At 31.9% G+C, this 57,671-nt stretch carries 42 protein-coding genes, 1 tRNA gene and 1 riboswitch (1 of these 44 only partly in view); of the genes, 8 read left to right on the forward strand and 35 right to left on the reverse strand.

What is annotated here, in order from left to right; all coding sequences use genetic code 11:
* The first annotated feature begins 239 nt into the window (after nt 1-239).
* Together HMPREF1984_RS11020 and HMPREF1984_RS11780 are read left to right on the forward strand one after the other, a co-directional pair.
* The gene (locus HMPREF1984_RS11020; protein ID WP_021767772.1) at nt 240-482 is read left to right on the forward strand and encodes a hypothetical protein; all 243 of its coding nucleotides are present in this window, start codon (nt 240-242) and stop codon (nt 480-482) included.
* Between the two features lie 3 nt (nt 483-485).
* Nucleotides 486-1,280, forward strand: a complete 795-nt coding sequence (locus tag HMPREF1984_RS11780; protein ID WP_084408471.1) for an Abi family protein — start codon at nt 486-488, stop codon at nt 1,278-1,280.
* A 121-nt stretch (nt 1,281-1,401) separates the two neighbouring features.
* On the opposite strand, the gene rlmD is transcribed toward HMPREF1984_RS11780, so the two are convergent.
* Together rlmD and HMPREF1984_RS09510 are read right to left on the reverse strand one after the other, a co-directional pair.
* The gene (gene rlmD / locus HMPREF1984_RS09505) at nt 1,402-2,829 is read right to left on the reverse strand and encodes a 23S rRNA (uracil(1939)-C(5))-methyltransferase RlmD (RefSeq protein WP_036100547.1); all 1,428 of its coding nucleotides are present in this window, start codon (nt 2,827-2,829) and stop codon (nt 1,402-1,404) included.
* 24 nt (nt 2,830-2,853) lie between these two features.
* Nucleotides 2,854-3,999 carry a pyridoxal phosphate-dependent aminotransferase gene (locus tag HMPREF1984_RS09510; RefSeq protein ID WP_036100498.1) on the reverse strand — a complete coding sequence of 382 codons (1,146 nt, stop codon included), beginning with the start codon at nt 3,997-3,999 and terminating at the stop codon, nt 2,854-2,856.
* A 206-nt stretch (nt 4,000-4,205) separates the two neighbouring features.
* On the opposite strand from HMPREF1984_RS09510, the gene HMPREF1984_RS09515 reads away from it, so the two are divergent.
* Both HMPREF1984_RS09515 and HMPREF1984_RS09520 read left to right on the forward strand, forming a co-directional pair.
* Nucleotides 4,206-4,952: a Wzz/FepE/Etk N-terminal domain-containing protein gene (locus HMPREF1984_RS09515; protein WP_021767776.1), complete on the forward strand. Its 747-nt coding sequence runs from the start codon at nt 4,206-4,208 to the stop codon at nt 4,950-4,952.
* A 19-nt stretch (nt 4,953-4,971) separates the two neighbouring features.
* On the forward strand, nt 4,972-6,804 hold the full coding sequence (locus HMPREF1984_RS09520) for a PTS transporter subunit EIIC (RefSeq protein WP_021767777.1): 1,833 nt from the start codon (nt 4,972-4,974) through the stop codon (nt 6,802-6,804).
* A 517-nt stretch (nt 6,805-7,321) separates the two neighbouring features.
* Here the strand turns inward: HMPREF1984_RS09520 and HMPREF1984_RS09530 are convergent.
* The 11 genes from HMPREF1984_RS09530 to HMPREF1984_RS09580 all read right to left on the reverse strand — a co-directional run bounded on the left by HMPREF1984_RS09530 (nt 7,322) and on the right by HMPREF1984_RS09580 (nt 18,783).
* Nucleotides 7,322-8,263 (reverse strand): nucleoside hydrolase, encoded by a 942-nt coding sequence (locus tag HMPREF1984_RS09530; RefSeq protein WP_021767779.1) that lies wholly within the window; start codon nt 8,261-8,263, stop codon nt 7,322-7,324.
* A 50-nt stretch (nt 8,264-8,313) separates the two neighbouring features.
* Entirely contained in the window at nt 8,314-9,333 is a 1,020-nt protein-coding gene (locus tag HMPREF1984_RS09535) for an STAS-like domain-containing protein (RefSeq protein ID WP_021767780.1), read from the reverse strand.
* Nucleotides 9,334-9,490: 157 nt separating this feature from the next.
* Nucleotides 9,491-10,159, reverse strand: coding sequence for a DNA alkylation repair protein (locus HMPREF1984_RS09540; RefSeq protein WP_021767781.1), 669 nt, complete (start codon nt 10,157-10,159; stop codon nt 9,491-9,493).
* A gap of 67 nt (nt 10,160-10,226) precedes the next feature.
* Nucleotides 10,227-10,634 (reverse strand): hypothetical protein, encoded by a 408-nt coding sequence (locus HMPREF1984_RS09545; protein ID WP_021767782.1) that lies wholly within the window; start codon nt 10,632-10,634, stop codon nt 10,227-10,229.
* A 27-nt stretch (nt 10,635-10,661) separates the two neighbouring features.
* Nucleotides 10,662-11,393, reverse strand: coding sequence for a radical SAM protein (locus HMPREF1984_RS09550; RefSeq protein ID WP_021767783.1), 732 nt, complete (start codon nt 11,391-11,393; stop codon nt 10,662-10,664).
* Complete coding sequence (locus HMPREF1984_RS09555; protein ID WP_021767784.1) at nt 11,393-12,895, reverse strand: YjjI family glycine radical enzyme; 1,503 nt, start codon at nt 12,893-12,895, stop codon at nt 11,393-11,395. The genes HMPREF1984_RS09550 and HMPREF1984_RS09555 overlap by 1 nt, the downstream gene beginning before the upstream one ends.
* A 207-nt stretch (nt 12,896-13,102) precedes the next feature.
* On the reverse strand, nt 13,103-14,023 hold the full coding sequence (gene rbsK / locus HMPREF1984_RS09560; RefSeq protein WP_021767785.1) for a ribokinase: 921 nt from the start codon (nt 14,021-14,023) through the stop codon (nt 13,103-13,105).
* A 409-nt stretch (nt 14,024-14,432) separates the two neighbouring features.
* Entirely contained in the window at nt 14,433-15,644 is a 1,212-nt protein-coding gene (locus HMPREF1984_RS09565; protein WP_021767786.1) for an ABC transporter permease, read from the reverse strand.
* Nucleotides 15,645-16,337, reverse strand: a complete 693-nt coding sequence (locus tag HMPREF1984_RS09570) for an ABC transporter ATP-binding protein (RefSeq protein WP_021767787.1) — start codon at nt 16,335-16,337, stop codon at nt 15,645-15,647.
* 35 nt (nt 16,338-16,372) lie between these two features.
* Entirely contained in the window at nt 16,373-17,491 is a 1,119-nt protein-coding gene (locus HMPREF1984_RS09575; RefSeq protein WP_232219704.1) for an efflux RND transporter periplasmic adaptor subunit, read from the reverse strand.
* A 17-nt stretch (nt 17,492-17,508) separates the two neighbouring features.
* Complete coding sequence (locus tag HMPREF1984_RS09580; protein ID WP_021767789.1) at nt 17,509-18,783, reverse strand: TolC family protein; 1,275 nt, start codon at nt 18,781-18,783, stop codon at nt 17,509-17,511.
* Between the two features lie 260 nt (nt 18,784-19,043).
* Between HMPREF1984_RS09580 and ytvI the strand changes: the two genes are divergently transcribed.
* On the forward strand, nt 19,044-20,312 hold the full coding sequence (ytvI, locus tag HMPREF1984_RS09585) for a sporulation integral membrane protein YtvI (RefSeq protein WP_084408473.1): 1,269 nt from the start codon (nt 19,044-19,046) through the stop codon (nt 20,310-20,312).
* A gap of 157 nt (nt 20,313-20,469) precedes the next feature.
* On the opposite strand, the gene HMPREF1984_RS09590 is transcribed toward ytvI, so the two are convergent.
* The 18 genes from HMPREF1984_RS09590 to HMPREF1984_RS09675 all read right to left on the reverse strand — a co-directional run bounded on the left by HMPREF1984_RS09590 (nt 20,470) and on the right by HMPREF1984_RS09675 (nt 50,476).
* The gene (locus tag HMPREF1984_RS09590) at nt 20,470-29,457 is read right to left on the reverse strand and encodes an autotransporter-associated N-terminal domain-containing protein (RefSeq protein ID WP_021767792.1); all 8,988 of its coding nucleotides are present in this window, start codon (nt 29,455-29,457) and stop codon (nt 20,470-20,472) included.
* A 377-nt stretch (nt 29,458-29,834) separates the two neighbouring features.
* Nucleotides 29,835-29,981 (reverse strand): PspC domain-containing protein, encoded by a 147-nt coding sequence (locus HMPREF1984_RS09595; protein ID WP_021767793.1) that lies wholly within the window; start codon nt 29,979-29,981, stop codon nt 29,835-29,837.
* A 329-nt stretch (nt 29,982-30,310) separates the two neighbouring features.
* Nucleotides 30,311-30,814, reverse strand: a complete 504-nt coding sequence (locus HMPREF1984_RS09600) for a hypothetical protein (RefSeq protein WP_021767795.1) — start codon at nt 30,812-30,814, stop codon at nt 30,311-30,313.
* Nucleotides 30,815-30,922: 108 nt separating this feature from the next.
* Nucleotides 30,923-32,185, reverse strand: a complete 1,263-nt coding sequence (gene purD / locus HMPREF1984_RS09605; RefSeq protein WP_036100506.1) for a phosphoribosylamine--glycine ligase — start codon at nt 32,183-32,185, stop codon at nt 30,923-30,925.
* Between the two features lie 326 nt (nt 32,186-32,511).
* Complete coding sequence (locus HMPREF1984_RS09610; RefSeq protein WP_021767797.1) at nt 32,512-33,060, reverse strand: hypothetical protein; 549 nt, start codon at nt 33,058-33,060, stop codon at nt 32,512-32,514.
* Between the two features lie 185 nt (nt 33,061-33,245).
* Nucleotides 33,246-33,322 (reverse strand) — tRNA-Lys (locus HMPREF1984_RS09615).
* A gap of 140 nt (nt 33,323-33,462) precedes the next feature.
* On the reverse strand, nt 33,463-34,983 hold the full coding sequence (gene purH, locus HMPREF1984_RS09620; RefSeq protein ID WP_036100508.1) for a bifunctional phosphoribosylaminoimidazolecarboxamide formyltransferase/IMP cyclohydrolase: 1,521 nt from the start codon (nt 34,981-34,983) through the stop codon (nt 33,463-33,465).
* Nucleotides 34,984-35,019: 36 nt separating this feature from the next.
* Nucleotides 35,020-35,607: a phosphoribosylglycinamide formyltransferase gene (gene purN / locus HMPREF1984_RS09625; protein WP_021767799.1), complete on the reverse strand. Its 588-nt coding sequence runs from the start codon at nt 35,605-35,607 to the stop codon at nt 35,020-35,022.
* Nucleotides 35,595-36,593 (reverse strand): phosphoribosylformylglycinamidine cyclo-ligase, encoded by a 999-nt coding sequence (purM, locus tag HMPREF1984_RS09630; RefSeq protein WP_021767800.1) that lies wholly within the window; start codon nt 36,591-36,593, stop codon nt 35,595-35,597. Before purM ends, purN begins: the two co-directional genes overlap by 13 nt.
* Nucleotides 36,594-36,632: 39 nt before the next feature.
* Nucleotides 36,633-37,979 (reverse strand): amidophosphoribosyltransferase, encoded by a 1,347-nt coding sequence (purF, locus tag HMPREF1984_RS09635; protein ID WP_036100552.1) that lies wholly within the window; start codon nt 37,977-37,979, stop codon nt 36,633-36,635.
* Nucleotides 37,980-38,083: 104 nt separating this feature from the next.
* A complete protein-coding gene (gene purF / locus HMPREF1984_RS09640) occupies nt 38,084-39,547 on the reverse strand; it encodes an amidophosphoribosyltransferase (protein WP_021767802.1) in 1,464 nt (487 codons plus the stop codon).
* Between the two features lie 28 nt (nt 39,548-39,575).
* A complete protein-coding gene (purC, locus tag HMPREF1984_RS09645) occupies nt 39,576-40,283 on the reverse strand; it encodes a phosphoribosylaminoimidazolesuccinocarboxamide synthase (RefSeq protein ID WP_021767803.1) in 708 nt (235 codons plus the stop codon).
* A gap of 34 nt (nt 40,284-40,317) precedes the next feature.
* Nucleotides 40,318-40,797, reverse strand: coding sequence for a 5-(carboxyamino)imidazole ribonucleotide mutase (gene purE / locus HMPREF1984_RS09650; RefSeq protein ID WP_036100510.1), 480 nt, complete (start codon nt 40,795-40,797; stop codon nt 40,318-40,320).
* Nucleotides 40,798-40,864: 67 nt separating this feature from the next.
* Nucleotides 40,865-44,653, reverse strand: coding sequence for a phosphoribosylformylglycinamidine synthase (locus HMPREF1984_RS09655; protein ID WP_021767805.1), 3,789 nt, complete (start codon nt 44,651-44,653; stop codon nt 40,865-40,867).
* 293 nt (nt 44,654-44,946) lie between these two features.
* Nucleotides 44,947-45,044, reverse strand: a riboswitch (purine riboswitch).
* A 44-nt stretch (nt 45,045-45,088) separates the two neighbouring features.
* On the reverse strand, nt 45,089-47,026 hold the full coding sequence (locus HMPREF1984_RS09660) for a fructose-bisphosphatase class III (RefSeq protein ID WP_021767806.1): 1,938 nt from the start codon (nt 47,024-47,026) through the stop codon (nt 45,089-45,091).
* Nucleotides 47,027-47,271: 245 nt separating this feature from the next.
* Nucleotides 47,272-48,918, reverse strand: coding sequence for a Na/Pi cotransporter family protein (locus HMPREF1984_RS09665; RefSeq protein ID WP_036100513.1), 1,647 nt, complete (start codon nt 48,916-48,918; stop codon nt 47,272-47,274).
* A gap of 120 nt (nt 48,919-49,038) precedes the next feature.
* Nucleotides 49,039-49,770: a vWA domain-containing protein gene (locus tag HMPREF1984_RS09670; RefSeq protein WP_021767808.1), complete on the reverse strand. Its 732-nt coding sequence runs from the start codon at nt 49,768-49,770 to the stop codon at nt 49,039-49,041.
* Nucleotides 49,771-49,819: 49 nt separating this feature from the next.
* Nucleotides 49,820-50,476 carry a DUF6198 family protein gene (locus tag HMPREF1984_RS09675; protein ID WP_051314508.1) on the reverse strand — a complete coding sequence of 219 codons (657 nt, stop codon included), beginning with the start codon at nt 50,474-50,476 and terminating at the stop codon, nt 49,820-49,822.
* 182 nt (nt 50,477-50,658) lie between these two features.
* Between HMPREF1984_RS09675 and HMPREF1984_RS09680 the strand changes: the two genes are divergently transcribed.
* Entirely contained in the window at nt 50,659-52,281 is a 1,623-nt protein-coding gene (locus tag HMPREF1984_RS09680; RefSeq protein ID WP_036100515.1) for an ABC-F family ATP-binding cassette domain-containing protein, read from the forward strand.
* Between the two features lie 300 nt (nt 52,282-52,581).
* On the opposite strand, the gene HMPREF1984_RS09685 is transcribed toward HMPREF1984_RS09680, so the two are convergent.
* Both HMPREF1984_RS09685 and HMPREF1984_RS09690 read right to left on the reverse strand, forming a co-directional pair.
* Complete coding sequence (locus HMPREF1984_RS09685; protein ID WP_021767811.1) at nt 52,582-53,085, reverse strand: hypothetical protein; 504 nt, start codon at nt 53,083-53,085, stop codon at nt 52,582-52,584.
* 148 nt (nt 53,086-53,233) lie between these two features.
* The gene (locus tag HMPREF1984_RS09690; protein ID WP_006806760.1) at nt 53,234-53,431 is read right to left on the reverse strand and encodes a cold-shock protein; all 198 of its coding nucleotides are present in this window, start codon (nt 53,429-53,431) and stop codon (nt 53,234-53,236) included.
* 401 nt (nt 53,432-53,832) lie between these two features.
* Here HMPREF1984_RS09690 and HMPREF1984_RS09695 point away from each other — a divergent pair, with 401 nt between their 5' ends.
* Together HMPREF1984_RS09695 and HMPREF1984_RS09700 are read left to right on the forward strand one after the other, a co-directional pair.
* Nucleotides 53,833-55,053, forward strand: coding sequence for an aspartate kinase (locus HMPREF1984_RS09695; RefSeq protein WP_021767813.1), 1,221 nt, complete (start codon nt 53,833-53,835; stop codon nt 55,051-55,053).
* Between the two features lie 24 nt (nt 55,054-55,077).
* On the forward strand, nt 55,078-56,277 hold the full coding sequence (locus tag HMPREF1984_RS09700) for a homoserine dehydrogenase (RefSeq protein ID WP_021767814.1): 1,200 nt from the start codon (nt 55,078-55,080) through the stop codon (nt 56,275-56,277).
* Between the two features lie 99 nt (nt 56,278-56,376).
* Here the strand turns inward: HMPREF1984_RS09700 and HMPREF1984_RS09705 are convergent, their stop codons facing one another.
* A complete protein-coding gene (locus HMPREF1984_RS09705) occupies nt 56,377-56,553 on the reverse strand; it encodes a 4Fe-4S binding protein (RefSeq protein WP_021767815.1) in 177 nt (58 codons plus the stop codon).
* Nucleotides 56,554-56,820: 267 nt separating this feature from the next.
* The coding region annotated (gene treC, locus HMPREF1984_RS09710; protein ID WP_021767817.1) for an alpha,alpha-phosphotrehalase crosses the window boundary (this coding region is incomplete at its 5' end): on the reverse strand, nt 56,821-57,671 show 851 of its 1,579 nt. The annotated region continues 728 nt past the right edge of the window.

A 57,671-nucleotide genomic window follows, 5' to 3' on the forward strand; every position in this document is an offset into this window, starting at 1 on the left:
AAATTCAGTATTTTTTATCATTTCTATTACTTATAATATACCAATAAATTTATTTTATTTCAAGATAAAAAATACTCATAACTAATGGTAATTTACAATAGTAAGTATAGTAAAAAATATTTGACTTATATAATTTTTTATACTATAATGTACATAAGATTACTTTGTCGAGGTTTTTAGAAACCTGACTACCATCTCATTACAGATTGTAATGAGATTTTTTTTAGGGGGGAATATTAATGAATAAAAATGTTATATATGATAAGCCTTTTTTAACTACTTTAGAGTTATTAAAAAAATTAGAGAAAGATTATAAATTAGCTATTGGATATACTGATTTTGAGTTTAATCTATTAGAAACAATATCTTATTATGATTTAATTAATGGATATAAAGAATGTTTTATAGAAAATGAAATTTATAAATATCCATACACATTACTTGATTTATTTTCTTTTAGTACATTTGATAGAGAATTTTAAAATATTTTATTCAAATATAGTGTTTATGCTGAAAATTGTTTTAAAAATAGACTTTCATATGTCTTAAGTAAAAATTTTGGAGTATCTGAAAAAGATTATTTAAATATAAATAATTACATTTCCAGCACTTATAACTACGGGCTTTATAAAAAATTAAGAATTACTCTATCAAATATAGAAAATATAATTAATTCTAAACAAACTGATAATCCTACAAAATTCTATAAAAATGTCCATAATCATATTCCGTCATGGATATTATTTAAAAATGTAAATTTTTCAGATTGTATAGATTTATTTTCATTTTTATCCAAAAATTTAAAACTAGATGTTATAAAATTTTATTTTGATACATCTATTATAAAAGAAGATGACTCTATTAGATTATTTAAAAATATGTTGACTATTATTAGGAAATTTAGAAACAAAATAGCTCATAATCATAAATTTCTAACATACAAAGTTCCATTAAAATATGCTTTATCACAAAAAAATTTAATCAAAATAAATCCCTATCAATTAATGAGAAAAAGAGACTTAAATAAAAAGAAAACTATTGGACAAAATGATATTTTTTCTTTTATACTTTCACTTTCTATTATTGTTAATAATCATATGCTTAATCATAATATGTTATCAGAAATATTGTTACTATTTCAATCAGAAAGTAATATTTTATATAAAAAAATAGATGTTTCAAAACTTTATATAAAATTTTCCAATTTGCCGGAGGATTTTTTAGAACGTATATCTAAAATTGATTTTTGGTCACTTATTCAAAATCAAATAAGAAAATAAAAAAAGTGGACTATGGTGATTAAATAATTTGTTACCAGTAGTGTTACCATTTTGTTACCAATAGTCCAATTTTATCTTATTTTTTTTCAATTTATTTCAATTTTTTATTTTCTCAACCCCTCTAAATCCTTACTTTCCTTAACATACTCACTACTTCCATATGTGGTGTCACGGGAAACATATCAACCGGGCAAACCTTCACAACTTCATAATCATTCTCCTGAAAAGTTATTAAATCCTGAACTAATGTTTTCGGATTACATGAAACATAAATTATATTTGAAACATCATACTTCAGAAGCTTCATTATAGTCTTTTCCCCAACTCCGGGTCTTGGTGGATCAAGAATTATAATATCAGGCTTTATTTCCTTTTCTTCCAGCTCGTCAAGTTTCTCAAATACATCCCCCGCAATGAACTCTGCATTATCAATATTGTTTAATCTTGCATTTTCATTGGCTTTTCTGACTGCCTCTTCCACAAGTTCTATTCCATAAACTTTTTTAGCCTTTTTCGATACAATCTGACCTATTGTTCCAGTTCCACTGAATAAGTCAAAAATAGTACATTCATTTGTATTCTCATCGACATTATCAATGTACTCCATAACTTTTCCATAAAGAAGTTCCACTCCATTAGAATTTGTCTGAAAAAAACTGTATGGACTTATTTTAAATTTCAGTCCAAAAATTTCTTCTGTCAAATCCCTTTCCCCGTATAAAATAGTTTCACTTTCAGAAATAACCATATCTGAAAAATTATCATTAAATGTATGTAAAATTCCTGAAATTTTAAATCCGTAACTCAATTTTAGAGCCAGAAGCCCTTCCTTGAACATTTCCTGAAACTCCCTCTTCTGAGTTTCCTCGATTTCTGTAGTTGTTATAATATTTACTAAAATCTGTTTTGTAAATTCTGCTTTCCTTATTACAAGATTTCTGAAAAATCCTTTATGATCAAGTCTATGATAGAAGTCAAAACCTGTTTTTTTACAAAATTCATTACAGAAAATATATATCTGATTAAAATTATCATCCATCAGCTTAAGTCCGTCAACTTCCACAATATCGTGAAAACTGTTCTGTTTATGAAGACCAAGAATTATTGGGCCATCTTTTACTGCATTTCCAAAGCTGAACTCCATTTTATTCCTATATTTTTCCGGCTTCGGACTTTTAACCGGTTCTTCAAAAATATATTCATTCTTAATAATTCTGTCCAGTTCCTTTTTGATATGCCCTGCTTTAATTTCCAGCTGTTCTTCATAAGTATAGTACTGATAGTTGCAGCCTCCATTTTGTCTTGCTTCATCATCATAAATTGCATTTTTTCTTCCTGCAAAATCAATTATTTTACAATGTATCAGCTCATATTTATGACGTCTTTTCACAAAAATTCCTTCAACAATCTGGTCTTTTGCAGCATTTATATTTGTATATATTTTATTCTCATCGTAGAAGCCATATGCTCTGCCTTTTGTATCAAGATTTTCAATTTTTAACTGTATTAAATCCCCTTTTCTCAAAGGTTTCTTATTTAATTTCTCCATATTTTCCATTAATTTCTCCATGTTTTATAAATTCATATATTTTTTCAATCTTTCAATTGCCTCTTCCAGTATAGGAATATCGTGCACTATTGAAAATCTCACATAACCTTCCACCTGGAATGTTGACCCCGGTACAATTGCAAGACCTGTTTTTTCAAGTAAATCCAGTGCAAAATCCAAAGATTTCATATTTTGAAGCCTGTCTATATTTTCATATCCGGCAAAAATATAGAATGCTCCTTTAGGTTCAAGACATTTAAATCCCATTTTTTCCAGTTCATTCTTAAAATAATCAATCCTTTTTCTGTATATTTCAGAAACTTCCCTTCTGTCAGAACATTTTTCAAGAGCCGCCATTGCACCATACTGTGACAATGTGGAAGTACTTGTAACATTATACTGGCTTACCTTTTTCACCTGAAGCTGTAATTCAGGATTTGTGATTATATACCCTATTCTGTATCCTGTCATTGAATGGGATTTTGAAAATCCGCTCACTATTATAAGCTGTTTTTCCAATTTTTCCCAATATTCTGCAAATGAAGTATATTCCTCAAAAACTATTGAAGCATATATTTCATCACTTAAAAGGTATATTTCCTTATCTTTTAACAAGTCTGCGATTTTTTCCATTTCTTCCTTTGGTAAAGTTGTTCCTGAAGGATTATTTGGATTAGTCAGAATTATTAACTTAGTTTTTGGCGTTATATGTTTTTCAAGTATTTCTGCTGTCAGCTTAAATTCATTTTCCCTCAAATCAATGTATTTAGGCTCTCCCCCTGTCAATTTTATCAATGAACCATATCCCACATAGGCAGGGGTTGGCATCAGCACCTCATCACCTTCAGCAATTATAGCCTTCATTACTGATCCCAGTCCTTCTGTAGACCCCACTGTCACTAGAACATTATCTAAAGAAAAATTCCCATTAAAATTATCATTATAAAAATCAGCAATTTTTTTACGTAATTCAGGCATTCCACCTACTGGTGAATATTTAATCCTTGTATTTACTGCATGATATGCCACAGCCTCCTTCACTTCCTCAGGCACATCAATGTCAGGCTCCCCAATTGACATATTTATAGCATTGTCATATGTCTGCATTTTTTCATATATTTTTCTTATATCAGAAATTTGAATTTCTTTTACAATTTTATTTATATACATAATCTTTCCTTTCATAGTTAAAATACTGTTATTTCTATATTCTATCATATTTTATAACTAAAAAACAGTTATGTATTACTTTTTATTTGAAAATTTTAAAAATTTCATTGTAATATACATATTTTTTTGATAAAATCTATATGTAGCTCTTTCGATTTTTAACATGGGTTATTAGATAAAAAATTTAACATTGAAAGGATAATATAATGAATGAAAATAAGGAACAATCAATAAACTTAAATATAATATTCAAAATAATTTATAAAAATATTTTTCTTATAGGACTAGTTACTGTTCTTATGGCTGGGCTGGCAGGTTTTTATGCCTTTACAAGCAAATCCTTTAAAAGCGAGATTATTTTATACGGAAACGACAGGGTTTTAAGTGAAATTGGGGAAAATTCCCAGTATTCATTAAATTCCTTCGACTTCTTCAGATTTATACAAAAAAATTCAAAAACATTAACAAATACAAAGCTTCCTGAAGAAAAATTTTTGAAGGAAATGTCAAAAAAGCTGACAGCACAGACAGAAACAGGAGACCCTACAGTTAAGGTTAAATTTTCCAATTCAAATAAGATTGAAGCAGAAAGCTTTTCAGAGGAATATGCCAACCTTGCTGCAAAATACCTTGCTACAAGGGAAGATGACTTTTTAGATAAACAGATTAAACTGCTGGAAGAACAATATAATTTTATGGCAAATAACGTTGATTTAAGAACAACTAAAGATTCATTGAGTGATACTCTTGTTTCAAGACTTGCATATTACAGACTTTTGAAAAGTGATACTTCACCGCTTGTAAAACTTGTAAATATAAACGTAAAACCTGCATTAAATAAAAAGTTTGTTCTGGCAGGTGGAATTTTTGCAGGATTATTTTTAGGAATTTTAATTGCATTTATTAAAGAATTCTCCAAATCACTGGATTGGAAAGATATAAAATCAAAATAATAAACTATTAGGAGGAATTATGAAAGATAAAGCTTCCAGTAAGCTTGAAACAATGGGAAAAGCTTCAATTTTTCCTATATCATTGCTACCTCTTGCCGGACTTTGTCTGGGATTGGGAACGTTATTTACAAACGCTTTAAACATTAAGATATATGGCCTTCAGAATATTTTGGGAAAAGTATATTTTGTCGGTAATACTCTTACAGTAACTAAAACTACGGCATTATATGAATTTCTGATTATTTTGTCAAAACTTGGAAATATAATTTTTTCAAATCTTCCTCTGCTTTTTGCAATTGGAACAGCATTTGCATTTACTAAATATGAAAAACCTACAGCAGCACTTATGGGAGGAGTATTTTTTCTGATTATGCATCAGACAATTAACGGCCTCTTATCTACAACTATAATTCCAGGTGTTCCGCTAGTAGCTGACACTCCTGAAAATCCATATGCAATGCTTATGGCAGGACAAAGTGTCATACTTGGAATACAGTCACTGCAAATGGGAATATTTGGAGGAATTGTTGCAGGCCTTATGACTGCAGGAATACATAGCAGATATTGTAAAATGAAATTATATTCAAATATGAATTCTCTTTCTGTTGCAGAATTCTTTAAACTGTCGAAGCTTCCGGCACTACTGACTGTAATATGTGCCATTTTTACCGGAGTTGTTTCATATATTGTATGGCCACTTGTTCAAACGGGAGTTGCTAATTTAGGATTTTTTATAAAAAATACAGGATATGTTGGAACCTTTCTATTTGGCTTCATTGAAAGAATACTGATGCCTTTTGGGTTACAAAATGTCTTCACTCTTCCCCTCATGTATACAAAAACAGGAGGAGAAATGATTGCAAGAGGAACTTCTATTCAAGGATTTCAGAATATGTTCCTACATCATCTTACTGATCCTGCTACAAAGAAATTTTCCGTTAATTATACAAGATTTATGACAGGAAAATACTTATTTATGATGTTTGGATTGCCTGCCGCTTCACTTGCAATGTACAATGCGGCTTCAAAGGATAGAAAGAAATTTATAGCTGGTTTACTTTTTTCAGTGGCACTTGCTTCATTCCTTGTTGGATTTACTGAACCACTTGAACTGCTTCTTCTGTTTACTGCACCATTGTTATACCTAATACATATTATTCTTGCAGGACTTTCATTTGTGACGATGCATATTATGAATGCTGCAACAGGTGTATCATTTTCTGGAGGACTGGCAGATTACTATTTATTTGGAGTATTACAAGGACAGGCAAAAACAGGATTTACTTCTATTATTCCTTTTGGAATTGCCTATTTCATAATTTATTATCTACTATTTAGAATTCTTATTTCAAAGTTTAATTTAAAAACCCTTGGAAGAGAAAATATAGTGCAATATGATAAGGAAATTAAAGTAGAAGAAATTATTCCAGCTGTAGATACTGTTACTGTTAGAAAGCTTACTGAAGAAGAAATTAAAGCTGACAGTAGTCTTACTGCTGAAAATAAAGATAATGAAAATACGACTGATGAGTCTAATAAAACTTCTGAAGAAAATTCAGAAAAATCTGAGGAAGAAATTTCTGAAGAAAAAAATATTAGGGAGCTTGAAAAAACTGAAGCAATCCTCTTTGCTCTTGGAGGAAAAAGAAATATAATAAATATTGATAACTGCTCTTCCAGATTAAAACTGGAAGTAAAAAATTCTTTATTTGTTAACGATGCAGCACTGAAAATTACCGGTGCACTAGGAGTTATAAAAAATAAGGAAAATGTAGAAGTGATTTATGGTCCTGCTACATCAGATATAAAAACAAGACTGGAAGAATATTTAAAAACAGACAATAATGCATAATAATCAATAGAAAATAAGCTATCTCAAAAGTTGAAAAATATAAATATAAATGTAATATATAAAAACCATATTTATTCTTTTACTGGAATTTCACTTGTACAAAACAGAAAATGAATTGTGAAATTCTAAATAATTCATAAATATGGTTTTTACATTATTTTCTAATTTTTTTTCTATACAGTAAAATTCCGATTATTATAAAAAAGCTACTATATAGGGTAATAAAACCAAGATAAAAATCTCTATTTATCAATACAGCTACAAATACTGCTATTGAAATCAATATTAATATCAATTTATTTATATCATGTAATATTCTAGCACATAAATATCCTATTAAAAGTGATATCATTGAATGAATAATAGTTGTAAGTAACCCTTCTCCATGCAAGCAATAAGATAAATATACAGAAAACTTTAACAACTCTGCTTTTGCATGTAAAAAATAAAGAAATATAAAATAAATAGTTAATTTTAATATTAATATCATATTTTTCCCCATACTTACACCATAAAATTAGTACAATTTTATTATTTCATATAGAAGATTCCAGAATTTTTCCAGATTAATTTTCTTTCCTGCCATAATAACATTACCTTTTTGATTTCCTGTATTTTCACAGTTACAGCTGCTGCACACTGTCTGACCATACTTTTCAGAATCTTTGATTTCAACTCTACATTCTACTTCTTCAACTTCAACGATACTTTCATCAATTATATAAGCCAATGTCACAACATCATGTAATGTATGATAGATAAAATTCCCATTTTCATCGTATCTTTTTGGAAAATGCAGCCCTTGATATAAGAAGTCACTTGCCTTTGTATTTGTAGCCTGAATTTTATTTACAATTTCAGCATCAGGCATTGTTTTATTTGTAACATCAAGCCCCATCATTACAATTGGCACTCCTGATGAGAATACAATGTGAGCCGCTTCAGGATCGGCATATATATTAAATTCAGCATAAGGAGTATGATTTCCGGCACCACAGCTTCCACCCATAAGAACTATTCTTTTAATTTTCCCTTTTATTTCAGGCTCAAGTCTCAATGCCATTGCAATATTTGTCAAAGGTCCAACAGGAACAAGCGTAACTTTTTCTTCACTGTTCAAAAGAGTATCTACTATGAAATTCACTGCATGCTTTTCTTCAATCTTTCTTTCTGTACCAGGTAATTTTATCCCATCCAGACCTGTTTCTCCATGAAAATCACTTGCAATAATCTGGTTTCTCAGAAGCGGACCTTTTACTCCACCATACACACGTGTTGTATCAAATTTAAAATAATCGCATATTCTCAATGCGTTATTTGTTACATTTTCATAAGTCTGGTTTCCTGCAACTACTGTTATTCCTAATAAATCCAATTTTTCATGTAGTCCTGCCACCATTATTGCAATCGCATCATCATGTCCCGGATCGCAGTCTAAAATTATCTTTTCTTTTGTCATAGCATCCTCTCTCCTTCTCTAAATATATTTTTTATTTGAATGTTTTGTTACTATCTTTGGCTTCTTTTTATCATAAAATCAACCTCAGCATTAGCATTTATAGGTATAATCTGAATATCGGGATTCTTATTTATATAAACTCTGAAAATCTCATCTGCAAATGCCTGACCTATTATATCCACTTCAGAAAAATCTAAAAATATTATTCTAAACTTTTCAGCATTTAACAATATTCTTCTTGCCTGCGAACGTGACATGAAAGACTCACCCATATATTCTTTTGCCAGATATACTGTTATTGTTGTCTTATCAAAAACATAGTTATCATCTGTGTATTCCTGAAATACTTGAAATGTTGTTCTTTCAGTATTTTTATCTAAAATAAATAAAACACTTGTTCCTTTTATTTCATTATCAATATTCTCAATTTTTTGAAAATTATATAAATTATGAGCATTTCCTGTATAAAATTCTTTATCAAAAGACTTTATTTGAAAAAAGTCTACTACTTTAGACGTAAAAAATATTCCTTCTCCACTATGATTTTCAGCATCTGAAGTTAATTTCCCTTTTTGTAATTCAAATATTGCCTGATTTTCATTTTCCAGATTATGATCTTCTTTAATTTTTCTGAATATACCTATTCCATTATCTTCAATATATACAAATATTCTTTTATAATCTTCTGTATAAAAAATTGTTATCTCATTTCCACTTGAATGCTCAATAGCATTATTTAACATCTCTGTAAATGTATAATTTAGAATATGTCGTATATTTTCTTTTTTATCTTTTTCATATTCAGAAATAAATTCATTATAAATAATATCTTCTTCTAAATCTTTATTTTTGTACTTTTTCAGTTCATTAACATAAAATTTTAACTGATATTCATTTTTTTCACTTTTTTCAATTATATTTTCTTCTAAAAGCCCCTTAATGTATTTTGATACTGTTTGTCTACTGACTGGATATTTTTCAAGAACTTTCTTATAAGGATTTTCTCTCATGTCAATGGTATCTATAATGAATTTTTTTATTTCTTCTCTATGCTCTTTACTAAAACCCATATATTTACCTCCTAATTTAAAACATGTAAACTTTAAAAAAAAAAATCTTTATTAAGTTTACATGTTAATTATATCCTATTTCATATTAGAAGTCAATTTTTATTCCTGATTCATATAATAGAAATTAGGATATTGCCTACTAATTTGTCAAATTTTATTAAATATATTTACTTCCTTCTTTTATACTTAATTTTGCCATTTTATCCTTATTTTTTTCAATAAAATCTCTTACCCACTTGGGATTTGTCTTACTGTAATCCCTTAATGCCCAGCCAATAGCTTTGTTAATAAAAAATTCTGTCTGACCGAAATTATTTTTAATAATTTTTTCAAGCAGTTCCACATTTGTTTTTTCTTTTCTTAAAAGCTGGTGATCTATGGCTATTCTTCTAAGCCAGATATTTTCATCAGTACTCCATTGAAGGATAATATCATTTACTTTCGGATATTTTAGTGCTATTCCGCCTATAATCATGTCAAGACAGTCAATTGTATCCCACCATGACTTGGAAAGAGAAAGTGCTTTCAATTTTGGAATATCCTTATCAGTTAAAATGTTCTTCACTGCCTGTAGATAATCAAGTGCCGAGTATTGTAGTTCCCTATATTCATTTTTCCAGCAGTTATTTATAAAATCCCAGTCTATTTTTTCAGATTTTTCCTGTTCTTTTTTATATTCCTTAAAAAAAGCTCTAAATATTTTTCTTCTTTCAGGAGTTCTAATTCCAATATGTTTAAACTTATTAAGCATGTAGGCTGACATTTTTTCTGCCTGTTCTTCATTTCTATAATTTAACATTTCAGCGTATAACTTTTCATAGTCCATGTTTTTTATCCTCTTAGATTAATATTTTTAATTTATCAATATTAAATAGATTATTTTGACTCTTAATTTATTTCTTTACTTCCTTCAGTTCAAATGCTCCAAAATAAATCAAAATAGCAATTTCTATCATAGTTATTGAAATTACTACAAAAGCTCTGTTTATGTTTTGCATAATAATTAACTGCGTCATAATACAATGAAAAAGAGACAAGATTAACCAGATTTTATAATGAAGCGTTATTTTATATTCCTGTGTTTCTGAATTTACATCTATAATTTTCTTTGGTGATTTTTCAAAAAAGCTATTGTACACTTGAATAGTCTGTTTACCATAATCCATTGCAATTTCATTTTTCACATTAGGCATTATATCTTCTGTTCTTTCATCATTTATTCTCAGTTTATAGATTTTTATATTTTTCCTTGCTACTCTGGATCTTAGAATATTTTTAGATTCTACAATAATTTTAGGCATGTTATTCTTCTTTCTTAACTTAATATATCACACAACTACAACATCTTTCAATCCATTTTTCACTGCAATTCTCTTAAGCTTATTCATATAGGCATCATTTGGTGTATAAGCCTTTAAAACATCCTCCCTGACACCATTCTGACGGAATTTTATAATCTTGTATTTTATATCACTGTTACATTCTGCAATAAGCTTACTTATATTATCCACCATTTTCTCATTGTCAGTTATTTCAGGCACAATTACTGTCCTTACTTCATAAACTTTATCCAGTCCTGCTAAAAACCTGAAATTTTCAATGACAGTTTTATTTGTTGTTCCTGTTATAAGATTATGTTCCTCTTCAGTAAATCCCTTTATATCTATCATTACCTTATCCAGAACTTCTACAAATTTCCTTTTTTCTTCAGACCAAAGTGGAAATGAGCAGTTACTGTCTACAAAACAGGTCAATCTCGGCCATTTCTCCTTCACTGCTGTGAAAAGCTCTGTTAAAAATCTCCATTGCAGTGTGCATTCTCCACCTGAAACAGTTATTCCTGATATGAAAGGAGCAACTTCCGAGATTTCATTCATAATTTCTTCCACTGTCATTGGAGTTACATCATCTGAACAGTTTCCTTCCTTCATTATTTCTATTGTTTCAGGATTGTGGCAATATAGGCAGTCAAAATTACACCCCTGAAAAAATATTGACAGCCTGTTACCCGGGCCGTCAACATTACTGAAGGGTATTATTTTGTTAACAATCCCTTTCATTATTCATTTCCTCTTACTTTTCTTTCCAATATTTTAGAATTTTCCCTTGCTCCCAGTCCAAATACAACTGTCTGCTGTATAACCTGCTCATTTTTGTATAATTTTTCCATTTCAGATTTTTTTACAAGATATCCTGTTATTCTTATTACATCAGCATCTGTAGAGTAAACAGAGAAATATCTCATTCCTTCCTTAAATGCACCTTTTATAATATCAAGAATTGAAGCCGGATTTTTAGAAGACATTTCATCAAATGGGAAAATATCTCCTATTCCTGATTTAAAATAAGGGTGGAATTTAGCAGTCTGTTTTATGTGCTTAGGTAAAGCCGGTTCATCTCCTATAGGAATTCTGCATCCTGGACTTATTCCGGCATCTGTATCTATTCCTACCTGAGCATGAAGCACATAGTGATTATCAGTTATTTCACAGTACTTTGTCTTGTAGTTGTGTACCAATTCCTGTAATCTTTCAATAACTCTTACTCCAAGTTCATCAGCATACTCGCTCCATCCAAACTTGTCTTCCTTATTTTCTGCACCTATTATTTTATTTACACATTCAGCAAGCCCTACTACTCCAAACATTCCACTGAATCTATCCCTATGGATTAAACCTTCTTTTACAAGGAAACTTGTATCAAAGAATCCACTTTCTTCCACAAGGAACTTAACTCTTTTATCCATGTAGCTTGCCATTCTTTTAACAGCTTCAGGCAATGCATTATTAAGTAAGTCCTCTTCATCCTTTGCTTCATTTGCCAATTTTGCCAGATTAAGTCTTACAAGGGTATAAGCTCCACCACCAATACTAAGTCCATTGTAGCAGCTTGCTATTGCATAATCTTCCCCATAAAAGTCTTTTCTGAACATTTTATTATTTGCAAAACTAGGTTTAGCAACTTTTAAACTTGTTTCAATTGCCAATACTGCAAAATCATCAGGAGTCACTTCTTCATCATATTTCAATGTCAGGTTAGGAGTCATTGTATTGAGCTCAGCTGTAGCTCTCATTATCATTTCCCCTGCCTTTGTTTTGTGAGGTCCTAAATTTGCATGACAGAATGAATCTGTAATAGTTCTGTCAATTTGAAGAAGGAACAGCTTAATAGCCTTATATGCTTCTTCCTCATCTTTTATGTATGGCTCAAGCAACGTATCAAGATTTCCAAGATAAACTGGATACGTAGTTATGGAAGGTACATGATTATACAATATAAGTAAATTAGTTGTAGCTTCCCATATGTCCTTTGCAGGTTTTATTTCAAGAAATTTACTTCCCTGTTTCATAAACACTTCATAGTCAGGTGTAATGTATCTTGCCCTGTATGGAGCATTTCCTTCAAATAAATCACAGATTATGCCTTTATCTCTATATTCCTGAATTTCAGGTGTAATTCCAAGAACATCAAGTGTTGCTTCAGCAGCTCCTGCCAGTGTTCTCAGCTTCTGTTCATAAGTAAGAACTCTATTTTTAACGATAGATAAAATTTGATCCGACATAAAAGTCCTCCTCTAAATAAATTCTTTTCCTGTACTTTTTCCTGTATATTTTAAATCAAAATCCCAAATTGATTTTCTATTTGTCTTTTCTTCGTACAAATATTGTACCACATTTTTTCTATAAAGGCTATATCTTAATTATCTTTTTGTGACTTTATTTTTCAACTTTATCTATTCTTAATTTTTTTAAACTCTATTTTTTATCTCTTATTTATTTTCTTCAATAAACTTTTCTATTTCTTCCCTTGTTGGAATTGAATCCTGCGCTCCCTGTCTTGTTACAACAATTGCCGATACTGCAGTTGCGTATTTTATAGCTTCGTCAGGATTTCCTGTTTCGCATATTTTCATTGTAAATGCTCCAATAAAGGAATCTCCGGCCGCAGTTGTATCCACTGCCTTCACTTTATAAACACCGTATTTCTTTATACTGTTATCTTCACTGAAAAGAATACTTCCTTTATCTCCTAACGTAAGAATAATATTTTTTATACCGTATTCTTTCTTTTTACTTGAAATTTTTTCTGTATATTCTTTATCATTAAATTCTATTTCAAAAATTTCTTCCATTTCAGTTTCATTTAATATTAGATAATCTGTATTCTTAAAAACTTTCTCACTTAACTTTCTTGCAGGAGCAGGATTAAATATTGTTATCTTTCCAAGTTCCTTTGCCTTCAAAAGAGAAAATTCCACTGTATCAGCAGGTATCTCATTCTGCAATATTACAACATCACTTGAAGCTATGACATCCTGTTTATCCTGAATATGTTCCTTCGTAATTTTAAAATTACTTCCAGGAATTACAATAATATTATTATCCCCTTTTCTATCAACTGTTATAATTGCTCTTCCTGTCAGTTCATCACTTTTAATGACATTATCAGAAATTATTCCATATTTATTCAAATTCTGAATTAATTTTTCTCCCTGTGAATCTTTTCCAACCATTCCAATCATTTCTGTTTTCATTCCCAGCTTTGAAACTGCTACAGCCTGATTAGCTCCTTTTCCTCCACAGCTTTCATAAAAATCATTTCCAAATATTGTTTCTCCTAACTTTGGAAGTTCCTCCACCTTTACTGTCATATCCATATTTAAGCTTCCTATTACAAGTGCTTTTTTCATTTTGACACCTCCTCATTTTTTTAATTTTACCATACTTTCCCCCATTTTCCTAATTAAAAAATACAGGAAAACAGAGGGCTATCTCAAAAAGAAAACTTAAAAATAATATAAAAGAGGTTGTCTCAAAAAGAAAATTAAAAAACCAATGTGAAAAACTATATTTTTGAATTATTTAAAATTTTACAATGTAAAACAGAAAATGAATTTAGGAAAAGTCAACTGTTTGAGCCTTCAGGCGAGTTTTTGACTTTTCCTTAATGAATGACTGTTTTATATGAGTAAAATTTTAGTAAATGAAAAAAATATAGTTTTCCCATATACTATATTAATTTTTACTATTTTGAGACAACCTCTTTTTATATCATATTTTTCAATTTTGAGATAGCCTATCTTTTCCTGTATTTTTAAATTAATCCACCCTCAATGCTTCCATAGGCTCCAGAGCCGCGGCTTTTTTTGCTGGATAAACTCCAAATACAAGGCCAATCATTGTTGAAACAAAGATACATACAAATACAACAACTGGGCTTAGAATAGGGGTTGCTCCCACAAATATTCCTATAAGAAGCGCCAACAGATATCCTATTATTGCTCCAATTATACCTCCAAAAAATGTCAGAATTATGGCTTCAATTAGAAACTGCACAAGAATATGCACTGTTTTTGCTCCAATCGCTTTACGAAGACCAACTTCCCTAATTCTTTCCGTAACACTTACAAGCATAATATTCATAACTCCTATTCCACCTACAAAAAGTGAAATGGCGGCAACTCCGCTTATAAACAGTGACAGCATATTTAGAATATTGTTAAATTCATCAAGTCCCTGGCTTGTAGAAGATACATTATAAATATCCGGATCACTTCCTCTTGTTTCAAGAGACTTCTTAACTGCTTCCATTACCCTGTTCATATCATTGGCATCTGTAGCTTTTACCTGTAATTCCGTATATTTATCCTGTTCATTACCATTTATATGGTTAAGATAATTATTCGGCAAAAGTCCCATTCCAGGCATACCTTCAGTTCCACCACCCAGACTTGCATATGGATTTTTATAAACTCCAACAACAGTAACAGTCTGACTATTTTTTCTAAAATTCAAAGTGAGTTTTTTTCCTATCGGATTTTCTCCAGGATATAGTTCTTCTGCCGTTATATGATCTATCATTACATATTTTCCATCTTTTCTGTATTCACTGGGTAAAAATTTTCTTCCTTTCAGTACCGTATAATCTGATATTTTAAAATAGTCCTCTGTCACTCCTGTTCCTTGAAACATTTTTGTATTATCATTTACACTTATTCTGGCAAAGGTGCTTGAGGTAGGAGTAACTGCCTCAACTCCTTCGATACTTTTTATTTTTTCTATATCTTTTGATGTAAGCAGATCATCTGTTTTATAAGTCTGTCCAGGCGAAGTATCAATTGATATTTCAAAATTTGACACTCCAAGTTTATTCAAATCACCCGTAATATTTTCCTTAATTCCTGCACCAAGAGAGGACATCAGTATAACTGCGGCTATTCCAATTATTATTCCTAACATTGTCAGGAAAGAACGTACTTTATAGCTGAACAGATTTGATACGGATAATTTTAACAGTTCAAAAAAATCCATTTATACTCCCCTCCGATTATATACAATTTCATCTTTTTCTATTACACCATCTTTTAATCTTATTATTCTTTTACAATGTCCCGCTACATCTTCTTCATGGGTAACCATTACTATCGTTGTTCCATTATCATTTAACTTTTTAAATATTTCCAGAACCTCTTCTCCTGATTTTGAATCCAGATTTCCTGTAGGCTCATCCGCCAGAAGAATTCTAGGATTGTTTATTATTGCCCTTGCTATCGCAACCCTCTGTCTTTGACCTCCTGACATTTCACTAGGTTTATGATGTATCCTGTCACCTAATCCAACACTTTCAAGTGCTTCTGTCGCCCTCTTTATTCTCTCACTTTTTTTCACTCCTGCATAAAGTGCCGGAAGGGCAACATTTTCCACTGCTGTCATTTTAGGAAGCAGATTAAATGTCTGAAAGACAAATCCTATTTTTTTATTTCTCACCTCAGCAAGTTCATCACCTTTTATCGTTGAAACATCCTGATTGTCAAGAATATACTTTCCTGATGTTAAACTGTCCAGACATCCAAGAATGTTCATAAGGGTAGATTTTCCACTTCCTGAAGGTCCCATGAAAGCCACATATTCACCTTCCTTAACGGAAAGATTAAGTCCTTTCAGTACTGTCAGTTCCAAATGGCCTGTTTTATATGTTTTTACTATATCGCTTACGTCTATCATAAAAATTTACCTCTAATTCATATAATTCGTGTTTCCTACATTGGCGGTCCACCAGGACCTCCTCCGCCACCTTTTTTCTTATTGCCTTTTACATTCGCTTTTTTTCCGTTATTTTGTGAAGGATCTGCTATTTTTATTTTTTCACCATCTTTAAGTGCTTCATCAATTACTGAAATTATTTTGTCTCCTTCTGACAATCCTGATGTAACTTCATAATATGAATCATCATTTGTTCCAATCTGTATTTCCTTTTTTGTAACTTTGCTGCTATTATCCACTGTAAATACATAATATTTTCCATTTTCATTCATAACTGCACTATATGGAACTTTTATTATATTTTTGCTTTCCTTGTAGAAAATTACGGCATTGATTGTCGCTCCAGGTCTTAAGCTCTTGGCATCATTAAACTTTATTGTAACTGTTGTATTACTTTCATCAAGGCTCGAACTTTTTGTTGCAACTCCTGATACTTCAGCAACTTCCCCTTCAACCTTTTCCCCATCAGGCAATGAATCTGATGTTATTTCCACCCTTTGTCCCACAGCAACATTTTTTATTTGTGAATCTGAAAGGCTCACTTCCACCTTCATATTTTTTGTATCTGATACTTTAAAAAGCGTAGTTTCTGTATTTACCCTATAGTTTTCATCTGCTGTCATTTCAGTAATTACTCCATCCACCGGACTTACTATTTCATCTTTTATTAAAGATAAATCTTCCTGCAATGTTGACAGTTCCAGCTGGGCAGTTTCCAGGGCAATTCTCGCATCATCAATTGACACTTTTGAAGCTCCTCCAACTTTAAAAAGCTCGCTGGCATTTCTTAAATCTCTTCTTTTCTGTTCCACTTCCAGAGCTTTTATCTGTATTTTTCTTACAGTTTCATTTTTATCCACAGGATAGAATGTAACAACTACATCACCTTTTTTTACATTGTCTCCCTTTTTGAAAAATACCTTCTGAACTCTCTGGCTTGAAGTTGTATAGACTGAAATTTCATTATCTGAAACAACTTGTCCTGTCTTTTCAGTAGAAAGTGATATATCTCCCTTTTCCACTGTTGTAACTTCATATTCCTTGACTTCTGTCTTTTTACCGCAGGAAAGCAGAAAAACCAGAAGCAGGGATAAGAATAATATTCCTTTTTTCATGGAAATCTCCTTTTTCATTATTTATAATATTTTATTTTTCTAGTATATGCGGCCAGTTCATTTTTAGCCACTTCATAGTCGATTACTGCCTTGTTGTAAGCATTTCTTTTTTCCACATAGTTTTCATATGTATCTGCTCCAAGCTCGTATTTTTTAGCATATATTACGTAGTTTTCCTTAGCTATATCCATATTTTTCTTGCTGATCAGTTCATTTGTCTGATAAGTTGTATAATTTAACATTTCCTGACCTACATTGGATAATATTTCATTCTTCTTCTGTTCATATTCCAGTTTCAGCTTTTCCGATTCATTTTTCAAATCTTCAAGCGTATCATTATACTGTTTGAAAGTCTTTGTTATCCCCACACCTACAGTAAATGATTTATTTTTTATTGAGTACCCCGCATCTGCTGTCACTTTTGGAACTTTGTAATCATAAGTTTCCTTTTTCAGTTTTTCACTGTTCAGACTTTCGTTAAGCTCGATTTTTTCTGCTTCTGACAATCGCAGCTTATAGAAGTCTTCATTTTTCAGCTCAACCTTTTTTATATCTTCAAGCTTTTCATTTTCAGGAATTGTCACATTATAAATCATGAATTTTTCCTTCAGGATTTTCAATTCTCTTTCTAAATTTTCATATTTCAGCTGGGAAGTCTCATATTCTGTTTTAGCTAAATCAAAATCATATTTTGCAGCCGTTCCAACTTCATATTTTTTAGCCTGTATTGCATAATCCTTCTTTTTATCGTCCAGAGAAAGAGCTTCCTGCTCCATTTCCTTTTCCTTGCTCTTATAGTTTTTATAAAGGTCTATAAGCTCTCTTATTTCAGAATTTTTTGTTGTTTCATTAGTTATTTTCTGAATATCCCTCTGAATATTGTTTATTTTCAGGTTATATTTATCATCTCCATTTTTTGAAAAATCATTCAGAACTTTTGAAACTCCAATTTTATTTTCTGTCATTTCATTGTTTGTTATATTGTAAGTATTTTTATAATAAAATAATCCATATTTCACAGTATTATCTGTACTTATTCCATCATATGTGTGACTGTTTTCGTATGTATTTTGAGAAGATATGGTTACTTCATTCCATGAACCCTTTTTCAGAACTTTGTCCTTTATATCATATGTTTTCAAGTTGGCTTCGTTTATTTTCGTGGTATAGGATTTTTTTTCATACTCTGAAATTGCCGTATCTAAATCCATTCCATAACTTAAAGCACTTAAAAAACACAGAAAAAGTAACTGCAATTTCTTACTCTTTATACTAGGAATTACCTTAAACATTCTATACTCCTTTCTTACAAATGAATTGTATCATTTTACACCTTTTTCCTTAGAATACTCTTTTTTTATACTCCTTTTTATGCTTTTTTCAAGCTTTTCCTCTATTTTTACATCAAATAAATCTTAACAGATAATTTTGTCAAAATTGTGTCATTTTTCTTTTTTTATTCTGAATATCGGATTTTGTAGTTAAATTTTTCTTATTTATAGAATTTCATTGAAAAATATGTTAAAATAATGAAAGTATGAAAGGAGATTTTATGGCAAATTATAAAAGATTTGATTTTAAAAAACTGTATTTTATTTTATATATAGTACTTGTACTTATTGTAGTATACCTGCTTTTTAAACTTGGGATTTTTCTGTTTCCTTTTACATTGGCTCTGTTTTTTTCAATAATGACTCAGCCATTTTCAAGGTTTCTGGAGAAAAAACTTAAATTTTCACAGAAAATTGCAACCATAGTGTCAATTGTCCTGTTTCTGGTAATATTTTTAGGATTTATAAGTCTTTCAACATTACGTTTATCAGGGGAAATTTACAAACTTTCCATAAATCTTAACAAATATTCCAAAGATGTTCAGACTTTGTGGAACACTACAATAGATAAGGTTTACTCCCTTCTTGGATATTTTCCTGAAGGTTTTGATGAACAGGTAAAAAATTCCATAAACGGATTTATCAGAATGGGGACTTCAAAGCTAGGTTCCTTCATAAACAGCCTTATAAACTTTATTACATCAATACCAACAATAATACTTTATATCTGTATTACAATACTTTCAACGTTTTTTATAAGTCTGGATAAAAATAAGATAATGGCTTTTCTGGAACAGCAGTTTCCAGAATCATGGATAAAAAAGGTATATAACATAAAAAGAGAAATGTTTAATGTCCTCGGTTCTTATATAAGAGCTCAAATTATACTTATGACAATCTGTTTCTTTGAACTGCTGATTTCATTCAATATACTGTCATTCTTAAAATTTAATTTGCAGTATCCGTTGATTTTTTCAATTGTAATCTGTATTATTGATGCCCTTCCAATACTGGGAGCCGGAGCTGTACTTCTGCCATGGAGCTTAATATCATTTGTAACGGGAGATATTAATCTTGGACTGGCTTTACTCGTTATTTATTTTCTGGTTCTTTCTGTACGTCAGATGCTCGAACCAAAGCTTATAAGCCAAAATCTGGGTGTACATCCACTTGTTACACTAATATCAATGTATTCCGGATTTAAATTTTTTGGAGTTATAGGATTCCTTATAGGTCCTGTTGTAATGATTATACTTAAAAATGTATTCTCACGTGAACTGGAAATTGGATTTTTCAGAGAAATTTTTACTGAAGTTCCAGATGATGATGATAAAAATAAATCTGACAACGGTAAATCTGATAATGCTGAAAAAAATGCCGATTCTGGTTCTAATACAGAATTGGATAGTAACTCAAAAAATAATGAATCTATAAACGAAAAAGTAAAAAAATATATAGATAAGGAATTTATTGACGACAGAAAATGTTAAAAAAATAGAAATAAAAAACTATCAAAAAAGAATATATATCAAAAACTGATGTAACGATATATTTCTTTTGAGATAGTTTTTTTATTGAAAGAAGACAGAAATGCAAATTATCTGCATTTCCATCAACTTATCAAATTTTATATCTGAGTAATAATGATTAGTAAATCAATCTGAATCCAAGTCCACCTCTCAGATTATTATTATCACTGTCATATCCTGTATTAAGAGTCATTCCTACTCTGGAATTTTCTATTCCAAAGTTTAAATCTGCTTTGAATTTTCCTTTTCTGCTGTCTTTGTCTCCTCTTATGTTAAACCAGTCAGCAGTTGTATATGATACTCTTGCCCTGTTATTTACATTTCCTACTTTTCCTAATTCACTTTCATAACCTAAACCTAAAGAAGCTGTAAATATGCTCTTAACTGCAAAAGGTTGTCTATAGTTAAATTCAACTCCTATTGCCGGTTTTATTGAATAGTAACCATTTCCTTCTACATCCAGTCTCATTTCTCCTGATTTTTCTTTAATGTTACTGAATCTTCCATATTCAACTTTTAAACTTCCATATGGTCTGATACTTGTTCTTTCACTTGTTCTTATATTGTATCCAACTTCATTTTTAACTGCTACACCATAAGTTGTATAGTCAGATTTAGCATTGAAGATTTCATCTACTACAAGATATTTTCTATGCATTTCATTTTTAGATACGTATCCTTCTCCTGAAATTGTCCATTGAAGATTTCCATTGTGGTCTGATGCAGGTGTCATTGTCTTGAAGATTCCAAGTTTTAACATAGTTTGATTTTCTCTTGATCCCCCAATGTCTTTAAACTTGAATTTGTTATGCACTCCTCCTGCATACCATCCTGATACGTTTCCTAACTTGACAGTTTCATCTTCATGCAGGTATGCAAATCCATACGCATCACTTGTATAGTCTATAATTCCTGCTGTATCTGTAGTGTATTCGTCCTTCATTCCAAATACTTTTATTTTATTTGACTGTTTAGACTTAGTTTCCCATTCTTTAGCCAAATGAGTAATTTCCTTATCTATCAGTCTTCCTGTTCCATGTACTCTTTGTTGTATATTTGCATACTGGTGACCCATCATTTCATCAAATGCCTGTGTCAGAAGTACTGGCTCATTATTTCCTATGCTGTTAAGCTTGTTAAACAGTAATTTTTCTCTGGAATCAAGAGAATTTACTCCATATCTTTGTTCCAATCCATCTGTAAAGTTCCATGCATTCTCAGTTTTTCTAACAAATGATGTATATGGTACCTTTGCCATAGCAACTCCTGTTATTTCACCATATGAATCTAATATTGGCGTTGCCATCCATGTCAGTGAACCTGCAAGTGATGTAAGTTTAAAGTTACGTCCTGTTACCTGGTCAAGGAATGGTTTTATTACATCCCCCTTAACTACCCAGTATTTTGAATTTGTCATTTCTGAATATTCTGTTCCTATTATCAATTGACTGTTTATAGGTGGTGTACTTCCATCTATATCTATTGGTCTTGTTCTTCCTAAAGTATCTACATAGAATCCAATATCTGACAATCCTAGGTTAGATTCATTACCTATCAATTTGCTTATTTCTGCAACTTCAGCATCTGAAACAGGTACTCCATCCTTTGTGAAAACAGGCTGTCCATTCTTTATACTTATTTTTACACCTTCAAATTCCTTGTCTGTTCCACTTGCTCCTCTTACTTCCTGTCCATTAGGATCAGATGTTATTCTGCTGTTTATCTGAGCTTCCAGATCTGCTAATTCAGCAGGTGTAATATCTTTCCAACTTATTCCGTATGTTCCTTTTCCTCTTACCTTTATTTCACCGTAGTTCTTAATTGTAGCATATCTTTGTACTGTACCATCAGGATTCTTTTTACCTCTTATTACAACTCCATAGCTGTTATCCGCATCTATAAGTATTTTTGCTCCCGCTTCATTTACAAGAGTTGAACCATTCATTACTGCTACTCCTACAAGTCCACTTACGTTAGGATTTACCATTCCGCCTCTTCCAGCATATGAATCTGTTGTCTGTATAATTCCTTTGTTTACAAACTTAGCTCCTTCATCAACGTATACTCCTGTCATTGATTCTATTTTATTTGAAGCTGTAGCTCTACTTCCATCAAGTAGTATATTACCTCTATTTTCTACAACTGTTCCTGCTCCTGAACCATACATTCCTATTGACTTATCTCCAAATATACGGATTTCTCCTTCATTGGCAATTTGACCTCCATTGTCTGTTGCCATTCCTATTCCGTATACAATTTTGCTTTTGTCACTGTATATTTGTCCAGTTAGAGGGTCTGTATAATCTGTTGGTCCAACATATATTCTTCCTGAAGTGCTGTTTACAGCTGTTGATCCTGGTGCGTAAACTCCTATATTTCCTTTTCCATTAGAGAAATCCAGCAATCCATTATTTACAAAGTTTCCTCCACCAGTATTATTACCTTTGATGTAGAATCCTATTACACGGTCTACATTTCCAGCAGCTATGTCTTTATTGTTTGTTATTTGTGCTTTTCCACCTGAATACAGGTATGTACTGTCACTTCCTAATGTTACACTTGTTCCTGCTGTATTAGTGTATGTATTTACCTTTGAAGAATCATCATTGTTAAGAATAAATCCGTAAGATTTTTCTCCCACTGTTACATTTGCACTATCATTTACTGAAGCTCCATTTACTGCATAAACTCCTACAGGTTCAGTATTTGGTGTAGTTGAAGTATGAGGATCCACTATAATATTTCCTGCTACTGAAACACTTCCATCCTGTTTGTATATTCCCATACCTTCATCTTTTACATGAAGAGTTCCTCCTGTCATATTTACAGGAGAATTTGTTGTTGAATATACTCCTATTGATTTTACTCCTACTTCTATATTTCCACTTGTCAGAGTGATAGGTGATGTTCCGCTTGAAGTATATACTCCAATAGTAGGATTCTGTGCATCTGATGAATCAGCTATTGAAATATCTGCCTTATTTTCAAATGACTGGCTTCCCTTCAGGAAAACTCCCAGTGTCTTTTTACCTGAAAGTTCTAATTTTCCTTCATTTACTACTGTGTTTGGAGTATTCGCATTTGAATATATTCCTATTGAATTATCTCCGCTTAAGCTTATTTTAGTTTTATTTAGCAGACTGGAGTTTATTCCTAAAATTCCCTTTGCATTGTCCTGTGTTCCTACTATCTCAGTTATTCCTGTTGAATCAAAGTTTGCATTCTGAAGGAATATTCCATTTGAATTTCTTCCAAGATTGATTTTTCTAACTCCTGTCAGTCTTGAATTTCCTTCAACATACGCTCCTGTATAACCATCTGCTACTGTCATGTCAACTGGTACTCCTGCTCCGTCCATTTGAGCAGTACTGTTTTTCAGATAAAGCATTGTATTCTGAGTTGGAGATATATTACCTAAATAGGAAATAAAATTTGAATTTTCAAGGTATGCAAGTACACCCTTATTGTTGAAATTAACTGTTCCCTTTGCTGTAATATCCGAATGTTTTCCATAAAAAGCTATACCATCTTCTCCTACTGTAATATCTGATGTTGTTCCTGTAGTAAGATTAGTATTTTCAGAATATATTCCTACTGAAGGTGCTCCTGTTATTTTCTTTCCAACTGTTATTTTACCATTATTTGTAACTGTATTTCTGTCGGCTGCAGCACTTCCTTTTCCTTTACTGTAAAGCCCTACTGAACCATCTCCAAGAGTTATTTCTGAATTATTTACCATTCCAGTTAATACTTTTCCTTGATCAGGTTGTGTTCCATCTTCATTTATCATATATATACCGACATTTTTTGTAACATTTATATTACCTGATGCATCTGTTGAACTCTTTATTTTTCCATCAAGATTTATATCTGTTGATGCATTTTTCAGATATACTCCTACTGATTCCTGTCCAAGTTCTATCAGAGAATTTGCTGTTGTTTCTACTTTAAGTTTATTATCAGCCGAAGAACCTCCATCATAATGTGGAGAATCACTTCTGTATACACCATAAATTCCTGTTGACTGAGGACCCATTTTAATTGTTCCATCATTTTTTACTCTTGCTGATGCCGCATAAATAGCAGTTGATTCTTTTCCAGCAGTAAAATTAATAGTTCCTTGATTTACAATTTCATAATTTCCTTGTGTCCAAGTTGTTCCAGCTGGATTTTTGATTCCTTCAGCCATTAATCCTATATTTTTTCCAGCAGCGATTGAACCGTCTGCTACACTTTTAACTGTTTTTCCACTAACAATATAAGTTTCTCCATTTATAACGTGAGAAAGTACCATTCCTGGTTTTAAATCCTTATCAACTGAAGGATTATCTATTGCCGATATTCCTTCTTTAGTTCTAATTTCTTCTGCTGAATGTCCGTTATTGTTAAAAGTCCAGTTTCCAACGTTAATTACAGAACCTTTCAATCCGTATACTCCTACTCCTGAACCACTTAAGTTAATAGTTGCATTTCCCCCATCAAAGTGGGCATTTTCTCCAACAATAGCTGCTACACTTCCTTCTGCAAGGTTAATTGTTGGTTTATTAGTACCTGTTCCTAAAGATACTTTACTCTCTATAGTTGTATTTGCAGAAGTCTGTTTCTGTACATAAATTCCTATTCCATTTTCTCCAACATTTATTGTACCGCTATTATATTGTATGATACTCTTATCAGCCGCAAAAATTCCTATTCCTTTTTCACCTGTTGTAATAGGAGTTTTTATAGTATATGCGGAAGTAGACGTTCCTTGATTTTTTGCATATATTCCTATTGCATATTTTGTACCACTGTTTTCAACTGTGTTTCGTACTGTTATTGGACCAGTATAGTTTGAAATATCTGTACTTCCACTTAAATATAATCCAATAATACCATCTCCTGAACTAGTTGCTGTTTTATAATAGTTCAAAGGAGTTGAACTTGCATTTAACGTCGCAACATCTGTTGGAGATGTACCTTCTAAGTATACTCCTACTCCATATCCTGATATTTTTCCTATATCTGTACCAGTTAATGCTGTATCCTTATTTTTTACATAATAGGCAACTCTATTCTGATCTGTTCCTGTACCAAGATCAATTTCTGCTGTAGTTGTAGTTATAGCACTTCCTGCAGCTGCATAAACTCCTATTGACTTATTAGCAGCATTATCCAAAGTTATTTTTCCTACTCCTGAAACTGTTGACTTAGGAGCATATATACCTATTGACTCTTCTTTATTTACGTTAATTGTTCCTGTGTTATTTATATTTAAATTTGCAACAGTACCCGCTTCATTCTTTGCAAATATACCTACTGATTTATTTCCATTTACTGTTATATTTCCTGTAGTTCCATTAACTATTGACAACTTATTTGTCACTCCAGAATTTATTTTTCCATAAATCCCAGCTGATTCAGTTTTTTTAGTTATTATATATCCATTATTGTTTATTGCTTTATTTGAAGTTGCAACCCCTGAAACTACTCCAAAGATTCCTACTGATTGTGCTTCTTCTACATATATACCTTTATTTACTGTTTTTAATCCACTGTTTGTTATATCTGAATCTTGACCATAAATTCCAGCTGAGCTTGCTTTTAATACTTCTATTTTCCCACTATTAGTTAACGTAGAATTTTTTTCTCCCAGTATACCAACAGAACTTCCTTCTTCCATTGTTATAGTTCCTGTTGAATTTCCTGTACTTTCATTTGTGTAAATTCCTATCCCGGAACCTCTTTTTGATACAATAGTACCATCATTTTGTGCTGTTGAAGCTCCTGTTCCTGTTCCTTTTATTGCAATAAGTCCAATATTTGTGTTTGTTGTCAAAGTTTTAGTATTTTTTACAGTAGAATTATTTGATGCGACTAAAACAGAAGTTGAAGTATTAGTTCCTGCTGTCGGAGTTGATACTGTATAATTTTGATTTAAATTAGCAGTTACACCACCTGTTGTATAAAATATACTTGCTCCATTTCCAAAATTTAAAATATTAATAGGGTTACTGTTCAAATAAGTTCCTACATTCACTTCTCCTGAATTTCCATTTAAAAGTCCAAAAGTTGAGTTTTGTCCTAATTCTACTTCTAAACTCTTACCTGTTTCAACTTTAAAAGTATTTCCAAATTTAGTAGCAACTGATGAATATAATCCTACTGCTCCTGTGCCTATTGTTAATTTAGAATCATCTCCAAAATTTACTTTAGCTTCTCCATCTGAATAAATTCCAATTGTCGTTCCTGTTCCACTAGCAGCTATATCTATTGGAGCCTTTATATTTAATGTTCCTGATGCCTCTTTAGCATATATTCCTATTGCATCTGAACCTACACTTATTTTATTTGTTCCAGCAGTATTTTTTTCATGATTAAAAGTATACTTTCCTTCTCCATAAACTCCTATATTTCCTCCTCCTTGAACAGAAATATTACCTGTGTTTGTAAAGTTTATTGGAGTAGCAGTATTCGGCCCTTTTAATAAAACACCTATATTTCCTGTATTAGCAGGAGTATTAACTGTTATATTTCCACTATTAGCAAAGTTTCCTTGTTCTCCATAGAAAGCTGTAGATTTTTGTGCTCCACCTGCAGTGAGAGGATTTACAATAAGATCTCCACTATTTGAAGAGTCTCCTCCTTTTAGCATAGCAAATGCTATTGAATTTGTTCCATTTACAGCTATAGTTCCTTTATTAATTCCTACACCATAATTAGTTCTATCAATACTTTCTAATAAATTATCTATTAAATTTGAATCAAATACAGACTTATAAGATTCACTCTTAACAACAAAACCATAGTTAGAGTCTCCATTAACTACAACATTAGCACCTTCATTTGCTGTTATAGATCCTGATCTTCTTAATTTTCTGTTAGCTGTTTCAACTCCATTTAATTTCCCATCATTCAACTCTTCTTCACTATCACCAACTAATAAACCTATACTCTTTGTTGCATGTTCTCCAACGGTTATAGTTCCACTACCAGTAGCTGCTCCAGTTGAAGCTCCTGTTTCTCCAAAAGGTCCAAATTCTACAGTTTTTGTACCTATATCAGCTGTAGCTGTTCCACCATAAGTACCTGTTTCTCCTTTTAATACAGGTCTCGTTGGTACCCCTGCATAAATTCCTACTGCATTTTCAACAAGAGTATCACTACCTGAAGCAATATTTTGGTTATTTCCTTGAGTTAGAGCTGTTGTTCCTATATTGATTTTTCCTCCAACTTTAACTTCCTGTATTTCATGTAATATACCAACCCCAACACTCTTATCCCCATTTATATTGATGTCTCCTGAATTATATACTCCACTTGTCCAACCAGAATCTCCTGAAGCTGAACGTCCTATTTCTCCTCCTGGAAGGACTACAAAAGGATTTGCTGGGGTTCCTAAATCTCTTTGAGCTCTTAAGTTATTTTTTTTATTAGTTTTAAAATCACTCATTGTTGTTGATGTTACTGTATCTAGTGTACTAATACCTGGATTGAATACAGTAATAATACCAAAACTTCCGCTAGATTCTACATTGATGTCCTTTTGGTTATCTGCCTTCATTAATACTCTTCCCTTAGATGAATTTGTATTTTTGCTCTTTACATTAACTAAATCTTTTCCATTCTTTGTTTCCAAATTGGACCAATCGGGTGTCCAGTTATGAGGATCTTCTGGTTTTAATTGCATTCCAGCACTTTGTGGTGCATTTAAAGAAATTACCCCTGTATTAATTATGTGCGACATTGTACTATTATATGATGCATCCACGTTAGAAAAACCAAAAGCTATTTGATGACTATTTGTTGTAGTATTAGTTTCATCTTTGTACTTTCCATCAATTAAACCATTATTTATAATTTTAGCCAATATATTCTCAGTACTAGCAGAACCTTGTAAATCTATCCCCATATTTTTACTTCTATATAAGTTAATTGTTCCATCCATTTTAAATTTAGAACCATTTTTTGGTTCATCTATAACCAAGGCTCTTGCATCAGCAACTTTAACATTTATTGTTGAATTAGGTAAGGTAACGTCTCCTGTCACAGAATTAAGAGTAAAAAAATTTCTTACAGTTTTTGTTACAGAATTCACATCATAGGTTTGACCTGCAATAAATGTTCCATTTATTGCACTTTGGTTAGTGGTTCCTATCTTACGATTAGTTGAATCTATAGAAGGTGCAACAGAAAATGCAACAGGATTCGGAGTATCTACTACTGGTGCTTCTAGTGTCACTTGTGCGGGTGTAGATATATTTAAAGCTGTTATAGTTGGTGGTGTTACATTTATATTTATTGTTGGTGCACTCGGTGTAATTCTTACATCTACCTCTGGTATTGTAATAACAGGTGCTGTAAGCGGTGTGTTTACCTTTGGATCAACAACTGGTGCTCCTACTGGTTCAACAGTTGGCTCAGCTACGCTTAGTGAAACAGCTTCCTTTTTTACTTCCTTTGGAGAAATTCTTGCAAGTATTTCAACTTCATTAAGAGGTTCCTGAATTTTTCTTAATTCTACAAGTCCCCATCTAACTTCTCCATTTACAGATGACCCTTTACTTTTATCAAAATTCATTTCAGAATAGATATTTCCAGTTGCATTTCTCCATGAAACTTGAGAATCACTTCCCGGAGTTATCGGAAGACCCATAACTCCCATTGAATCCAATGTAGCTAATGCATTTTTCATTTTCCAGTTATTTCTGAAATACAGTCCGTTGTATGTATATCTTTCCTGTTTATCTCCATAACCATCTCCAGAAATAATGTCTGCATTGGAAAAAAAGTTCATTCCAAATTGCCATGAACTCCAAGGTGATTTTACAACCTGATCTCCCTGTTCCATTAATTGAATTAACTCTAAGTTTGCACCTCTAATATACATCTTGTTTCTATTTCTCATGTTTTTCAGCATAGCTTGAGTTTCATCAACAGTATTTTTAAGATTCCCATCTTTGTTTTTCTTATTAGGCTCTGCTTTTACCGTATTTGCTAAAAGTACTCCTGTAGTTACTCCCATTGCTCCTGCAACAAACATAAGATTTCTCGAATATTTTACTGCTTTGGAACTTCTCATTATTGATTTTGATTTCTTTTCTGAATTTTTAATTTCATCACTCATTTTATTACTCCTCTACTATTATTTTTTTATTATAGTAGTAAATCCTGTATTTTATATGCTAAAAAACTTCTAAAATAGAACTGATGCTTTCGGAACAGGTACAACTATAATGGGTTTAAGTTATGTTATTTTTCACATATCTTATAATTAAATTATTTTTAGTTTAATAATACCATTTTTTTTGCTTTTTTTCAATCTTTATTTTCAAAAATAAAAAAAATTTTCAACATTATTTCCACACAGAAAAATAGGTTTGACAATAAAAAAAGGAAATCACAAAATATAATTATTTCAATAATATCTCTATTTTGTATTTCCTTATCTTTATATCAAATAAATAATATAGTCATTTTTAAGTATAACTAAAAATAATCTGCTTATTCACCTTCCGGCAATAAAAATCCTGCTATAATATATGCTATTGCTAATGATCCACCAGAGAAAAGCGCAAGTACAACTGCAATTATTCTTATAATATTTGGATCTTGATTTGCATATTTTGCAATCCCTCCGCATACTCCCATTATTTTTTATCAGAAACTGATCTTGTAAGCTTTTTTTCCATGATTGCGTCCTCCTAATATATATTTATAAACAAGTTGTTTACCATAATTAATATCTTATTTTTAATTAACTTATTTTTTGAGTCCGCTTATTATAGTACATTTTTTCACATGATGTAAACCTTTTAAAGTCATTATAATTCTAAAAACAGTATATTCTATCTATTATAAAATACACTTCTTACAATTTTCAAAGTTTATAAAAATATAGTTCATGTAAAAAGAAGGCATTAAACCCTCCTGAAATAAAGTTCTTTGCCTTCTACTTTTTCTATATAAACACATTAAAATTATTCACCATCTTCAAGTACTTCAACAATTTCCGAATTTTTATCTAAAATAACGATTTTTTTCAATTTATCATCAAATCCAAAATACAGATAATCGTATTTTTCTCCTTTAAGGTCTGTATAATCCTTTACATAATATACATTTTTTCTAGTATCTGGATATATTAAATATTTTTTCAGTTTTCCTTCCTTTTCTCCCTCGGCTATTTTATCCTTCGGATAAGGCTGTGTTTTAAATCTTTTTAGCCTTCTTGAATGGCAGGTAAATACAATAGCTACTTCAGGATTCCACTGAATGAGATAGTGCTCACCATTTTCTTCTATAATACTGAAATTATGTTTCCCAATTTCTTCATCAAAATATTTCTGGGAATTTGCACTGAACCATGAATATTTTTCCACTTCGCTAAACATTTCGCTTTTTTTCTGTGTATCTGAAGTAAATTTTTCAGCCATTATAGTCATTCCCAATACAAGAAATAGCAACAAAATAATTTTTTTCATTAATATTCCTTCTTTCTAAATAGTATATTGAATATCTTCCATATAATTTTACCTCGATTTCCAAAAATTTCAATATACAAATAATAATTAATATTTTCTCATGAAAAATTATTTTATCTTCCCAATATCATTTCTAAAATACATATTTTCAAAATGTATTTTCTTCAGGGAAGTATAAGCATGTTCCCTTGCTTCTTCCAGAGTGTTTCCAAATCCTACAACGTTTAAGACACGTCCTCCTGAAGTGATAAAATCATCATTTTCTTTTTTGGCTCCACATATAAACAATATTTCTCCATTTTCTCCAACACTTGATAATCCTGATATTTTATCTCCTTTATTGTATTTTTCAGGATAACCTCCTGCCACTGCAACTACACAGCATGAAGACTGTTTTCTCCATTCTACTTTAATTTCCGATAATTTTTTATCAAATGCACTTTTTATCATTTCAACCATGTCTGTCTCAAGTAATGGAAGTACAGCCTGTGTTTCAGGATCTCCAAGTCTCATATTATATTCAAGCAGATATACACCTTTTTTCGTAATCATAAGCCCAAAGAAGATTACTCCTGCAAAGTCCATTCCTTCACTATGAATTCCCTTCAGAGTAGGCTCCATTATATTCTTTTTAAATTCCTCAAATACTTCATCAGTCACATATGGATTTGGTGAAATTGCTCCCATTCCTCCTGTATTAAGTCCTGTTTCATTTTCACCTATCTTTTTGTGATCCTTTGCCGATAACAGAGGTAAAATCACATTACTGTCTGTAAATGATAAAATCGAAGCTTCCACCCCGTCCAGATACTCTTCAATTACAACCTGGGAACCGGCATTTCCAAATTTTTCATCAACCATTATATCTTCCACAGCCTTAACTGCTTCATCCAGATTCTGTGCAATAATAACACCTTTTCCTGCTGCCAGCCCGCTTGCCTTTATAACTACAGGAAAATCCTTCCAGTTATTCAAAAATTCCTTAGCTTTTTCAAAATTATCAAAAATCTCATAAACAGCTGTTTTAATTCCATACTTTTTCATAAAGTCTTTAGAATAAGCCTTGCTTCCTTCAAGAACCGCGGCCTTTTTATCAGGCCCGAATATCTTTAATCCATTCTTTTTAAATTCATCAACTATTCCCTGGACAAGCAGTTCCTCACTTCCAACAATAGTCAAATCAATTCCATTTTCCTTTGCAAAATCAATATATTCCTGTATGCCCTTCAATTCAACATTTTCTGCAATTTCAAGCAGCTCAGCTCCTGCATTTCCTGGTGCAATAAAAATCTTTTCAACATCTTTGTTTTGAGACAGTTTCCATGCAATGGCATGTTCCCTTCCTCCAGCTCCGACTATTAGAATTTTCATTTTTTCCTCCTCCGGCATTTTAGACTTTTGATTAGCCTATTTTCTTGTATCTTTCAAATATATTTTATCACATTTTCCACTAATATTAAATGTAAAAATCTTTAAATTCTTCCATAATTTTATTCCTTTCGTATTTTTTCAATTCTCATCAATTATCAAATATTGTCAACAATCCAGTAACCAATATTTCTTTTCAAAAATATAAAAAAACTATCTCATAGTATAAATAATTACTCAATTACAAATTAAATATATATTCTAATCCATAGATATACTTAATTTATCATTTTATATAATTTCATACTTCCTGAAATAGTTTCTTTTATTTATTTCTCTTTTTCATAAGTTTCAAAAAATTCTTTATTGGCTATTCTGTACACTTCATTATAATCTAATGGAGTTACTAAAAAATCATTTCTTTTAACAATCATTTTTTCTCCCCACGATGTAAGAATATAAAATTCCTTTTCTTTAATTTTAAATACTCTAAATATTTTACCATTTACTTTTAAAGCTTTTATTCTTCCCAAAGGACTATATACTTTCCATTCATTATCTAAATCCGTTTTATATTTATATCTTTCATTAAATTTTTTTTCAGATAAAATATACATTTCTTTTGCTTCAGTATTGTTCTTAACTACATAATCTCCTTCTTTTGCAACATTTTGTGTTTCAAGTCCGTCTTTAGTATATGTTTTTATAATTTCACCATCTATGGCTTTTCTTGCATACACTTCTTTATATTTTTTATACACTGGAGCCTTTTTAAAATCCAAATTCAATGTTTCAAGAAGTTTTTCCTGTGAAACTACCGTATCTGAAAAACATAAAACTGGTATAAAGAATAACAAACATATTAGCATTTTTTTCATAATATCAATCCTTCCTTAATTTCATACCAAAATTATACCACAAAATGTACTGAAAGCAAGTTTTGTTGTATATTTTTAAAACTAAAATTTTGTTTTTTTCATTTTTTTATATAATTCTTTTAAAGAATCCATACAGATAAAAAAATAAGAGCTCTGACACTCTTACATAATAAACATTATTTGAATGGTGGGACTGGTGAGGATCGAACTCACAACCTACCGATTAAGAGTCGGTTGCTCTGACCAATTGAGCTACAGTCCCTCTTACTTTCTATATTAGGTTTACCACATTTTTTATCATTTGTCAAGTGTTATTTAGGACACGTACTTCGTATTTTTTTTTCAAGTATTTAATCTTACTTTTACATATTATTTTAAGTACATGTCCTAAACAAACTAATCCTAATGTTTAAAATGTCTTATTCCAGTTAATGCCATACTTATTCCATGCTCATTGCAGGCCTGTACTGACTCTTCATCCCTTATTGATCCTCCAGGCTGAACAATGGCTTTTATTCCATACTTTGCAGCTTCATCCACGCAGTCTCTGAAAGGGAAGAAGGCATCTGATGCGAGAACTGCACCTTCCAATGTTTCCAAATCTCCTTTTGCATGTTCCAGAGCGTGTGCAGTAGCCCATATTCTATTTGTCTGTCCTGTACCGATTCCTGTTGCGGCACCGTCCTTAACAACTACTATCGCATTTGATTTTACGTGCTTAACGACTTTCATTCCTAAAATCATATCCTGTTTTTCCTGCTCAGTAGGCTGTTTTTCCGTTACTATTTTCATTTCATCTATCATTTTCTTATTTGTTTCCTGTACCAGTATTCCGCCATCAACCTTAATATACTCAAATTTATCCTGAGGTTTTGGCACTTCACACTGTATTACTCTTAAATTCTTCTTATTTTTCAATACTTCAAGAGCTTCCGGCGAATAAGAAGGGGCAATTACTATTTCAAGGAATATTTTATTCAGTTCCTCAGCTGTTGCGGCATCTATTTCCCTGTTAATTGCAACAATTCCACCAAAGATGGAAACAGGATCACAGTCATGCGCCTTTTTATAAGCTGTAAATACATCATCAGCAATTGCTACTCCGCATGGAGTCGAGTGTTTTACTGCACAGCATGCAATTTCATCAAATTCATTTGCAACCTTCCATGCAATATCCATATCCCTTATATTATTAAATGACAGTTCCTTTCCATTCAGCTGGACAAAATCCTTCATGCTTCCTTCTTCAGTTGTTGAAACATAGTAAGCTGAAGTCTGATGTGGATTTTCCCCATATCTGAGGTCAAATTTTTTCTCATATGAAACATTCAGATATTTTGGATATTCCTCTTCCAGAAGGAAGTTAGAAATTGCCGCATCATAAGCAGAAGTCAGGTTGAAAACTTTTCCAGCCAGTCTTTTTTTAGTTTCAAATGACACTTCACCTTTTTCCTGAATTTCCTCAGTTACCTTTCCATAGTCTTCAGGATCACATATTACTGTTACATCCTTAAATGACTTAGCGGCAGATCTCAGCATTGTAGGCCCGCCTATATCTATAAACTCTATCTTTTCATCAAAAGTTTTATCTGTCTGCACTTCCCTGAAGAAAGGATAAAGGTTAACTACTACAAAGTCTATTGTTTCTATCCCTTCCCTCTGAATTGTTTCCATATGCTCCTTATTATCCCTTATGGCAAGTATTCCACCATGTATATTTGGATGCAATGTCTTAACCCTTCCATCAAGCATTTCCTTAAATTTTGTAACTTCTGAAATTTCAATAACTTCAAGTCCATTTTCCTTCAGATATTTATAAGTTCCTCCAGTTGATACTATTTCTACATTTTTTTCCTTAAGAAACTTTGCAAATTCAAGTATTCCTGTCTTATCAAAAACACTTATCAAAGCTCTTTTTTTCATTTTATCCGCTCCTTTCAATATCTGCCTTCAATATGTCTAATTTTCCAATATTTTTTCAAGTCCCTTTACCAGAAGCAGATGTTCCTTTTCAAGAACTCTTTTCTGAAGTATTTCAGGCGTGTCTCCCTCAAGTACAGGTACCTTCATGCTCATTATAGGCTCTCCTGTATCTATTCCTGTATCCACATAGTGAACTGTACATCCACTTTCCTTCTCTCCTGCCTTCAGTACTGCTTCATGGACTTTAAGCCCGTACATTCCCTTACCACCAAACTTTGGAAGAAGGGAAGGATGCATATTTATAATTTTTCTGTTCCATTTCTTTACAAAATTTTCAGAAATTATTGACAGGTAACCTGCCAGTACAATACATGAAATTTCTCCGGCATCACTTAAAATCATATCAATTTCATCTGAAAGTTTTTCACCAAATAATTTTCTATCCAGCATAACAGATCTTATATTATGTTTTTCAGCCCTTTCGAGTGCATAACATGGTCTGTCAGCTATAACAAAGGCAATTTCACAGTTCAGTTTTCCAAATTCGATGCTATCTATTATTGCCTGCAGGTTGCTCCCTGAACCTGAAACAAAAACTGCTATTTTTTTTTTTATTTCAGACATAGCTTATTCTCACCTTTACTTATATATCCTATTTCATAGGCATTTTCTCCATTTTCCTTCAAAATGTCTATAGTTTTTTCTGTATCTTCCTTCTTAACGATAACTATAAATCCTACACCCATGTTAAATGTTCCCCATAACTCATCTTCAGTTACCTTTTTAAAATATTCATGTTTAAATATAGAAGGTATTTCCACTTTTTTCTTGTCGATGTTTGCACAGAATCCGTCAGGTATTGTTCTTGGAACATTTTCTATCAGGCCACCTCCTGTTATATGGGCCATTCCATTTATTTTTACACTTTCCATAAGCTTCTGGATGGATCTTACATAAATCTTTGTCGGAGTCAGCAGATGTTCCCATATTTTTTTATTTTCGTATACTTCATTCAAGTCAGCAAAAAGCTTTCTTATGAGGGAAAAACCGTTACTGTGAGGCCCGCTCGAAGATATGGCTATTATAGCATTTCCTTCTTCGATATTTGAACCATTCACTATTTCTTCCTCTTCTACTGCACCTACTGCAAATCCTGCAATATCATATTCACCTACTGTGTAGAATCCAGGCATTTCAGCAGTTTCTCCTCCTATCAGGGAAGCTCCCGCCTGAAGGCATCCATCTGCAACCCCTTTTATAATTTCTGAGGAAACATCTGAATCAAGCTTACCGCATGCCAGATAATCAAGAAAAAACAGAGGTTTGGCACCATGACACAAAATATCATTTACGCACATTGCCACACAGTCTATTCCAACTGTGTCGTATTTTCCCGTTTCAAAAGCAATTTTCAGTTTTGTTCCTACTCCGTCAGTTCCCGATACAAGAACAGGTTTTTTATATTCTCCAAGCTTATAAAGCGCTCCAAAGCTTCCAATTTCATTCATAACATTTGCACTGTATGTACTTTTTACCTTATCCTTTATTTTTTCTACCGTTCTGTATCCTTCTTCCTTATCTACTCCTGAATCTTTATAAGAAATCGTCATTTTTTTCCTCCCTGCATACTTTTTTAAACTTTATTGAAATTATTTTTCATCTTTCTTAAAGCAGTCCATGTAAAAGTCATCTCTTCCAAATATCTTTCTTAAATTTTCATAAGACAGATATCCCAGTGTTGTTGCTCCAATCTTATCCCTGATTTCATCCAGAGTCAAGTAATTTCCAATTAAATGTGCCTCAGGATTTACATCCACCCCAAAAAAATCTTCCTTAATAACTATAGGGGATGCCGCCCTGAAATGCACTTCTTTTGCTCCTGCTTCATACAGCATTTTTACTAATTTTTTTGATGTAGTTCCACGTACGATTGAATCATCTACAACTACTACCCTTTTTCCCTCCAGCAGGCTTTTTATCGGATTCAGTTTTACCTTTACTGCCTGTTCCCTGAGTTCCTGTATTGGAGTGATAAATGTTCTTCCAATATACTTATTTTTTACTAAAGCCGGTCTATATGGAATTCCGCTTTCCTGTGCGTATCCTATGGCTGCAGGAACTCCCGAATCAGGAACTCCTATAACAATATCCGCCTCTATAGGATTCTGTCTGTACAGATATTTCCCTGTTTCATGTCTGAACCCATAAACATCTATTCCGTCTATGACACTGTCAGGTCTTGCAAAATAAATATATTCAAATGCACTTACCTGTTTTTTCTCCTTGTCGTTATATTTTATTGACTCAATTCCTTTTTCATCGATTATTACAATTTCTCCAGGTTCTATTTCCCTTATGAATTCTGCTCCCATTGCATCAAGTGCACAGGTTTCTGATGCCAGCACAAGAGTTTCTTTACCTATTTTTCCAAGGGAAAGAGGTCTCAACCCCCTAGGATCCCTTACTCCCACAAGTTTATCATTCAGAATCATTGCAAGGGCAAATCCGCCTTTAAGTTTATTCACTGTATTTAAGGCACATTCCTTTACTCCATGCACTGCATTCTTACCAATCAGTTTTAAAATAACTTCCGTATCAATTGATGTCTGGAAAAGATCCCCTTCTCCAAGCAGTTCCTGTTTCAGTTCCTTATAATTACTCAAATCACCATTATGTACAACGGAAACTTTTCCCAATGAAGTTTCCCCTTCCAGAGGCTGACAGTTTCTCATTGATGAATAACCTTCTCTTCCATATCTTACATGGCCTATCAGAATATTTCCTATATAGCTGTTTAAATCTTCCAGAGAAAATACATCAGCTACAAGTCCGGGCTTTTTTATAGTTCTATGTCTCACCTTATTTTCAGTAATAGTGTCACATATTGTAAATCCTGCACTTTGCTGACCTCTATGCTGTAATGCAAACATACCGTAGTAGGCAAGTCCACCTAAATCTTTTCTTACTTCCTTTGAATGTATTGCCAAAATTCCCATTTCCTTTTTTCCTCCATTTTCATAATCTTTCAAAAATATTCCGCTCTGTAAAAATATTTTTTAAATTATTCATTTCATATTAGAATCAGTTAAAATAATTTTTCTTAATAATCCACTATCGGATACTTTCCTGAAAAACATCCCACACAGAAATCATTTTTACAAGTATGGCAGCTGCTTTCATCCATATCAGGGCTGACACTTTTTTCCCTTAAAATTTTCAATAAATTTTCTAGTGACAGATATTCCAATGTATTAGCTCCAATCTCATGGCAAATTTCTTCAGTAGTCATGTAACTTGCCACCAGTTCCTTTTTATTGGCAATATCTACACCGAAATAGCATTCGCTCAGCACTTTCGGCGAGGCAGACCTGAAATGTACTTCCTTTGCTCCCGCATCACGTATCATTTTTATAAGTTTTTTTGATGTAGTTCCCCTCACCAGTGAGTCATCCACTACAACTACTCTTTTTCCTTCTATAATTTTTCTTATGGGATTCAGTTTTACCTTTACTGCCTGTTCTCTAAGTTCCTGTGTCGGATAAATAAAGCTTCTTCCAATATATTTATTTTTTACCAGTGCCTTTGCAAAAGGAATTCCGCTTGCTTCAGCATAGCCTATTGCCGCAGGGATACCTGAATCTGGAACTCCTATTACAATATCAGCTTCTACAGGATGCTGTTCATACAGATATCTTCCTGCATCATGCCTTACCTGGTATACATCAATCCCGTCTATTATACTGTCCGGTCTTGCAAAATATACATATTCAAAGGCACATGAAGCTTTTCCCTCATTTTTTCTATTATTTTCCAGAAGTTCTAAATATTTTATTGATTCAATTCCATTTTCATCAATAATAATCATTTCTCCAGCATCTATATCCCTTATATATTTTGCATTTACAGTGTCCAGTGCCACCGTTTCAGAAGCAAGTACATAAGTTCCGTCTTCTCTCTGTCCCATACATAATGGTCTTATTCCTCTCGGATCCCTGATTCCAATCAGTTTGTCATTTATAATTATTACTAATGCAAAAGCTCCTTCAATGACATCAAGAGTTTTTAACAGGGCTTCCCTCATTCCGTATTTTGCATTTCTACCTAACAGCTTTAAAATTACTTCCGTATCAGAAGTTGCGTGAAAGGTAATACCATCCTTCATCAGTTTCTCTTTTAATTTTTCAATTTTTATGAGATTTCCGTTATGTGCAAGGGAAATATTACCCATTCCGGAATCTCCGCTGAATGGCTGTGCATTATCAACAGTAACTATTCCGGTTGTTGCATATCTTACATGACCTATCAGGATATTTCCTTTATATTTTAACAGTTCCTCCATTGAAAACACTTCAGAAACTAATCCCATATCCTTCAATGTCTTATGTCTCACCTTATTTTCTGTAACACTGTCACAAATCGTCATTCCTGCACATTCCTGACCTCTATGCTGTAAAGCCTGCATTCCAATATATGCCAGTGATGTCAAATTTTCACGTATTTTATTTGAATGGAAGGCGATTACTCCACATTCTTCCTCCATTTTATCTGACTTTTCTAAAAACATGAAATTCTCTCCTTCTCATTCCTCATTACTAAGCTTCCAATCTGTTTAATATTTCAATATATGCTTCTTCTATTCCACCTAAATCCTGTCTGAATCTGTCTTTGTCAAGTTTTTTACCTGTTGCTTTGTCCCATAGTCTGCATGTGTCAGGTGTAATTTCATCTGCAAGAAGTATTTCCCCTTTACTGTTTTTACCAAATTCTATCTTGAAGTCCACCAATGTAATTCCTTCTTCATCAAATACTTTTTTCAGAAGGTCATTTATTTTAGAAGTTGTTTCATATATATATTTCAGTTCATCAAAAGTAGCAAGTCCCATAGCCACCGCATGATAGTCATTTATCAATGGATCTCCATATTCATCATTTTTATAGCATATTTCAAATATTGTAGTTTTAGGTATTGTTCCGTCAGCAATTCCTACTCTTTTTGCCATAGAACCAGTTATTACGTTTCTAACAATTACTTCCAAAGGTACTATTTCAAGTTTTTCACAAAGCTGATCCCTTTCATTCAGCATTTCCTTAAAATGAGTTCTTATTCCATTTTTTTCAAGTACTGAAAATAATTTGGCAGTAATTTTATTATTTATGATTCCTTTATCTTTAATAGTTCCTTTTTTTACTCCATTTCCTGCTGTTGCATCATCTTTATAGTGGATTATTACCAAATTCTCATCATCTGTTGAATATACCTGTTTTGCTTTTCCTTCGTAAATGAAATCTTTTTTTTGCATTTTTAATTCCTCCTGATTTTTTTATAATTTTTATCTAAAATTCCACTTTTTCTTCGTTTTCCTTAATAAATTTTTCCTTCATTTCTTTTCTGAATTTTACAAGTTTTTCCTTGATTTCAGGATATTTCAGAGCCAGAACCTGTACAGACAGCATAGCCGCATTATATGAATTGTCTATTCCTACTGTTGCAACTGGAATTGATTTTGGCATCTGCACAATTGAATAAAGTGCATCAAGTCCTCCTATTGCTCCGTTTAAAGGTACTCCCACCACAGGCAGCACCGTTTTTGAAGCTATAACCCCTGGAAGATGGGCAGCCAGTCCTGCTCCCGCTATTATCACTTCAGCTCCTCTTTTTTCCACATCTGCAAGCACTTCCTCCAATTTTTCAGGAACTCTATGGGCAGAAAGTACATATGCTTCGTATTCTATTCCAAATTCCTTAAGACAGTTTGCAGCTCCTTTCATTTTTTCCGTATCTGATTTACTTCCAAAAAATATTGCTACTTTCATTCTTTTCATTCCTCCTGTTTTCTCTTTTTATTGCTTTTTCACTTTATATTTTCGGATATTTTAAATTTTAAAGGAAAAATTTTACTCCATTTTTGAATATATTCTGATCTTTGTTTCCATATATATTTTTATACAGGTTCTTTCCTGTTCTTTCTGAATGTGCCATTTTTCCAAAGATTCTTCCTTTATGTGCAAGCATTCCTTCTATTGCGTAGTAGGAACCGTTAGGATTAAACTGCGAATCCATACTTGAATTACCTTCAAAGTCTACATATTTTGTAGCTATCTGGTTATTTTTATATAATTTTTTATATTCTTCCTCTGTAATGACAATTCTTCCTTCCCCATGTGACATTGGAATGGCGTGTATATCTCCTTCATTCATTCCCATAAGCCACGGTGAATTATTTGAAATAATTTTAGTCATTACTATTTTCGACATATGTTTATTTATATTATTAAATGTCAATGTAGGTGAATCTTCATTTAGCTCCCTTACTTCACCATATGGTAGAAGTCCTGATTTTATAAGAGCCTGGAATCCATTACATATACCCAGTATCAGTCCATCCCTCTTAAGAAGTTTATCAATAGCTTCTTTTACTCTTCCATTTTTCAGAACAGCAACCATAAATTTTGCAGATCCGTCAGGTTCGTCTCCTGCACTGAATCCTCCTGGAAGCATAAGTATCTGTGAATTTTCTATTTCCTTAACAAATCCATCTATTGAATTTAATATATTTTCGTGTGTCAGGTTGTTAAATACTCCTATTTTAGCAATTCCACCTTCCCTGTTAAAAGCTCTTTCCAGGTCATATTCACAGTTTGTTCCAGGGAATACAGGTATAAATACTCTCGGTTTTGCTATACTGTTTGAAAAACTGCTTATTACATTTTCCCTTTCAATTAATTCTGATTTTTTATATTTAGTTCCATTGCAATGAGGCAGTAGATGACAATTTTCTATTTCTTTTCTTGTTGGGAATATTTTTTCCAGAGGTTTTTCCCATTCTTCTATAAGTTCATCAAGATTAATTTCAAATTTATTATCAATTACTATTTTCTCTTCCGTAATTACATTTCCAAGAAGAACTGCGTTTTCATAATCAAATTTTTCAGCTGTTTCAACTATGAAAGTTCCATATTCCGCCTTAAACCATTCATTTTCCCCTATTATTCCATCAGATTTTATATTTGCACCCAGTTTATTTCCAAAAGCCATTTTTGCTACCGCTTCAGATAAACCACCATTTTTTATTGCTGCTGCCGATACAATCTTTTTATTTTTAATATTTTCAGTTATAAAATCAAAGTTTTTCTTTAATTCCTTCAGGTCAGGCAAATCGTTTTCATCATAAGCTGTCCTTACAAGATAGATATTATTTCCTGCCTTCTTAAATTCAGGTGAAATTACATTTTCAGCAGTTGTCATACTTACTGCAAATGAAACCAGAGTAGGCGGTACAGATATATCATTGAAGGTTCCGCTCATGGAATCCTTACCTCCTATTGAAGGCAGTCCAAATTCCTTCTGGATATGGAATGCTCCCAATAATGCTGATAAAGGTCTTCCCCATTTTTTTGAATCCTTACCTAATCTTTCGAAATATTCCTGGAAAGTAAATCTTATATTTTTATAATTTCCACCGGCCGCAACTACTTTAGCTATGGATTCTATTACAGCATATGCTCCTCCATGGAATGTAGACTGTTTTGCCACGAAAGGATTATATCCGTAACCTACCATTGAAGCCACATCTGTTTCAGCATTTTCAACAGAAACCTTCTGTACAGAAACATCTGCAGGTGTAAGCTGATATTTTCCTCCATAAGGCATCAGAACAGTTGTTGAACCGATTGATGAATCAAATGTTTCCATAAGTCCTCTTTGTGAACATACATTTAAGTCTTTAAGATTATTGATAAATCTTTCCTTGAAATCTGCTCCGTCAATTTTTCTTTCCAGATTCAGTTTTCCTGTTTTTTCTATTTCTATGTTTATATTTGATTTTGCACCGTTTGTATTAAGAAATTCCCTTGAAATATCTGCTATGACTTCATTTCTATATTTCATTACAAGTCTTCCTGTATCATTTACTTCAGCCACTTTATATGCTTCCAGATTTTCTTCTTCAGCAAGTTTTATAAATTTCCCTACATTTTCCTCTGCCACAACTACCGCCATTCTCTCCTGTGACTCTGAAATGGCAAGTTCAGTACCTGTAAGACCAACATATTTTACTCTTACCTTGTCTAGATCTATTTCAAGCCCGTCAGCAAGTTCCCCTATCGCTACGGAAACTCCTCCTGCCCCGAAATCATTACATTTCTTTATAAGCTGTGTAACTTCCTTATTTCTAAACAGTCTCTGAATTTTTCTTTCAGTTACTGCATTTCCCTTCTGAACTTCAGCACTGCATTTTTCAGATGATTCTGTAGTATGTTCCTTTGAGGATCCTGTTGCTCCACCGATACCGTCTCTTCCTGTTCTTCCTCCCAGAAGAATAACTACATCTCCTTTTTCAGGTTTTTCCCTTATAATATTTTCAGCAGGTGCAGCTCCAACTACAAGTCCCAGTTCCAGCCTTTTAGCCTTGTATCCTTCATCGTATATTTCATTTACATAAGTTGTTGCCAATCCTATCTGATTTCCATATGAGGAATATCCATGTGCAGCCTTCTGAGTGATTACCCTCTGAGGTAGTTTCCCTTTAAGAGTGTCATTCAGTTTTTCAGTCGGATCTCCAGAACCGCTTATTCTGACTGCCTGATACACAAATGTTCTTCCTGATAACGGATCCCTTATGGCACCACCAATACATGTTGATGCTCCTCCAAATGGCTCTATTTCTGTAGGGTGGTTATGAGTTTCATTCTTAAACTGTAAAATCCACTTCTCTGTTTTTCCTTTTACAGGTACATCAATGTAAATTGAACATGCATTTATTTCATCTGAAACTTCCAGATCAGGAAGTTCTCCCTTCTTTCTCTGTTCCTTTCCAAATACTGTTGCCAAATCCATTAATGTCATAGGCTTTTTCCCAAGCTTTTCCCCATGCACATATTCCCTACTTTTTACATATTCTCCAAGAGTTTTTTCTATTATATCCCTATACTCTTCATTTTCTATTTTTACATCATCTATTATTGTTTCAAAGGTAGTATGTCTGCAGTGGTCAGACCAGTATGTATCAAGAACTCTTATTTCAGTTTCAGTTGGATTTCTTTTTTCCTCGTTTTTAAAATATTCCTGAATAAAGAGCAGGTCATTTGCAGTCATTGCAAGTTCAAGATTATTTCTCATATCTGCTATTTCTTCAGAAGTTTTATTTATAAAGTTTTCATAAACCGGAACTTTTTCCGTATTTTCCTGTTCCGGATTTTCTTCAAGTATATTTAAATTTTTCTCCCTCATTTCAACTTCATTTATATAGTATTTTTTTATTTTAGCCAGTTCTTCAGGAGTTATATTTCCGTATAGGACTATCAGTTTTCCGCTTTTTACATTAAAATTTTCATTATCTGCCAGAAGATCTATACATTGAACTGCCGAATCAGCCCTCTGGTCATACTGACCAGGTATAAACTCAACTGCGAAATGTTTGTTTTCCTTATTTTCTACTGCAGAAAATACTTCTTCCAATGAATTATAAACTTTATCCACATTTACTTCGGAAAAAACAATTTTTTCCATTTTTTCCAGCTCTTCCTTGCTTAAATTAAAAACATCATAGATGTTTAATATTCTTAGGAAATCGAGTGATTCAATCCCTACATTTTCCCTCAGATCATTCATCAGATTCTGTGCTTCCACTCTGAAATCTTCTTTTTTTTCCACAAAGATTCTATAATTCATTTTCTCCTCCTAATGTATATTTCAATTGATTTAATGATAAAACTAATGTAATAAAAAATCTAAGTATGGGCATACTTAGATTTCGGGTATATTCAGATTTATATCTGAAAAATACTTTTTTTGGGTCATAAAAAACTGACAGGACAAAAAATCATGTCTAAACATTGTTATTTTTAAACTGATAGATAGCAAGCTTTTCATTATTCCTCCCAAAAAAATTATTTTATAACTTTTCCTTATATAACAAAAAAATCTGATTTCATTGCACTACAAAAGCAAAATAATCAGATTATAATTCTATTTATCTCACTTATAGTTAGCAATTTATGGTTGCCTGTAGAAACAATTCGCCTTATTCGAAAAATATATAAGTTACATTTTATTTTGTATATAAAGTATATCAGATATTCATTTATTTTTCAAGAATTAATCTGATTAAATTTCCTTCTGCTTTATCAATCCTGTCCTATATGATATTAACAGCTTCTTCAGGTCATCTATCTGTCTCTGAAGTTCCTTTCCTATGTCAGTGTCTTTTACCTTGGTTATTTCACGGATTTCATCAAAAACTACTGTTGATGAAAGAATATCTGCCCCTTCCTTTATGGCTTTTTCCTGAGATTCAAAAGGTGCAAGGGAAATAATTTTTATTCCGTAGGAATTATAAACCAGCGTATATCCGGCTATTCCGGTAGTTTTACGATATGCCTTGGAAAATCCTCCGTCAATCATGAAAAGTTTTCCGTCAGCCTTTACCGGTGATTCCCCTTCCTTTACTTTTACAGGAACATGACCATTTATTATGTGGGAAGTTTCCGGATTCAGTCCAAATTCCCTTAAAATCATTTCACATTTTTCTTTTTTATTAATAAACTGATAGTAAGGATTCTTATTTTCCTTATGAATTTTTTTATCATCTATAAAGTATCTTTCAAAAGTCCTCATTACATCCTTCCCAAATAGCGGGGAATTTTTTCCGCACCAGAGATACCATAGGAAATCCCTGTTTCTTTTATCCTTTTCATTATTTTCCCAGTTAAAGAAACTTTCCCTTATTATTGCCTCTATCTTGTCAAAATAAGACTTTCCTTTATAATTTATTCCATCTATGTTTACTTCAACAAGTTCCCCTTCGCTGTTAAGAGGAATACATCCATGATATAGCAGGTTTGAGTTGCATTTTAAATACATGGAACCTTTATTCAGTAAAAATTTCAAATGTCTCTGTAGCTTTTCACTATTCATAAATGAATGTTTCAATTTATTCAGGAGGGTAACTTCCTCCTTTGTAAGTTCCAAAGGATTATCAGGATTTACAGTAGGAAAATGAGTGTCATTCAGCTGATATTCCTTTCCTCCTATTGTCACTGTCCCCTTGTGGTAGTTTATATTTTTCAGAAGTTCCTTGTCTTCCATTTCAAATTGGGGATTCCGTTCCGCAAATATTCCTTCCACCTTAAACTGTATTATGGAAATTGCTTTATGCATCTGGGCTATAAGATCGTTATCTACTCCTTCCCTTGGTCTGAAACTTTTACACGGATCCTTTCCATAATGCTTCATTGCAAAAGTTGCAAGGGGTAAAAGATTTATCCCGTATGCTTCTTCCAGAATATCGTGGTTGTTGTATCTCGAACATATTCTTATAACATTTGCTATACATGCCTTATTTCCAATTCCTGCTCCTATCCATAATAAATCGTGGTTTCCCCACTGGATGTCTACATTATGGTACTCCTGCAGGCAGTCCATAATAAGATGAGGTGCAGGTCCCCTGTCATAAATGTCCCCCACAACATGCAGCCTGTCAATGGCAAGGCGACGTATCAGTTCCCCCATTGCCTTCATAAAAGCTTTTGTATATTTTATTGAAATTATGGTGTCAATAATTGCATCAACATAGTCTTTCTTGCTTTCATCTTCATTTCTTTCGTATAAAAGTTCCTGAATAATATACTCAAAATCTTTTGGCATCGCTTTTCTCACCTTTGATCTTGTATATTTTACCGATACCTTCTTACACACCTTTACAAGTCTGTATATATTTTTTCTTGACCATTCATCCATATTCTTATTTTTCTTTTCCTCAAGGTCATATTTTGCTTCAGGATAGTAAATCAGTGTAGCCAGCTCCTTCTTTTCACCTTCTTCCAATGTTTCTCCAAATATATCTTCTATTTTCTGTCTTATGCTTCCTGAACCGTTTCTAAGCACATGTGTAAAAGCCTCATACTCACCATGCACATCTGAAAGAAAATGCTCCGTTCCCTTTGGAAGATTCAGTATCGCCTCCAGATTAATAATCTCCGTAGAAGTTTCTGCAATGTTTCTAAAATTTTTAGACAGTAATTCCAAATATTTTAACTCTGACATATTCTACCTCACTTATGATTTATTTTCTATATCCAAAAAATTTTAAATTATCCAGATAACATTTTTACTGACCTGTAAAACAAAACAGGACTGCTTTAAAACTAAAGTTCATATTTCATGACACACTAAAATAGCTTGCTTTCAATAGCTTTCCCCATTTTATTTTTGTCATTTCATAACTTTTAATTTTAAAACAGCCCCATTTTAATCCTGTTAATATTTATTTCTATATCTTTTTATATATACTATACTCTATTTTCCAAAACTCTTTCTGCAATATTTCTAGTATGATCTGCTATTCTTGTAAAGTGCAGCACCAGATCAACAAAAGATAATCCTGCTTTTATTTCACAAGTCTGCTCACTTAATCTCTTTATATGATTCTTTCTTATTTTCTTTTCCTTTTCTCTTTCCTTATTATGTAAATCTATAACTTCCACTGCCTTATCAATGCTTGATTCCTTTAAGGCCACTGTTGCAGTTTCAATCATATTTTCCACTATTTCTTCAAGTTCCTTTATTTCTGCATAAGCCGTATCAGAAAACTTGAATTTCTTGCTTATTCCATATTTTACATCTTTTACGATACCGTGGGCGTGATCTCCTACCCTTTCAATATCTCTACACAAATCAAGGTAAGTGGCTATTTCTTCCCCTTCCTTTTCTCCAAAATCCTGTTTGGATAGAAGTGCCAGATATTTTGTTATTTCCTGATCAACTGTATTTATTTTTTCTTCCCTTTTTTCAACTTTCTCAAATAACTTTTCATCTCTTTCAAAGAAGTAGGAAACTGAAGTTCTAAAATTTTTCAATGCAAATCCTGTCATTGTAAGCAGCTCCTGCTTTACCTGTCCTAAGGCAATAACCGGTGCAGTTATCAGTGCCGGATCAAGAGTTGTCTTATATGCTTCTTCCTCATCTTCTTTTTTATCTTTAATTATTTTAACAACCAGATATTCCAGAACTCCTATAAAAGGAAATAAAAGAACTGTTGTCATCATATTAAAGGATCCATGGGCAAATGCTATTGCCATTTTAGGATTCAAATGAAGAATCTGCTCCATTTTTCCAACAAACATTGAAAATGGAGTCAAAAATATTAGGAATATGACTGTTCCAATGACATTGAACATTACATGCGAAGCCGCAAGCCTTTTGGCTGAAGTATTTGAACCTATAACAGCTATTATTGCTGTTATCGTTGTCCCTATATTATCTCCAAATAATACAGGTAAAGCGGCTTTTAATGGTATAAGCCCTTCCTGATATATGTTCTGAAGTATACTTATTGTCGCACTTGAAGCCTGTACAAGCACTGTTATCGTTGTCCCTATAAAAACACCTAGAATTGGACTTCCGCTCAGACTTACCATTACATCTTTAAATGCAGGCAAGTATTTCAGAGGTGCCATTGCTCCCGACATAAGTGTCAGGGAAAAGAATACTCCTCCAAATCCAAATAAAATACGTCCCACATTATTTACCTTTTCAATTTTCACGAAAAACAGACAGAAGGCTCCGATAAATAATATCGGCAATGCATATGCAGAAATATTGAACCCGATTATAAATGTTGTTATTGTCGTTCCAATATTTGCTCCCATTATAATTCCTATAGCCTGTCTTAATGTAAGTAATCCTGCCCCTACAAGACCTATAGTTATAACAGAAGTTCCTGAACTTGACTGTATCAGTGCAGTTACAAAAATTCCTACAAGGACTCCTAAAAAAGGAGAAGTCGTATACTTATCCAGAATGTATTTCAGTCTATCCCCGGCAGCAATTTGTAACCCGTCCCCCATGTACTTGATACAGAATAAAAACAGACCTAATCCTCCAAGAAATGTGAAGGCCATCTGTTGAAAATTAATTGTGTTTAACGCCGTTTCCATATCGTTTTTTTCTCCACTTCTTTTTATTTTATGATTTCTAAAATATATGGAAATCATAATTCGCACTTATGATACATCATATCAAAGAAAATATCAAGTTTTTTTTATAAAATTTCTAAATTATTCTCCCCTGTTTTTAACATCTTCTTCAATTTCATTCTTCCATGAATTATTAAGTTGATATCCACCTCTTATTTCCTTAATTGCTTCATTTAAGACTTCATAATTTTTTGCTGTCCCTTTTTTGTCTGATTTAAAACGTACAGCCCTCGAAGAGTCTATTCCTATGTCTTTTGCGGCTCCAATTGCATCAATATTCGCCCCTAAAAACAGGAATTCCCAGTTATTTTTTTCTTTTCTTTCTTCAATTAATTTTTTTATCTGATCTGCCCTGTACTCACGGCTTGCATTTTCCATTCCGTCAGTTATTATCACAAACAGAACCTTATCTTTAATTTCTTTTTTATCCTGATTTGCCTTTACCTGTATTACAGTTTTTCCTATCGCATCAAGTAAAGCTGTACTTCCCCTCACATAATATTCCTCTTCTGTCATGGGAGATACTTTTTCAATAGGAACCTGATTATAAAGCAGTTCATACTGGTCATCAAACAGAACTGTTGTTACAGAAACTTTCCCTGTTTTTTCCTTTTTCTGTTTTGAAAGCATTGAGTTATATCCTCCAATAGTATCTGATTCAAGGCCACCCATTGAACCGCTTCTGTCAAGGATAAAAACCAGTTCCACATCTTTAGGTTTATTATTTTTATTTTTTTGATCTGTTTTAGATGGAGCCTTCGCAAATGCCGATACTGACATCAACATAAGTGCTACTGTTAAAATCTTTTTCATTAAATCACATCCTTTAATATTTTTTTATATTTAAATCAAAATATTTAAATCAAATAAATATTTTCAAATTTCGTATAGCTTCGATTTTCACAAATTTTTCATGAAAATATCCAATTACTGTTGAAAATAACAATAAACTTACAACAGTTCCCTCCCTTATTACTAAAGGATAAGAAAACAGCAATGTTATCAGAAGGGAAACTGATACTGAAATTATATCTATGAGCCTTCTGACTTTAGAAAATTTTATATTTTTCATATTTGCAATTTCAAGGCAGAATGCCTCAACTGGAAAACTCATTGTGTCCAGTGCCAATATAAATGCCACTGAAATCCCCCCTATAAATACTCCGCACACCAGATACATTACTGAAATAAAATAGTTACCAACTTCCATTTTATCAAAAATATTATATGTGAAAAAATTTATTACAATCCCTATGGATGAAACAGCAATTAACTGAAAAACATATTTTACTATAAATTTACCCTTTGTCAGAACAATGTAGAGAAATAAGAAAAGCAAATTTAATATTATTGTCATTGTTCCTATTTTCATTTGAAACAGATTGGACAGACTGTAATTTAGAGCATTAAAACTGCTTATTCCTATGGCTCCCTCTATCGACATGCTTGTTCCTAGACCTGTGAGTATAAACGCCATTAATGATAACGCTAAATTACATAAAAACTTTTTCAGGTTCATCAGTTTCTCCTTTCCTGTTTTCAAATTTACTTTATGTTAATATTATAAACCAAAAAAAGTTATTTCACAAGCTTAAAATTTTTTCTTTTAATTACTTTTTGAATATATCTCTTTTCTATTTGTCATTCACCTCTTTTTTTGATATAATGTATCGAATAATTAATTTAAAGGAGGGAATTTTTTTGATTTCAACAAGTAATTTATCAGTCCAGTTTGGAGGAAGAAAACTTTTTGATGAAGTGGACATAAAATTTACACCAGGTAACTGTTACGGAATAATAGGGCCTAACGGTGCAGGAAAATCAACATTTTTAAAAATACTTACAGGAGAAGCTGAATCTACTTCAGGAGAAGTAATCATTGATAAAAATAAAAGACTGTCATTCCTAAAACAAGATCACTTTGCATACGAAGATGAGCAGGTTTTAAATGTGGTAATGATGGGACATACAAAACTTTACGATATTATGATGAAGAAAAATGAGCTCTATTCAAAAACTGAATTTACAGAAGAAGATGGGGAGCTGGCAGCAGAACTTGAAGGAGAATTTGCTGAACTTGATGGTTGGGAAGCTGAAACTAATGCTGAAAAATTTCTTATCGGTCTTGGTATCGGTGCTGAGCTGCACCACAAACTTATGAAGGAACTTACAGAACCTGAAAAGGTAAAAGTCCTTCTTGCACAGGCAATATTTGGAAATCCCGACATACTTCTACTTGATGAGCCTACAAACGGACTTGACCTTAAAGCTGTAAGATGGCTGGAAGAATTTTTAATGAATCTTGAAAATACTACTGTACTTGTTGTATCACATGATAGACACTTTTTAAATAAGGTATGTACACATATTGCAGACATTGACTATGGAAAAATTAAAATGTTTGTAGGAAACTACGACTTCTGGTATGAATCAAACCAGTTAATGCAGGATCTTATAAGAAACCAGAATAAAAAACTTGAACAGAAAAGAAAAGAACTTCAGGACTTCATTGCACGTTTCTCTGCAAATGCTTCAAAATCAAAGCAGGCTACAAGCCGTAAGAAACAGCTTGAAAAACTTCAATTTGAAGATATGCAGGTTTCAAACAGAAAATATCCTTATATAGAGTTTAAACCTGAAAGAGAAGCCGGAAACAACATGCTTAAAGTGGAAAATCTTTCAAAAACAATAGATGGAGAAAAAGTTCTTAATAATATTTCATTTACTGTAAATACAGGAGATAAGGTTGTTATCCTTTCAAATAACGACATTGCTAAAACTACTCTTTTCCAAATATTGGCAGGAGAAATGGAACCTGATTCAGGAAGCTATGAATGGGGAATGACTACTTCCCAGAGCTACTTCCCAAAAGATAATTCAAAATACTTTGAAAATGTGGACTTATCTCTTATAGACTGGATGAGACAGTTTTCTACTGACCAGCATGAAGAATATGTAAGAGGATTTCTTGGAAGAATGCTTTTTTCAGGTGAAGAAGCTAGAAAAATGGCAAAAGTTCTTTCAGGAGGAGAAAAAGTAAGATGTATGCTTTCAAAAATGATGCTTTCAGGAGCAAATGTACTTCTTCTTGATAACCCTACTGACCATCTTGACCTTGAATCCATTACTTCTCTAAATAAATCTCTTATAAGATTCCCTGGAACAGTTTTATTTACCACTCATGACCATGAATTTATTCAAACTGTGGCAAATAAAATAATTGAAATTACTCCAAACGGAATACTTGAAAAAGAAATGGAATATGACGACTATATAAATGATGAAAATGTACAGCAGAGACTTTCTGAACTATATGGAAAATAAAAAATGACATTTTAAAATCTTAAGGAACTGTCTCAAAATAGTAAAACTATAAATACAATATACAAAACTATATTTTTTTCATTCACTAAAATTTTACTTATATAAAACAGTCATTCATTAAGGAAAAGTCAAAAACTTGCCTAAAGGCTCAGACAGATGACTTTTCCTAAATTCATTTCCTGTTTTACATTGTAAAATTCTAGATAATCCAAAAATATAGTTTTTTTAGATTACTTTTCAAGCTTTCTTTCTGAGACAATCCCTATAAGATAACAAAATGTCATTTTTTTACTAAAGTTTTTAAAAACTTCTTATTTTATTTTCAATACCTTCCTGAGTTGCAGCTTGCACTATTATAAATGTGTGATCCAGCATTCTATAAACTTCTATCGTTTTCTTGTCATTATACAATAAAAGAGCTGTTTCCGTCTCCATTTTTTTCATTTTTTCCTTCGATAATTTACTCTGATTTTTTGAATATGCCTTCACAATTTTTTTATGTTCTTCTTCTGTAGTCTGCGAATCAAAAATTGCCGAAACAAGTCTGTTATCAACATAATTAAAACTTGTCAGATTTCTTGGTATCCCCAGCGGATCTTCCACTCCTGAATAATAATAAACTGCATATTTCCCATTGTCATGAGAATTTGATAATGGTGTTTTTGAAACTGACCTGCTAAATTCTTCCTTGGTCATTCCAAATTTTATCCTGTCTGTTATTCTTTCCCCAAAACTTTTTTCAAAGGAATTCCCAAATACAAATGATGAAAATATCATCATAATTAATAATATTGTCTTTTTCATTATTTAATCACTCTCCTGTATGAATTTATATTTATTATACAATATTAAACTGAAAGCAAACTGAAAATTTATAATAATATTTAGCAAGAATTATAAAAAAATAAGGCATTGAAAATCAATACCTTATCAATTAATAGTTTTTGTTAAATTACTGAGAAACAACGTTTGTTGCTTGAGGTCCTTTTGGTCCTTCTTCTACATCAAAACTTACTTCTTCCCCTTCATTAACTGATTTGAATCCTTCTTTATTGATTTTAGAGAAATGTAAGAAATAATCATTTCCATCTTCTCCTGAAATAAATCCAAATCCTTTTTTGTCGTTAAACCATTTTACTTTACCTAACAAAGTGCTACCTCCTAAAATTTTACACCTCAAACAACTTGTTACAAATTACTTTTGAATATTTTGCTCCATTTACTTGCTCTTGGTTTTCTGTATATATTATACCACATTTTTTCAAAATTCAAAGTTTTTTTTTTAACTATATTTCTCATATCTGAAAAAACCTAGTATTATTAGTATTTTCAGACATTCATATTTTTTCATTTTTTATAATATAAATAGAATATATACATTATTGAGAAATATATATAATTGTATTGTAAAATATTTTAAAACATATATTGAATTTATGGACAAAATAGTATATTATATTAAGGTATATTTTTGGGGTATAGGTTCCCATTTAAACCTAAATTTTAAAAAAGGAGAAGATAATACAGTAATTAGTATTATCAATAATTAACATGGCATTAATAATACAAAAATATGGAGGAACTTCTGTAGCAGATGCTGTAAGGGTAAAAGAAGTTGCCAAAAGAGTTTTGAAATATAAAAATGAAGGGCACGATGTCATTGTCGTAGTTTCAGCACCGGCAGGTACAACTGATTCTTTAATAAGACGTGCATATGAACTTTCTGAAACACCTAGCAAAAGAGAGCTTGATATGCTTCTAACATCCGGGGAACAGATTTCAATCGCATCTTTGGCAATTGCTATAGAAGATCTTGGTAAAAAAGCTGTTTCATTGAATGCTTTTCAGGTTGATTTTAAAACTACCGACGAACATACTAAAGCTACTATACTTGATATTAACACAGATATTATTAGAGAAAAACTTTCTGAAGGAAACGTTGTAGTTTTTGCAGGTTTTCAAGGAATTACAGAAAACAATGAAATTACCACTCTTGGAAGAGGAGGTTCAGACACTACTGCCGTTGCACTGGGAGCAGCGTTAAAAGCTGATGAAGTGGAAATATACACTGATGTAGACGGAGTTTATACTGCCGATCCTAGAGTTGTAAAAAATCCAAAGAAACTTAATACAATTTCTTATCAGGAAATGCTTGAAATGGCAGCTTCCGGAGCTAAGGTGTTACACCCAAGGGCAGTAGAAATTGCAGCAAGATATGGAATAAAAATTCACTTAAGATCATCATTTGATGATTCAACTGGAACTATAGTTAAAGAAAAAGGAGACGAATCAATGGAACAAGTTAAAATTATAGGAATTACATCAACAAAAAATGAAGGGAAAATTACTCTTTCCGGAGTACCTGATAAACCAGGAATCGCCGCTAAAGTTTTTTCAAAACTTGCAAAAGCTAAAATAAATACAGATATTATCCTTCAAAGTTCAAGCGTTACTAAAGAGTTTAATAACATCTCATATACTGTAAGTATTGATGATTTAAAGGAAGCTGTGGAAATTTCTCAGGAACTGAAGGAAGAATTAGGAGCTGAAGGTGTTTCATACGATGCAAATATAGCTAAAATTTCTGCTATTGGAATAGGATTGAAAACTCATTATGAAACAACTGCAGAAATATTTGATACACTTGCTGAAAATGGTATTAACATAGATATGATTTCATGTTCTGAAATAAATGTTTCATGTATAATAAAAGAAGAAGATGTAAATAAAGCTGTAAGAGCACTTCACGAAAAGTTTATTGAAGAAAATTAAAAAATTCAAGTTTAGGAGGTCTATATGAAAATAGGAATAATAGGATTGGGGACAGTTGGTGAAGGTGTCTTAAAGGTTTTAACTAAAGAAAAACATAGTATTTTTGAAAAATCTCAGGCTGATATTGAAGTAAAATATGCCTGTGACTTAAATATAACTAGGGATTTTTCCTTTGAATTTGACAAGTCAATTCTTATTGACGATTATAAGAAAATATTGGAAGATTCTGAAATTAAACTTGTTGTTGAACTGATAGGTGGAGAAACACTCGCAAAAGATATTATTATCCAGGCATTTAAATCTAAAAAAAGTGTTGTTACTGCAAATAAAGCCCTAATTGCTAAACATGGTGTGGAATTATTTCAGATAGCTAAAGAAAATGGTGTTTCATTCTTATTTGAAGCTGCTGTTGGTGGAGGAATTCCTATAGTTACACCTTTAATGGAAAGTTTAGTTGCAAATACTGTAACTGAAATAAAAGGTATTATGAATGGTACTTCAAATTACATACTTACAAAAATGAAAGAAGAAAATCTATCTTTTGATGAAGCTCTTTCAATTGCATCGGCAAAAGGATATGCAGAAGCTGATCCAACTTATGATGTTGATGGAATAGATGCAGGACACAAAATAAACATTCTTGCATCACTTGCTTATGGTGGTTCTATTAAATTCAAGGATATGCAAATTTCAGGAATCAGGGAAATCAACACACTTGATATTTTCTCAGCAAATCAGTTAAATTCTACAATAAAGCTGATTGCAAGCTCAAAACTGGTTTCAGAAGATTCTGCACAAATTTCTGTAGAGCCGGTTATTATTTCAAACAATGAAATACTTGCAAAAGTAGATGATGTTTACAATGCAATTGAAACAATTGGTTCATATACAGGAAGAACTTTATTCTATGGAAAAGGTGCAGGAATGGATCCTACAGCATCTGCCGTTGTTGCTGATATTGTAAAAATAGCTACAAGAAATCATATTGAATCTGACTACTTCTTTAATTCTACAAAAATAATCAATATAATAGATTCAAATGCTGTAAAGGATAATTATTATATAAGAGTTTCTAATGATTTCAATATAGAAAAATCACCTTTTGAAATTTATAACAAAATTGATAATTTCTTTATCATTTTAGCTGAAAATATTTCAAGAAATGAAATAAATGAGTATTTAAAAGATGCACAGGAAAAACTTGTATTAAAAATAATTAAGTAATTGAATAATTTAAAAAGCCCTGAATTTTCAGGGCTTTTTCTTATATATTCAAAATTTTCTCTCCAAAAAACATTGAATACTTTCAAATTTAATTTTTAATTAGTTAGCTTGTGATATAGCTTCTACTGGACATACACCTTCGCATGCTCCACAATCAATACAAGTTGCCGCATCGATTTCATATTTTCCTTCTGCTTCAGAAATTGCTTCTACTGGACAAACTCCTTCACATGCTCCACAAGCTATACAAGTTTCTTTTTCTATTGAAAATGCCATAATATATTCCTCCCAAGTTTTTATTTTTTATTTTCTTTTCTTGATAATAAAATACCATTTTTTTTGTTATAAGTCAATAAAAAATATTCATTTGAAAGTCATAATTTACAGTACTTTGAATAGTTTTTATTTTGAAAGATTAAACGTTTTTTGTTTTGGTTATGGAAATAAAAAATATTTTGAATATAAAATAATGTTATTTTTTTGACAATTCTGTTATCTTTACAAATTGTATGTACATATTGAAAACTCTACTTTTTTTAAGGATTATTTTTTAAATATAACCGCTTCATAAGGTTTTAAAATAAATTTTTCATTTTTAATTTCAGGTGCTGTTTCATAGTTTGATAATAAAATTTTAGCACTTTCCAGTTGTGTAATTCCATTAGATTCCAATTCAAATTCTACTTCTTTTCCATAAAAATTACTTATTATAATTAATTCTCCATTTTCTCCAGCACGTTTATAAGCATATACATTTTTATTTTCCAAATCAATGTCTTCATACTTTCCAGTCACTATAAGTTCTTCATTTCTTCTTAAATCAATTAATTTTTTATAATGATAGAACACTGAATTTTTATCTTTTAAAGACGCTTCAGCATTAATTGTCTTATAATTCTCAGGCACCCCGATCCATGGAGTTCCAGTTGTAAATCCTGCATTTTCAGAATCATTCCATTGAACAGGGGTTCTGGAATTATCTCTGGATTTCTGCATTAAAATTTCAATGGCTTCTTCTTCAGAACAGCCTTTATCCAATAAAATTTTATAATTATTAGTTGACTCAACATCACGATATTTCTCAATATTATCAAAATATGGATTTGTCATTCCAAATTCTTCCCCCTGATAAATATAAGGAGTTCCTTGCAGTCCATGAAGAACTGTGGCAAGCATTTTAGCCGACTCATTATGATATTCCTTATCATTTCCAAATCTTGACAATGCCCTAGGCTGATCGTGATTATTCCAGAAAGTTGCATTCCATCCGTTTCCTTCATACATTCCAATTTGCCATTTAGAGAATATTCTTTTTAACTCCACAAAATCAAAGGGGGCTTTTGCCCATTTTTCTCCATTTGGATAGTCAACTTTCAAATGATGGAATGAAAATG

The sequence above is a fragment of the Leptotrichia sp. oral taxon 215 str. W9775 genome, from assembly GCF_000469505.1.
GTDB lineage: Bacteria > Fusobacteriota > Fusobacteriia > Fusobacteriales > Leptotrichiaceae > Leptotrichia_A.

What these genes read in the sequence shown, in the direction of transcription:
- rlmD (WP_036100547.1), bottom strand. Translation starts at nt 2,829, where the DNA reads ATGGAGAAATTAAATAAGAAACCTTTGAGAAAAGGGGATTTAATACAG.
- HMPREF1984_RS09535 (WP_021767780.1), bottom strand. Translation starts at nt 9,333, where the DNA reads ATGGGTTTTAGTAAAGAGCATAGAGAAGAAATAAAAAAATTCATTATA.
- HMPREF1984_RS09660 (WP_021767806.1), bottom strand. Translation starts at nt 47,026, where the DNA reads ATGTCAGAGTTAAAATATTTGGAATTACTGTCTAAAAATTTTAGAAAC.
- rbsK (WP_021767785.1), bottom strand. Translation starts at nt 14,023, where the DNA reads ATGAAAAAAGCACTTGTAATAGGAAGCTTAAATATGGATATGACAGTA.
- purF (WP_021767802.1), bottom strand. Translation starts at nt 39,547, where the DNA reads ATGTTTTTAGAAAAGTCAGATAAAATGGAGGAAGAATGTGGAGTAATC.
- HMPREF1984_RS09665 (WP_036100513.1), bottom strand. Translation starts at nt 48,918, where the DNA reads ATGGAAACGGCGTTAAACACAATTAATTTTCAACAGATGGCCTTCACA.
- HMPREF1984_RS09555 (WP_021767784.1), bottom strand. Translation starts at nt 12,895, where the DNA reads ATGTCGGATCAAATTTTATCTATCGTTAAAAATAGAGTTCTTACTTAT.
- HMPREF1984_RS09515 (WP_021767776.1), top strand. Translation starts at nt 4,206, where the DNA reads ATGAATGAAAATAAGGAACAATCAATAAACTTAAATATAATATTCAAA.
- HMPREF1984_RS09510 (WP_036100498.1), bottom strand. Translation starts at nt 3,999, where the DNA reads ATGTATATAAATAAAATTGTAAAAGAAATTCAAATTTCTGATATAAGA.
- purM (WP_021767800.1), bottom strand. Translation starts at nt 36,593, where the DNA reads ATGACGATTTCTTATAAAGATTCAGGAGTAGATAAGGAAGAAGGATAC.
- purD (WP_036100506.1), bottom strand. Translation starts at nt 32,185, where the DNA reads ATGAAAATTCTAATAGTCGGAGCTGGAGGAAGGGAACATGCCATTGCA.
- HMPREF1984_RS09685 (WP_021767811.1), bottom strand. Translation starts at nt 53,085, where the DNA reads ATGAAAAAGACAATATTATTAATTATGATGATATTTTCATCATTTGTA.
- purN (WP_021767799.1), bottom strand. Translation starts at nt 35,607, where the DNA reads ATGTCTGAAATAAAAAAAAAAATAGCAGTTTTTGTTTCAGGTTCAGGG.
- HMPREF1984_RS09545 (WP_021767782.1), bottom strand. Translation starts at nt 10,634, where the DNA reads ATGCCTAAAATTATTGTAGAATCTAAAAATATTCTAAGATCCAGAGTA.
- HMPREF1984_RS09530 (WP_021767779.1), bottom strand. Translation starts at nt 8,263, where the DNA reads ATGACAAAAGAAAAGATAATTTTAGACTGCGATCCGGGACATGATGAT.
- HMPREF1984_RS09550 (WP_021767783.1), bottom strand. Translation starts at nt 11,393, where the DNA reads ATGAAAGGGATTGTTAACAAAATAATACCCTTCAGTAATGTTGACGGC.
- HMPREF1984_RS09600 (WP_021767795.1), bottom strand. Translation starts at nt 30,814, where the DNA reads ATGAAAAAAATTATTTTGTTGCTATTTCTTGTATTGGGAATGACTATA.
- HMPREF1984_RS09565 (WP_021767786.1), bottom strand. Translation starts at nt 15,644, where the DNA reads ATGGATTTTTTTGAACTGTTAAAATTATCCGTATCAAATCTGTTCAGC.
- purH (WP_036100508.1), bottom strand. Translation starts at nt 34,983, where the DNA reads ATGAAAAAAAGAGCTTTGATAAGTGTTTTTGATAAGACAGGAATACTT.
- HMPREF1984_RS09655 (WP_021767805.1), bottom strand. Translation starts at nt 44,653, where the DNA reads ATGAATTATAGAATCTTTGTGGAAAAAAAAGAAGATTTCAGAGTGGAA.
- HMPREF1984_RS11020 (WP_021767772.1), top strand. Translation starts at nt 240, where the DNA reads ATGAATAAAAATGTTATATATGATAAGCCTTTTTTAACTACTTTAGAG.
- HMPREF1984_RS09700 (WP_021767814.1), top strand. Translation starts at nt 55,078, where the DNA reads ATGAAAATAGGAATAATAGGATTGGGGACAGTTGGTGAAGGTGTCTTA.
- purC (WP_021767803.1), bottom strand. Translation starts at nt 40,283, where the DNA reads ATGCAAAAAAAAGATTTCATTTACGAAGGAAAAGCAAAACAGGTATAT.
- HMPREF1984_RS09610 (WP_021767797.1), bottom strand. Translation starts at nt 33,060, where the DNA reads ATGAAAAAAATGCTAATATGTTTGTTATTCTTTATACCAGTTTTATGT.
- HMPREF1984_RS09595 (WP_021767793.1), bottom strand. Translation starts at nt 29,981, where the DNA reads ATGGGAGTATGCGGAGGGATTGCAAAATATGCAAATCAAGATCCAAAT.
- HMPREF1984_RS09675 (WP_051314508.1), bottom strand. Translation starts at nt 50,476, where the DNA reads ATGAACCTGAAAAAGTTTTTATGTAATTTAGCGTTATCATTAATGGCG.
- HMPREF1984_RS09540 (WP_021767781.1), bottom strand. Translation starts at nt 10,159, where the DNA reads ATGGACTATGAAAAGTTATACGCTGAAATGTTAAATTATAGAAATGAA.
- purF (WP_036100552.1), bottom strand. Translation starts at nt 37,979, where the DNA reads ATGGGAATTTTGGCAATACATTCAAAGGAAGTAAGAAAAGATTTAGGT.
- HMPREF1984_RS09570 (WP_021767787.1), bottom strand. Translation starts at nt 16,337, where the DNA reads ATGATAGACGTAAGCGATATAGTAAAAACATATAAAACAGGCCATTTG.
- HMPREF1984_RS09575 (WP_232219704.1), bottom strand. Translation starts at nt 17,491, where the DNA reads ATGAAAAAAGGAATATTATTCTTATCCCTGCTTCTGGTTTTTCTGCTT.
- HMPREF1984_RS09580 (WP_021767789.1), bottom strand. Translation starts at nt 18,783, where the DNA reads ATGTTTAAGGTAATTCCTAGTATAAAGAGTAAGAAATTGCAGTTACTT.
- ytvI (WP_084408473.1), top strand. Translation starts at nt 19,044, where the DNA reads ATGGCAAATTATAAAAGATTTGATTTTAAAAAACTGTATTTTATTTTA.
- HMPREF1984_RS09695 (WP_021767813.1), top strand. Translation starts at nt 53,833, where the DNA reads ATGGCATTAATAATACAAAAATATGGAGGAACTTCTGTAGCAGATGCT.
- HMPREF1984_RS09670 (WP_021767808.1), bottom strand. Translation starts at nt 49,770, where the DNA reads ATGAAAAAGATTTTAACAGTAGCACTTATGTTGATGTCAGTATCGGCA.
- HMPREF1984_RS09590 (WP_021767792.1), bottom strand. Translation starts at nt 29,457, where the DNA reads ATGAGTGATGAAATTAAAAATTCAGAAAAGAAATCAAAATCAATAATG.
- HMPREF1984_RS09705 (WP_021767815.1), bottom strand. Translation starts at nt 56,553, where the DNA reads ATGGCATTTTCAATAGAAAAAGAAACTTGTATAGCTTGTGGAGCATGT.
- purE (WP_036100510.1), bottom strand. Translation starts at nt 40,797, where the DNA reads ATGAAAGTAGCAATATTTTTTGGAAGTAAATCAGATACGGAAAAAATG.
- HMPREF1984_RS09520 (WP_021767777.1), top strand. Translation starts at nt 4,972, where the DNA reads ATGAAAGATAAAGCTTCCAGTAAGCTTGAAACAATGGGAAAAGCTTCA.